Annotated in this window: 51 protein-coding genes (2 of these 51 running past the window's edge); 40 read left to right on the top strand and 11 right to left on the bottom strand. The window is 70.5% G+C overall.

Annotated features, from left to right (window positions below; all coding sequences use genetic code 11):
- The 14 genes from BM013_RS04925 to BM013_RS04860 form a co-directional block, all read left to right on the top strand.
- Positions 1 to 273, top strand: the end of a protein-coding gene (locus BM013_RS04925; RefSeq protein WP_093123605.1) for a hypothetical protein. 396 nt of this gene lie to the left of the window's left edge; the window shows 273 of its 669 coding nt (coding positions 397-669); its start codon lies beyond the left edge, outside the window; the stop codon is at positions 271 to 273.
- Positions 274 to 282: 9 nt separating this feature from the next.
- Positions 283 to 555, top strand: a complete 273-nt coding sequence (locus BM013_RS04920; RefSeq protein ID WP_093123603.1) for a hypothetical protein — start codon at positions 283 to 285, stop codon at positions 553 to 555.
- The gene (locus tag BM013_RS04915; RefSeq protein ID WP_093123602.1) at positions 555 to 1,706 is read left to right on the top strand and encodes a hypothetical protein; all 1,152 of its coding nucleotides are present in this window, start codon (positions 555 to 557) and stop codon (positions 1,704 to 1,706) included. Before BM013_RS04920 ends, BM013_RS04915 begins: the two co-directional genes overlap by 1 nt.
- 2 nt (positions 1,707 to 1,708) lie before the next feature.
- Positions 1,709 to 2,284 carry a phage baseplate assembly protein V gene (locus BM013_RS04910; RefSeq protein WP_093123601.1) on the top strand — a complete coding sequence of 192 codons (576 nt, stop codon included), beginning with the start codon at positions 1,709 to 1,711 and terminating at the stop codon, positions 2,282 to 2,284.
- A 22-nt stretch (positions 2,285 to 2,306) separates the two neighbouring features.
- A complete protein-coding gene (locus BM013_RS04905) occupies positions 2,307 to 2,636 on the top strand; it encodes a hypothetical protein (RefSeq protein WP_093123598.1) in 330 nt (109 codons plus the stop codon).
- A 2-nt stretch (positions 2,637 to 2,638) separates the two neighbouring features.
- The gene (locus BM013_RS04900; RefSeq protein WP_093123596.1) at positions 2,639 to 3,028 is read left to right on the top strand and encodes a GPW/gp25 family protein; all 390 of its coding nucleotides are present in this window, start codon (positions 2,639 to 2,641) and stop codon (positions 3,026 to 3,028) included.
- Positions 3,025 to 5,544: a baseplate J/gp47 family protein gene (locus BM013_RS04895; protein WP_093123594.1), complete on the top strand. Its 2,520-nt coding sequence runs from the start codon at positions 3,025 to 3,027 to the stop codon at positions 5,542 to 5,544. The genes BM013_RS04900 and BM013_RS04895 overlap by 4 nt, the downstream gene beginning before the upstream one ends.
- Positions 5,545 to 5,546: 2 nt before the next feature.
- Positions 5,547 to 8,201 (top strand): baseplate J/gp47 family protein, encoded by a 2,655-nt coding sequence (locus BM013_RS04890; RefSeq protein WP_093123591.1) that lies wholly within the window; start codon positions 5,547 to 5,549, stop codon positions 8,199 to 8,201.
- 190 nt (positions 8,202 to 8,391) lie between these two features.
- Positions 8,392 to 10,734, top strand: coding sequence for a phage tail protein (locus BM013_RS04885; RefSeq protein ID WP_093123588.1), 2,343 nt, complete (start codon positions 8,392 to 8,394; stop codon positions 10,732 to 10,734).
- Between the two features lie 19 nt (positions 10,735 to 10,753).
- Positions 10,754 to 15,601, top strand: a complete 4,848-nt coding sequence (locus BM013_RS04880; protein WP_093123585.1) for an Ig-like domain-containing protein — start codon at positions 10,754 to 10,756, stop codon at positions 15,599 to 15,601.
- Between the two features lie 22 nt (positions 15,602 to 15,623).
- Positions 15,624 to 16,340 (top strand): M35 family metallo-endopeptidase, encoded by a 717-nt coding sequence (locus BM013_RS04875; protein WP_093123582.1) that lies wholly within the window; start codon positions 15,624 to 15,626, stop codon positions 16,338 to 16,340.
- A 10-nt stretch (positions 16,341 to 16,350) separates the two neighbouring features.
- A complete protein-coding gene (locus BM013_RS04870) occupies positions 16,351 to 17,814 on the top strand; it encodes an eCIS core domain-containing protein (protein ID WP_256221395.1) in 1,464 nt (487 codons plus the stop codon).
- 13 nt (positions 17,815 to 17,827) lie between these two features.
- Positions 17,828 to 18,364 carry a hypothetical protein gene (locus BM013_RS04865; protein WP_093123579.1) on the top strand — a complete coding sequence of 179 codons (537 nt, stop codon included), beginning with the start codon at positions 17,828 to 17,830 and terminating at the stop codon, positions 18,362 to 18,364.
- A gap of 109 nt (positions 18,365 to 18,473) precedes the next feature.
- Positions 18,474 to 20,081 (top strand): eCIS core domain-containing protein, encoded by a 1,608-nt coding sequence (locus BM013_RS04860; protein ID WP_177225424.1) that lies wholly within the window; start codon positions 18,474 to 18,476, stop codon positions 20,079 to 20,081.
- Between the two features lie 25 nt (positions 20,082 to 20,106).
- Here BM013_RS04860 and BM013_RS04855 read toward each other — a convergent pair whose 3' ends face one another.
- From BM013_RS04855 to BM013_RS04835, 5 genes are all read right to left on the bottom strand, one after another.
- Positions 20,107 to 21,162 carry a sigma-54 interaction domain-containing protein gene (locus BM013_RS04855; protein WP_256219770.1) on the bottom strand — a complete coding sequence of 352 codons (1,056 nt, stop codon included), beginning with the start codon at positions 21,160 to 21,162 and terminating at the stop codon, positions 20,107 to 20,109.
- 166 nt (positions 21,163 to 21,328) lie between these two features.
- Positions 21,329 to 22,105 (bottom strand): class I SAM-dependent methyltransferase, encoded by a 777-nt coding sequence (locus tag BM013_RS04850; protein WP_093123573.1) that lies wholly within the window; start codon positions 22,103 to 22,105, stop codon positions 21,329 to 21,331.
- Positions 22,105 to 22,623, bottom strand: coding sequence for a DNA-deoxyinosine glycosylase (locus BM013_RS04845; protein ID WP_093125130.1), 519 nt, complete (start codon positions 22,621 to 22,623; stop codon positions 22,105 to 22,107). The genes BM013_RS04850 and BM013_RS04845 overlap by 1 nt, the downstream gene beginning before the upstream one ends.
- 94 nt (positions 22,624 to 22,717) lie before the next feature.
- Positions 22,718 to 23,176 (bottom strand): hypothetical protein, encoded by a 459-nt coding sequence (locus BM013_RS04840; protein WP_093123570.1) that lies wholly within the window; start codon positions 23,174 to 23,176, stop codon positions 22,718 to 22,720.
- 132 nt (positions 23,177 to 23,308) lie between these two features.
- Positions 23,309 to 24,169, bottom strand: a complete 861-nt coding sequence (locus BM013_RS04835; RefSeq protein ID WP_093123567.1) for a TatD family hydrolase — start codon at positions 24,167 to 24,169, stop codon at positions 23,309 to 23,311.
- A gap of 88 nt (positions 24,170 to 24,257) precedes the next feature.
- Here BM013_RS04835 and BM013_RS04830 point away from each other — a divergent pair, with 88 nt between their 5' ends.
- From BM013_RS04830 to BM013_RS04815, 4 genes are read left to right on the top strand one after another with little or no spacing between them, the layout of a single operon-like run.
- Positions 24,258 to 25,292 (top strand): S1C family serine protease, encoded by a 1,035-nt coding sequence (locus BM013_RS04830; protein WP_093123565.1) that lies wholly within the window; start codon positions 24,258 to 24,260, stop codon positions 25,290 to 25,292.
- A 34-nt stretch (positions 25,293 to 25,326) separates the two neighbouring features.
- Positions 25,327 to 26,340, top strand: coding sequence for an AAA family ATPase (locus BM013_RS04825; RefSeq protein WP_093123562.1), 1,014 nt, complete (start codon positions 25,327 to 25,329; stop codon positions 26,338 to 26,340).
- The gene (locus tag BM013_RS04820; protein ID WP_093123559.1) at positions 26,321 to 27,319 is read left to right on the top strand and encodes a DUF58 domain-containing protein; all 999 of its coding nucleotides are present in this window, start codon (positions 26,321 to 26,323) and stop codon (positions 27,317 to 27,319) included. Before BM013_RS04825 ends, BM013_RS04820 begins: the two co-directional genes overlap by 20 nt.
- The gene (locus tag BM013_RS04815; RefSeq protein ID WP_093123556.1) at positions 27,316 to 28,353 is read left to right on the top strand and encodes a VWA domain-containing protein; all 1,038 of its coding nucleotides are present in this window, start codon (positions 27,316 to 27,318) and stop codon (positions 28,351 to 28,353) included. The genes BM013_RS04820 and BM013_RS04815 overlap by 4 nt, the downstream gene beginning before the upstream one ends.
- 6 nt (positions 28,354 to 28,359) lie before the next feature.
- Here the strand turns inward: BM013_RS04815 and BM013_RS04810 are convergent, their stop codons facing one another.
- Positions 28,360 to 28,935, bottom strand: a complete 576-nt coding sequence (locus BM013_RS04810; protein ID WP_093123553.1) for a TetR/AcrR family transcriptional regulator — start codon at positions 28,933 to 28,935, stop codon at positions 28,360 to 28,362.
- A 131-nt stretch (positions 28,936 to 29,066) separates the two neighbouring features.
- On the opposite strand from BM013_RS04810, the gene BM013_RS04805 reads away from it, so the two are divergent.
- Positions 29,067 to 29,870 (top strand): SDR family NAD(P)-dependent oxidoreductase, encoded by an 804-nt coding sequence (locus tag BM013_RS04805; protein WP_093123551.1) that lies wholly within the window; start codon positions 29,067 to 29,069, stop codon positions 29,868 to 29,870.
- On the opposite strand, the gene BM013_RS04800 is transcribed toward BM013_RS04805, so the two are convergent.
- Together BM013_RS04800 and paaY are read right to left on the bottom strand one after the other, a co-directional pair.
- On the bottom strand, positions 29,860 to 30,543 hold the full coding sequence (locus BM013_RS04800; RefSeq protein ID WP_093123548.1) for a TetR/AcrR family transcriptional regulator: 684 nt from the start codon (positions 30,541 to 30,543) through the stop codon (positions 29,860 to 29,862). The genes BM013_RS04805 and BM013_RS04800 overlap by 11 nt on opposite strands.
- Positions 30,544 to 30,616: 73 nt before the next feature.
- A complete protein-coding gene (gene paaY, locus BM013_RS04795; protein ID WP_093123545.1) occupies positions 30,617 to 31,246 on the bottom strand; it encodes a phenylacetic acid degradation protein PaaY in 630 nt (209 codons plus the stop codon).
- A gap of 169 nt (positions 31,247 to 31,415) precedes the next feature.
- On the opposite strand from paaY, the gene BM013_RS04790 reads away from it, so the two are divergent.
- The 21 genes from BM013_RS04790 (at position 31,416) to BM013_RS04690 (ending at position 53,836) form a co-directional block, all read left to right on the top strand.
- Entirely contained in the window at positions 31,416 to 32,219 is an 804-nt protein-coding gene (locus BM013_RS04790; protein ID WP_093123542.1) for an enoyl-CoA hydratase-related protein, read from the top strand.
- A gap of 72 nt (positions 32,220 to 32,291) precedes the next feature.
- Positions 32,292 to 32,681 carry a hydroxyphenylacetyl-CoA thioesterase PaaI gene (paaI, locus tag BM013_RS04785; RefSeq protein WP_093125127.1) on the top strand — a complete coding sequence of 130 codons (390 nt, stop codon included), beginning with the start codon at positions 32,292 to 32,294 and terminating at the stop codon, positions 32,679 to 32,681.
- Between the two features lie 13 nt (positions 32,682 to 32,694).
- A complete protein-coding gene (paaK, locus tag BM013_RS04780) occupies positions 32,695 to 34,005 on the top strand; it encodes a phenylacetate--CoA ligase PaaK (RefSeq protein ID WP_093123540.1) in 1,311 nt (436 codons plus the stop codon).
- Between the two features lie 37 nt (positions 34,006 to 34,042).
- Positions 34,043 to 36,496 carry a penicillin acylase family protein gene (locus BM013_RS04775; protein WP_093123537.1) on the top strand — a complete coding sequence of 818 codons (2,454 nt, stop codon included), beginning with the start codon at positions 34,043 to 34,045 and terminating at the stop codon, positions 36,494 to 36,496.
- Positions 36,497 to 36,536: 40 nt separating this feature from the next.
- The gene (gene paaA / locus BM013_RS04770) at positions 36,537 to 37,547 is read left to right on the top strand and encodes a 1,2-phenylacetyl-CoA epoxidase subunit PaaA (protein ID WP_093123534.1); all 1,011 of its coding nucleotides are present in this window, start codon (positions 36,537 to 36,539) and stop codon (positions 37,545 to 37,547) included.
- Positions 37,544 to 37,840, top strand: coding sequence for a 1,2-phenylacetyl-CoA epoxidase subunit PaaB (gene paaB / locus BM013_RS04765; RefSeq protein WP_093123531.1), 297 nt, complete (start codon positions 37,544 to 37,546; stop codon positions 37,838 to 37,840). Before paaA ends, paaB begins: the two co-directional genes overlap by 4 nt.
- A 10-nt stretch (positions 37,841 to 37,850) precedes the next feature.
- Positions 37,851 to 38,642 (top strand): 1,2-phenylacetyl-CoA epoxidase subunit PaaC, encoded by a 792-nt coding sequence (gene paaC / locus BM013_RS04760; protein WP_093123529.1) that lies wholly within the window; start codon positions 37,851 to 37,853, stop codon positions 38,640 to 38,642.
- 11 nt (positions 38,643 to 38,653) lie between these two features.
- The gene (gene paaD, locus BM013_RS04755) at positions 38,654 to 39,172 is read left to right on the top strand and encodes a 1,2-phenylacetyl-CoA epoxidase subunit PaaD (protein WP_093125124.1); all 519 of its coding nucleotides are present in this window, start codon (positions 38,654 to 38,656) and stop codon (positions 39,170 to 39,172) included.
- A gap of 13 nt (positions 39,173 to 39,185) precedes the next feature.
- Positions 39,186 to 40,271, top strand: a complete 1,086-nt coding sequence (gene paaE, locus BM013_RS04750; protein ID WP_093123526.1) for a 1,2-phenylacetyl-CoA epoxidase subunit PaaE — start codon at positions 39,186 to 39,188, stop codon at positions 40,269 to 40,271.
- Positions 40,272 to 40,318: 47 nt separating this feature from the next.
- The gene (locus tag BM013_RS04745; protein ID WP_093123523.1) at positions 40,319 to 41,464 is read left to right on the top strand and encodes an ABC transporter substrate-binding protein; all 1,146 of its coding nucleotides are present in this window, start codon (positions 40,319 to 40,321) and stop codon (positions 41,462 to 41,464) included.
- Positions 41,465 to 41,590: 126 nt separating this feature from the next.
- Positions 41,591 to 42,619 carry a branched-chain amino acid ABC transporter permease gene (locus tag BM013_RS04740; protein WP_093123520.1) on the top strand — a complete coding sequence of 343 codons (1,029 nt, stop codon included), beginning with the start codon at positions 41,591 to 41,593 and terminating at the stop codon, positions 42,617 to 42,619.
- Entirely contained in the window at positions 42,616 to 44,556 is a 1,941-nt protein-coding gene (locus BM013_RS04735; RefSeq protein WP_093123518.1) for a branched-chain amino acid ABC transporter ATP-binding protein/permease, read from the top strand. Before BM013_RS04740 ends, BM013_RS04735 begins: the two co-directional genes overlap by 4 nt.
- Complete coding sequence (locus BM013_RS04730; RefSeq protein ID WP_093123515.1) at positions 44,553 to 45,284, top strand: ABC transporter ATP-binding protein; 732 nt, start codon at positions 44,553 to 44,555, stop codon at positions 45,282 to 45,284. The genes BM013_RS04735 and BM013_RS04730 overlap by 4 nt, the downstream gene beginning before the upstream one ends.
- Before the next feature lie 151 nt (positions 45,285 to 45,435).
- Positions 45,436 to 47,496, top strand: a complete 2,061-nt coding sequence (gene paaZ / locus BM013_RS04725) for a phenylacetic acid degradation bifunctional protein PaaZ (protein WP_093123512.1) — start codon at positions 45,436 to 45,438, stop codon at positions 47,494 to 47,496.
- 40 nt (positions 47,497 to 47,536) lie between these two features.
- Positions 47,537 to 48,097: a methyltransferase family protein gene (locus BM013_RS04720; RefSeq protein WP_093123510.1), complete on the top strand. Its 561-nt coding sequence runs from the start codon at positions 47,537 to 47,539 to the stop codon at positions 48,095 to 48,097.
- A gap of 80 nt (positions 48,098 to 48,177) precedes the next feature.
- A complete protein-coding gene (locus BM013_RS04715) occupies positions 48,178 to 48,627 on the top strand; it encodes a hypothetical protein (RefSeq protein WP_093123507.1) in 450 nt (149 codons plus the stop codon).
- A 199-nt stretch (positions 48,628 to 48,826) separates the two neighbouring features.
- Positions 48,827 to 49,411, top strand: coding sequence for a phosphatase PAP2 family protein (locus BM013_RS04710; protein WP_093123505.1), 585 nt, complete (start codon positions 48,827 to 48,829; stop codon positions 49,409 to 49,411).
- Positions 49,408 to 50,508 (top strand): glycosyltransferase family 2 protein, encoded by a 1,101-nt coding sequence (locus BM013_RS04705; protein WP_093123502.1) that lies wholly within the window; start codon positions 49,408 to 49,410, stop codon positions 50,506 to 50,508. Before BM013_RS04710 ends, BM013_RS04705 begins: the two co-directional genes overlap by 4 nt.
- A complete protein-coding gene (locus BM013_RS04700) occupies positions 50,505 to 52,121 on the top strand; it encodes an ArnT family glycosyltransferase (protein ID WP_093123499.1) in 1,617 nt (538 codons plus the stop codon). Before BM013_RS04705 ends, BM013_RS04700 begins: the two co-directional genes overlap by 4 nt.
- Positions 52,114 to 52,974 carry a ChbG/HpnK family deacetylase gene (locus BM013_RS04695; RefSeq protein ID WP_093123497.1) on the top strand — a complete coding sequence of 287 codons (861 nt, stop codon included), beginning with the start codon at positions 52,114 to 52,116 and terminating at the stop codon, positions 52,972 to 52,974. The genes BM013_RS04700 and BM013_RS04695 overlap by 8 nt, the downstream gene beginning before the upstream one ends.
- Positions 52,975 to 53,032: 58 nt before the next feature.
- The gene (locus BM013_RS04690) at positions 53,033 to 53,836 is read left to right on the top strand and encodes a CPBP family intramembrane glutamic endopeptidase (protein ID WP_093123494.1); all 804 of its coding nucleotides are present in this window, start codon (positions 53,033 to 53,035) and stop codon (positions 53,834 to 53,836) included.
- 13 nt (positions 53,837 to 53,849) lie between these two features.
- On the opposite strand, the gene BM013_RS41620 is transcribed toward BM013_RS04690, so the two are convergent.
- The 3 genes in view from BM013_RS41620 to BM013_RS04675 are tightly spaced (at most 21 nt apart) and all read right to left on the bottom strand, a layout consistent with a single transcriptional unit that may run on beyond the window.
- The gene (locus tag BM013_RS41620) at positions 53,850 to 54,596 is read right to left on the bottom strand and encodes a hypothetical protein (protein WP_218153637.1); all 747 of its coding nucleotides are present in this window, start codon (positions 54,594 to 54,596) and stop codon (positions 53,850 to 53,852) included.
- A gap of 11 nt (positions 54,597 to 54,607) precedes the next feature.
- A complete protein-coding gene (locus BM013_RS04680) occupies positions 54,608 to 55,219 on the bottom strand; it encodes a flavin reductase family protein (RefSeq protein ID WP_093125119.1) in 612 nt (203 codons plus the stop codon).
- 21 nt (positions 55,220 to 55,240) lie between these two features.
- Positions 55,241 to 56,660 carry the 3' portion of a TerC family protein gene (locus BM013_RS04675; protein WP_093125117.1) on the bottom strand. Its footprint extends 140 nt past the window's final position, so the window shows 1,420 of its 1,560 coding nt (coding positions 141-1,560); its start codon lies beyond the right edge, outside the window; the stop codon is at positions 55,241 to 55,243.

Raw genomic sequence — 56,660 nt, 5'->3', positions numbered from 1 at the left:
AAGTACCCGCGCATCCTCTTCATCTGGGGCCTCACGCGCGTGCTGCCCGTGACCATCGACTCGATGACCATCGGCGAGCTCGAGTACGACGCCGTGCTCAACCCGCTGCGCGCCGAGGTCGACATCTCGCTGAGCGTGATCGCGGTGGACGAGTGCTCCGACGACGTGCTCGCCAAGGGCGCGCTGGCCTTCACCACCATCGCCAAGGAAGCGCAGGCCGTCGCCAACCTGGCCAACACCGTCGACCAGGTGGCCGACCTCATTCCCCTCTAGGAGCTGCCCATGTTCCTCGCCAACTCCCGCTACGCGAACGTGGCCACCGTCGAAACGCTCGCGTCCACCGGCGAGCGTGTCACGGCGCTGCGGCTGCGCAAGCTCACGCCCGTCACCGGCGACCCGCAGACCGTGCAGGCGCACGACCGCCTCGACCTTTTCGCCCAGGCCAACCAGGGCGACGCCACGCAGTTCTGGCACGTGGGCGACGCCAACACCGCGCTCGACGGGCGCACCCTCGTCGAAACCCCGGGCGACACGCTGGCCGTGCCGAAGACCTGATGGCCGACATGCGCTTTCGCATCTGGTTCGGCGACCGCGCCGCGAGCGCGGACGAGCTGGCGCGCGTGGAGCAGATCGAGGTCACGCAGGAGATGGACGCCTTCTGGGAAGCGCACGTGCGCATGGCGCTGTGCCTCGACGAGCGCGGCACCTGGCAGCACTGGCCCGGCGACACGGCCACGCCGTTCTCGCGCGTGCGCGTGGAGCTCGACCTGGGCAACGGGCGCTTCGTGCCGCTGATCGACGGGCCGCTCGCCGGCGTCGACGCCGGGCTCGACGCGCAGCCCGGGCGCAGCACCGCGACCATGGTGGTGCGCGACGACAGCGCCTTTCTCGACCGCGACGAGGAAGCCGAGAAGCCCTTCGAGAACAAGAGCGACAGCGAGGTGGCGGCCACCCTGTTCGAGCGCTTCTCGCAGGTGATCGGCGAGACGCGCATTCCGCCCACGCAGGGCACGCCCGCCACCACCACGCGGCGCGGCACGGTGCTCACCTTCCTGCGCCGGCTGGCGCGCCACAACGACCGCCACGCCTACGTGCTGCCGGCCGAACAGCAGGGCGGCAAGAGCATCGGATGCTTCCTGCCCGACCCCGGCGACGCCGCCGACCTGCCCGCGCTGGTGATGATCGGCATCGAGCGCAACCTGGCCGACGCCGAGATCACCGAAGACCCGCGCGGCCCCGAGCGCACCCGCTCGCGCGTGCTGCGCGTGAACGACCAGGGCGTGACCAGCTTCGAGACCAGCGCGCAGGACCTCGGCCTGATGCGCGACCTGCCCGCGCAACCCGCCGACCTCACGCCGCGCCGCCTGCTGCACCCGGCCGACAACCACCGCGAAGACCCGAGCGCCGCCGTCACGGGCCAGGCACGGCGCCGCGGCTATGTCTACACGCTGCGCAGCCGCGTGGTGCCCGGCTGCTACGGCGCGGTGCTCACGCCGTACCGCAAGGTGCGCGTCGACGCGGGCGCCACGCCCTACAGCGGCGACTACCTCATCACGCGCGTGGTGCACCGCATCACGCCTTCGCTCTACACGCAGGAACTCGAAGCCAAGACCGACTCGACCAGCACCGTCTCCGGCGCGGCCGTGGCCGAAGCGCTCGGCGGCGGGCTCAGCGCGTCCGTTTCAGCCAGCGTGGGGATCTTCTGACCATGATCGATCTAGCCGAACTCACCCTGGAGCGCGTTGTCGACCGCATCGGCTCCACCTACTACGGCAAGTACCGCGGCCTCGTGAGCGACGTCTCCGACCCCGAGAACCGCTGCCGCATCAAGGCCGTCCTGCCCGGCCTGCTCGACGGCGAGGAATGCGGCTGGGCCATGCCCGTGCTGCCCTTCGCGGGCGACGGCCACGGCATGGTGATGCTGCCGGCCGTCGGCTCGGGGGTGTGGATCGAGTTCGAGGCCGGCAGCCTCGACCTGCCGCTGTGGTCCGGCTGCTGGTTCGCCGACGGGCAGCGGCCCGACCCGCAGGGCGAGAAGGTGCGTGTGATCGTCTCGCAGAACGGCCACAGGATCGTGCTCGACGACGAGAGCGACGAAGTGAAGATCGTGCACAGCGGCGGCGCGGAGATCGTGCTGAGCGGCTCGGGCATCGCCATGAGCTTCCAGGCCTGCAAGCTGGAAATCAGCGGCAGCGACATCTCGCTGAACAACGGGCTCATCAAGGTCGGGCTGGCGGGCGTGAGCCTGGTCAACGGCGCGATGGCCTTCGGGGTGCCGCCATGAGCGCGGCGACGGGGAGACACGCATGATCCCGCTGCTCACCACCACCAGCACCGTGATGTGCCCGCACGCGGGCATGGCGCAGCTCTTCACCGCCAACACCGAGGCGGTGATCGACGGCGCGCCCGCGCTGCTGGAGACCGACGTGCACCCGGTCGTCGGCTGCACCTTCTTCTCGGGCCCGAACCCGATGCCCTGCCTGCTCATCCGCTGGAGCGGCGGCGCCGTGCAGACAACATTGCACGGTGTCGGCTTCCTGCTGCAGTCGAGCGTCGGCGTCTGCTACAACGCCCTGCAGGCGCCGCAGGGCGTGGCGATCGTGGTGCAGACGCAGACGCGCGCCATGGGAATCTAGCCATGGCCACCCTTCCCAACGGCCGCCACCTCGCCTTTCCATTCCGCATTGCGCGCGACGGCCGCACCGCCGCGCCGGTGTCGGATGCCGACCAGGTGCGCGACGAGCTGCTGCAGCTGCTGCTCACCGCGCCGGCCGAGCGCCTCTTCCTGCCCGAGTTCGGCGCCGGGCTGCGCAAGCTGGTGTTCGAGCCCGCCTCCGACGTGCTGCGCGGCGTGGTCAAGGCGCGCATCACGCAGGCACTGTCGCGCTGGCTCGGCCACCGGCTCACGGTGGAGCTGATCGAGGTCGACTGGGACGACGGCCTTGCCATGCTGTGCGTCACCATCAAGTACCGGCCGGCGGGCAGCCCCGATTCGCGCATCGTGAAGTTCCAGAGGGCCGGATCATGAGTGCAGTGGTTTTCCAGGAACTCGTCGACGACCGCGCCGACGTGCTCGCGAGCAAGAACCTCAACGGCATGAAGCTGGTGCTGGTGGCGCTGCCGCCCGGCGCCAACCCCGGCCACGCGGACCTCGACCTGCGCTTCTTCAACCAGCTGCACGTGGCCGCGATCCTGGCGGAGATCACCGCCACGCCGGCGCGCGCGGGCCAGATCTTCCGCGTGCGCGGCGGCACGCGCGTGCCGGCGGGCGCCGCCGCGGGGCAGGTCAAGGTCACGGCCGTGACGGGGGTCGATGCCACGCGGCTGTCGCTGCGCGTGGCGCCGGTGGGCGACTACTCGACCTACACGCTCGAGCTGGTGTGGGACGGCAGCCGCATCGACCCCTTCTTCTCGGCCATCGGCTTCAAGTTCAGGCCCGGCTGCTTCACCAACGACTGCGCGCCGCCGCAGGACGGCCCGCCGCTGCGCCCCGGCCCGAAGATCGACTACCTCGCGCGCGACTACGATTCCTTTCGCCACACGCTGATGACCGCCATGGCCGAGCGCGTGCCGGGCTGGAAGAGCACCAGCGAGGCCGACCACGACCAGGTGCTGATCGACCTGTTCGCGGCCGCCGCCGACGAGTTGGCCGACCACCAGGACCGCACGATGGCCGAGGCCTTCCTGGCCACCGCGCGCAAGCGCGTGACGCTCGCGCGGCAGGCCCGGCTCATGGACTACCACGTGCACGAAGGCAACCAGGCCAGCAGCTGGCTCGCACTCGAGGTGGTGGCCGGGCAGGCGCCCTTCCGCCTCGACGGCCAGGACCTGCTGGTGTGGACCGGCGTGGCGCCGGCCGAAGACGACGCGGTGTTCTTCGCCAGCCGCGAGCGCTTCCTGCCGCCCGCGCAGCGCCAGCGCTTCGACCCGCTGGTCAACCGGCTGCGCATGCACACCTGGCGCAACGCGCAACCCGCCTTGCGCGCGGGCAGCAGCGTGGCCGACGTGGTGCCGCTGGTGCCCGGCGCGGGACAGGCCGAAGCCGATGCGCTGCGCGACCTGGTGCGCACGGGCGCGCTGCGGCAGCTGCTCATTGCCGAAGCGCTCAACCCGCTCACCGGCCTGCTGCCCGGGCGCAACCGCGCCAAGCGGCAGCTGCTGCGGCTGCTGGCGGGCAACGGCGCCGCGCAGACCGTGCACGACCCCGTCACCGACACCTGGCTGGTGCGCCTGCAGTGGCGCGACGAAGACCGCCTGCGCTTCGACTACAGCTTCACCACCTTCTGCGCGGGCGTGCCGAAGGAAGACATCTCGCTGTTCTTCGGCAACCTCGTGCCCGTGCATGAAGGCCTGCCGATGGCGGTCGATTTCTTCGAGCCCGGCGCGCTGCTGCCCAGCGACACCGCCAGCCACAAGCACCGCTACTACCAGCGGCTGGAGCGCCACGGCGACCCGAACGACTGGGTGCTCGCCCCGTTGCCCGAGGGCCCGCTGGCCTACCTGCCCACGCCAATGGACGGTGCGGTCGACGGCGAGGTGCCCGCGCGCTCCACGCTGCAGGTGAGCGTGGTCACGGGCATCGAGACGCAGGCGTGGAGCGAGACCGAGAGCCTGGTGCACAGCGACGACTCGGCCTCGTTCGGGCGCCGCTTCATGGTCGAGACCGACGAGCGGCGGCGCAGCACGCTGCGCCTGGGCAACGGCGTCAACGGCCAGCTGCTGCCCTTCGGCGCCGAGCTGCACACGCAGTACCAGACCGGCCAGGCCGGTGGCGGCCATGCAGGCAACGTGGGCGCCGACCAGCTCGTGAACCTCGCCGACCTGGCCGGGGCGCTCCAGGGCGCGTTCACCAACGCCTGGAACCCCTTCGACGTGACCGACGGCCGCGACCCCGAGCTGCCCGAGCGCATCCGCCGCAACGCGCCCGAGGCCTACCGCGCGCGCCAGCTGCGCGCCGTGACGCTGGCCGACTACGTGCGCCGCGCCGAAGAGGTGCCGCGCGTGTCGCGCGCCGTGGCCCGCTACGCCTGGACCGGCAGCTGGCGCACCGTGCGCGTGGTGATCGACCCCGCGGGCAGCACCACGCTCGACGACGCCTTGCGCACCGACGTGGCCGCGCACCTGGAGGCGGTGCGCCTGATCGGCGAAGACCTGGAGCTTCGCCCGCCGCACTACATCCCCATCGAGCTGCGCATCGTGGTGTGCGCGCAGCCCGACCAGTGGGTCGAAGACCTGCGCTTCGTGCTCGAGCAGGAGTTCTGCGACGGCCACACCGCCGACGGCCGGCCCGGCTTCTTCCACCCCGACGCATGGACCTTCGGGCAGGACCTGCACCGCAGCGCCGTCGAAGGCCGCGTGCACCGCGTGGCCGGCGTCGAGCACCTGGTGTCGGTCACCATGAAGCGCTTCGACGCGCCCACGCCCGGCGTGCCCGGCACCGAGGTGCTGGAGATGGGCTTCGACGAAGTGGTGCTCTGCGCCAACGACCCCGACCACCTCGAGCGCGGCCTGGTGCGCATCGAGGTGAAGGGCGGGAGGCAATAGCCATGGCCTGCGATCCGCTCATCACCGACGACTTCCAGTTTCCGCGGCTGCCCTTCAACCGGCCCGGCCTGCCGCGCATCGCGTGGCGCATCGGCCGCTACCCGGCCTTCGTGGAGGCCATGACGCGCCACATCGACGCCGCGCCCGAACTGGCCGAATGGACGCACCGCGACCCCGACGACCCGGCCATCGCGCTGCTGCAGGGCGCGGCCGTGCTCGGCGACATCCTGAGCTTCTACCAGGAGCACTACGCCAACGAGGCCTACCTGCGCACCGCCGCCTGGCGCACCAGCGTGGCCGACCTGGTGCGGCTCACGGGCTACCGGCTCGCGCCCGGCATCGGCGGGCGCGCCACCTTCGCGTTCGAGGCGCGCGGCACGCAGCCGGTGACGCTGCGCGCGGGCTTCCCGGTGAAGGCCGACCTGCGCGACGTGAGCGCGCCGGCCGACTTCCAGACCACCGGCGAGCTCATCGCCTGGCCGCACCTCGGTCGCTTCAACCTGTACCGCCAGCGGCAGTACGGCTGGATCATCGGCGCGGGGCAGGCGCGCGTGGAGCTGGCCACGGTGGGCGGCGCGGGCGACTCGGCCTCGCTCGAGGCGGTGGAACTCAAGAAGGGCGACCGGCTGGTGCTGGTGCCCGAGGAGAGCCTGCTGGGCCTGCAGTTCCAGCTGGCGCTGGGCTGGACGCTGAACCAGAGCTGCGAAGAGATCGTGGTCGTGGAGAAGGTCGAGCGCCAGCTCGGCCGCGTGATCCTCACGCTGGCGGGCAACTTCACGCACGGCTGGTTCACGCATTGCCGCGCCTTCCTGCTGGGGCGCAGCTTTCGCCATTTCGGCGCGAGCGCGCCGCCGCAGTTCGTGGAGAGCACCGGCGGCAGCGCGCCCGTCACCACGGTGAGCACCACGCCCTTCGTGCGCGGCACGAAGGCGACCGTCAGCTACACCAGCCCGTACATGGTGCTCGACCCGCAGACCTTTCCTCTGGAGCAGGAGGTGCACGACCTGGCCGCGGGCGGCACGGCGCTCATCACCGGCACGGTCGGGTTCCCCATCGCGGTGACGCGCACCCTGGCCACGGTGCGCTCGCAGCCCGCGCGCTGGGGCAACCTCAACATGCCCGCGAGCTTCGTGCGGCTGGACCGCGCCATCGCGCCCGACTGGACCTCGGCCTTTCCCGCCTTCCCGGCGCTGGCCGACCTGCGTACGCTGCGGTTGCACGAGACCAAGGGACCGATGCTGCAGCTGCGCCCGCTGCCCGCCTTCGCCGGCACGGCCTTCGCCAACGGCACGCAGGCGCTGAACTTCTACGGCAGCGCGGCGCAGGCCAGGGCGCTGGCGGGGCGCAAGCTGTATCTGTCGCATGCGGACGGCCGCAGCGTGGAACTGACATGCACCAATGGGCCCGCGGACTTCTCGCAGGCAGCGCCAGACCCGGCGCGCATGTGGCCGCTGTCGTTCGACCGCGCGCCCGCACCCTTCACGCGCGCCGACTTCGACGAGACGAAGCCGCCCGTGACCGTGTTCGGCAACCTCGCCGACGCCACGCAGGGCAAGCAGGAATCCGACGCGGTGCTCGGCAACGGCGACGCGCGGCAGCCGCTGCAGACCTTCGCACTGCCCAAGTCGCCGCTGACCTACTGGCTGTCGAACGGCGCCGTGCCGCCGCAGACGCCCTTCCTCGAGGTCTGGGTCGGCGCGCGGCTGTGGACGCGCGTCGACAGCTTCTTCGGCCACGGTCCGCAGGAAGAGATCTACATCGTGCGCGAGGACGGCGAGAACCGCAGCTTCGTGCAGTTCGGCGACGGCGAGATGGGCGCGCGCCTGCCGTCGGGCGTGAAGAACGTGGTGGCGCGCTACCGCAGCGGCACGGGTGCGCGCGGACCGGTGAAGCCCGGCGCCACGCCCTCGTCGAGCGAGCGGCCCGACGGCTTCGACAAGGTGTCGCTGGCCGGCATCGTCTCGGGCGGTGCCGACCCCGAGGACCAGGAGAAGGCCCGCGAGGCCGCACCGGGCAAGGTGCAGAGCCTGGGGCGCCTCGTGAGCCTGCGCGACTTCGAGACAGAGACCCTGTCGGTGCCCGGCGTGACGACGGCGACCGCGGCCTGGGACCTGTACCAGGGCGTGCCCGCGGTGATCCTGCGCGTGCTGCTCGAAGCCGGTCGCGAGGCCGAGTTCGCGGACGTGCGCGCCACGCTCGCCCATGCGCAGCGCTGCCGCGGGCCCGACCGCTTTCCGGTGATCGTGCAGCAGGCCCTGCTGCGCTACGTGTTCGCCGACCTGACCTATGCGCGCGACCCGAGCTACCGCGCGGAAGACGTCGCTGCTGGCCTGCGCGCGGCGATGGGGCTGGCGGGCGATGCCGACAACGAGCGCACCGGCCTGTTCGGCCTGCGCGCGCGCCGCCTCGGCGAGCGCGAGTACGCGAGCCGCATCGAAGGCCGGCTGCAGAACGTGCCCGGCGTGCTGTGGTGCCGCGTGGTTGCGATGGGACGCTTCGCCGCGGGGGTGGCCGATGTGACGACGCTGCTGCTGCCCAACCCGCCGCGCCCCCTGGCCGCGCTGCTGCCGTGCACGCCGCGCGAGCTGCTGCAGCTGCTGCCGGCGCACCTCACGCTGACGCCGGCGGTCGAGCCGTCGGCGGGGGAGTGCGCATGAACATCCACCGCCTCACCGTTCGGGCTTGCGCCTTCCCCCGCTGGGGGAAGGTTGGGATGGGGGCAGGGAGGGCTCCCCGTGGATGCGCCGCTGGCCCCCACCCCTGCCCTCCCCCGGAAGGGGAGGGAGAAAGACAGGGGCCCCACTCCTTCCCCATCTGGGGAGAAGGAGAAAGACAGGGAGCGTCCGCATGAGCACACCCACCGTCCCGCTCTTCGACCGCCTGCCCGAGATCTACCGCACGCGCGACGCGGAGCAGTCGCCCGCCTACCCGCTGCGCGCCTACCTCGGCGCCATCGAGGAGGCCTTCGGCGCGCTGCACGACGACATCGGCCGGCTCTACGACAACCTGTTCATCGACACCTGCGAAGACTGGGTGGTGCCCTACCTCGGCGACCTGCTCGGCACCACGCACCTGAAGGGCGAGCCGCGCACGCTGCGCGCCGACGTGGCCGACACCATTGCGCTGCGCCGCCGCAAGGGCACGCTGGGCGCCATCGAGCGGCTGGCGGCCGACCTCACGGGCTGGGCCTGCCGCGGCGTGGAGTTGCGCGAAAACCTGGGCTGGCGCCAGCACCTGAACCACCAGCGGCCCGACGCGGGCGGGCTGCCACCGTGGGGCGGCGAGAGCATCACGCGCTTCATGGTCCCGCGCGGCGGCACCGCGCCGGTTCGCGACCCGGCCTCGCTGGCGTTGCTGGGCACGCCCTTCGACAGCTTCGCGTACACCGCCGACGTGAAGCCCGCGGTCGACGACGTGCGCCACGTCAACCTGCCGAACCTGGCGATCTTCTTATGGCGGCTCGCGGCCTGGCAATGGCCTGCGCTGCCGCCGCTGGTGAAGGGCGTCACCGACCTCGGCGCGCAGCCCGTGCCGCTCGCGCGCTTCGTCGTCCGGCTCGACCTGCACCCGCTGGACCGGCCGGTGCAGCTCTTCAACATCGCGCGGCCCGCCGACCTCGACCTGGGCGCGTCGGGCGGCGTGGTCGCGCCGCTCACGCGGCCCGACGCCGTGCCCGACCTGATGCGCGACGCGCGCATCACCACCGGCGCGCCGGCCGGCCGCCCCGACGCCTATGTGCGCGTCGACTTCTTCGACGACACGGCCGCGCCGCCCACCGGGCTCGACCTGGCGAACGTGGGCCTGAACATCTTCCTGCCGCAGTCGGCGCAGGCCGCCTTCGCAGCCACCGCCTGGCAGTTCCGCGGCGACAACCTCTGCGCCTGGGAAACCGGCCTGCGCCAGCCGGTGGCCGACGGCGAGATCGTGATCGACCCCGACATCGGCCGCCTGCTGATCGGCGTGGGCACGGCGGCGCAGCGCGACGCGCTGGCCACCGGCGCCGTGCCGCACCTGTACACGAGCTTCACCTATGCAAGCCCCGGCCCGGTCGGCGCGCACCCGGTGGTGCGCGCGCCCTTCGAGCGCACGGGCGCCGAGGTGCGCGAGGCCAGCGCGCTGCCCGGCGGTACCTCGCTGCAGGCGCAGATGGACAACCTCGATGCCGCCACGCAGCCGGTGGTCATCGAGATCCAGGACAGCGGCGTGCACCCGCTGGACATCGGCGCGCTCGCGGGCACGGCGATCGACGGTGGCGTGTCGGTGCGGCTCGCGCATTCGCTCACGCTGCGCGCGGCCGACGGGCACCGGCCCGTGATCGTGCTCGCACGAGCGCTCGGGTTCAGGCCGGTCGACGCGGTGGACGCCACGCTCGACGCGCCCGCGGTGCGCCTCGAAGGCCTGCACCTCGCGCCCGGCGCGGGCTTTGCGGCCGGCAGCGCGCTCATCGGCCGCGCTGCCCTTGCGCGGCTCGAAATCATCGGTTGCACGCTCGACCCCGGCGGCCACGCATTGCGCGACGACAGCCGTGCGCCGATGACGCCCGCGCTGCACCTGGAAGACGGCTACGGCTTCACGCAGGCGGCCGACCGCGACGCCTTCGCTCCGACGCCCGACATCGTGGTGCAGCGCTCGGTGACCGGCGCGATCGCGGTGGACGAACGCTACCGCCTGGACATCGCCGACAGCATCGTGGACGCCGGCCTCGGCGTGGGCGACCCGGCCAACGGCAGCTTTGCCATCGGCGCCGCCACCGACCCCGCGAACGGCTGGGCCGCGCCGCTGCAGTTCCAGGGCCTCACCGCCTTCGGCCCGGTGCGCGTGAGCCGGGTGGGCGGCGCGGGCGGGCTGTTCGCGCAGCGCTTCGAGGTGCTCGACAACCAGCACGGCTGCATCAAGTGGAGCTGGTTCAGCGGCGACGCCGACCGGCTGCCGCCGAACCACTTCTGCCTGCACGGGGGGGACGACGCGGGCGGTGCCCGGCTGGCCTTCACGGCCGAGCGCTTCGGCGACCCGGGCTACGCGCAGCTGGCGCGCGGCAGCGACGTGCGCATCCGCACGCGCGGGCCCGACGACGACGCGATGGGCGCCTTCGGCTTCCTGCTCGAAGCGCACAAGTGGACCAATCTTCAGGTGCGGCTGCGCGAGTTCATGCCGGTCGGCGTGCGGCCGTTGGTCGTGCCGGTGACGTAGACACAACGAGGGGGCTCTCATGCAAGGCGACTTCTCCAACCTCGACTTCGACCCGCATGCGCACGAGCGCGGCGTGGCGCCCGCAGCCAACGGCGTGCTGCGCAACGTCAACGGCGTGCTGCACCAGCAGGGCCGCGTGTCGCTGGACACCGACTTCACCGACGCCCAGTTGCTCGAGCTCGGCTGGCAGGGCCAGGCCGGGCGCGACATCATCGGTGCAGGCGTGTGCGCGGTGCCGGCCTCCGAGCCCGACGGCTTCAAGGTGCAGTCGGCCGCGGTGGTCGACGGGCAGGTGCATGTGCAGCTGCACCCGGGGCGCGCATGGGCCGACGGCATCCTGGCGCGGCTGGCCGGCGCCGCAGCGGACCCCGCCGCGCTGGTCGAGCGCACGGCGCTGTACTTCGGCCCGCCGCTGTCGAGCCCGCTGCCCACGGCCGACAGCATCGACGATAACGTCCGCGACGCGGTGATCCTGGAGGTGTCGGAAGAATCGCTGCACGGCTTTCAGTACCCCGAGCGGCTCATCGAGCCCGCGCTCGGCGGGCCCGACACCACCGAGCGCGCCTACGTCAACTACCGCATCCGCCTGCTGCGCCTGGGGCCGGACGAAGACTGCGACACGGTCCGCGCCAAGCTGCGCGACGACCTCTCGGCCAAGGGCCGGCTCACCGCCTCGCTGGCGCCGGTGATCGCCATCGCGGGCGATTGCCCCGTGGTGGGCGGCGGCGGCTACACGGGCTTCGAGCACAACCTGTACCGCATCGAGATCGCCGACACCACGGCGGGCGCGGCGGGCGCGCCGCGCTTCAAGTGGTCGCAGTGGAACGGCGGGCTCGCGGGGCGCGGGCGCTTCGACGCCACGGTGAACCCGCCGCGCGTGACCATCGACGCGGGGCGCGCGGCGGTCATCCATTCGGGCCTGAACGCCTTCTACCTCGAAGCCCTGCAGTACGACGAGGCCATCGGCGCCTGGCAGGTGAGCTGCGGCGCCATGGCCACGCTCACCACCGACCACGACCTCGAGCTGGCCGTGCCGCCCGTGTTCGGCGCGCTGCCCTCGACCACCGACTCGGTGTTCTTCCGGCTGTGGAACGGCATCGAGGACATCGCGGCCTTCACCGATGCGGCCGATCCGGTGGAGCTGCGCGACGGCATCCGCCTGCAGTTCGACGCGCCGGCCGCGGGCAACTACCGCGCGGGCGACTACTGGACCTTCGCGGTGCGCGCCGGCGAAATCGCCAACCCCGCCGTGCTGGTGGACGACGCGCCGCCCGTGGGCATCGTCTACCACCGCGTGGCGCTCGCCGAGATCGACTGGACCGGGCGGCGCAACACCGACATCTCGGGCGCCATCGAAGACTGCCGCAAGCGCTTTCGCCCGCTCACCAACCAGAAGATCTGCTGCACCTTCCTCGTCGGCGACGGCGTGTCGAGCTTCGGCGACTTCAACGAACTCGAGGAGGCCGCGCGCCACCTGCCGCTGGCCGGCGGCGAGCTGTGCCTGCTGCCCGGCCTGCACCGCGCCAACCTCGCGCTCACGGGCAAGCGCAACGTGGTGATCCACGGCTGCGCGCGCCGCTCCATCGTGCTGCCGCGCACCGACACGCGCGCGCTGCCGATCCTGTCGTTCACCGACTGCGACGGCATCGAGGTGCGCGAGCTCGACCTCGTCACCTACGACGGCATTGCCGTGGCCATCGAGGGCAGCGCCGAAGGCAGCTGCCGCGACCTGCGCGTGCACGGCTGCCGCATCATCGCGCGCACCAACGCCATCCGCGCGACGCAGGCGGCCGAGCTGAAGATCGACGACAACCGGCTGCACCTGCTCGACACGGTGGACGGGCGCGCCACCATCTCGATCAACGCCGACGATGTGCTGATCGAGCGCAACACGCTGGTGCTGCTGCCCTTCGTGGACGACACGCCCAACGACCCCGACACGCCCGACGACGACCCGACACGCGACCCGGCCGACCCGTGCGCGCGGCCGCAGGTGATCTACCGCTTTCCCAGGCTGGTGCTGCTCTACGCCTTCAAGGTGTGGGCCTTCGCGCTGGTGAAGCTGGTGCCCAGGCAGCCGTACCGCGCGTTCGGCGGCATCCACGTGCGCCAGGGCTCGGAGCGCGTGCGCATCCTGGAGAACCGCATCGTGGGCGGCGGGGGCAACGGCGTCACGCTGGGCGGCGACATCGATCCGCCGCCGCCGGTGATCATCCTTCGCACGAACAACAACGCGAACACAGGCACCAACAGCCTGAGCACCTCGCTCTCGACCGCCACCGCGGCGGCCGAACCCGAAGCCCCGGCCGCCGCGGTGAACGTCACGGCCAACGGCCAGTTCATCGCGCTGGTGCAGGACGAGAAGGGCAAGCCCGTGCCCGACGTCGACGTGTACCTGGAGGCCGACACCACCGCCACCGACCGCAGCGACGCGCAGGGCATGGCCAGCGTGAAGACCGCCGCGGGCGCCTACACGCTGGACGTGTCGCCGCAGTACCGCGTGCTGCGCGTGGCCGAGGCGCGCGATGCCGACGGCGTGCTGGTGAACGCGGTGACCGTCGCGCCGCGCGCGGTGAACGCGGCGGCGGCCAGGCGCGGCTTCCTGCACGAGATCGGCATCGAGGGCAACGACATCTCGATGATGGGCCTGTCGGGCATCGGCTTCGCGCTGCGCGAGGGCACCACGCTCGGCGCGAAGACGCCGGCCGTGCCCGCCAACGACCCCAAGGGCGTGCTGCTGGCGTACATCGACACCGCCATCCTCAACCTCGCGCTGACGCCGCTGCTGCGCGCCACCGACCTGGTGCGCGACATGACCATCCTGGCTAACCGGCTGCACGACAACCTGCGCAACCCCTTCACCGACGCGATGCGCAAGGACGCGCAGGTGATCGGGCGCGGCGGCGTGTCGCTGGCCATCGTCGAGTCGGTGGTGATCTCGGGCAACCATGTGTACGGGAACGGCCCCAACGCCATCGACCCGGTGTGCGGCGTGTTCGTGGGCTACGGCAACGACCTGGAGATCGCCGACAACGTGCTGGCGGCCAACGGCACGGTGGACGTCGGTGCCGACGACAACCGCCTGCAGGGCCTTCGCGGCGGTTTCTACATCCGCTTCGCGGGCGCGCTGACCTCGCAGTTCGCCGCTTCCAGCGGGCGCAAGCCGGCGCTGCGCGTGCACGACAACCGCGTGGACCAGCCGGCCGGCCGCGCGCTCACCAGCTACGCCTTCGGGCCGGTGTCGATCGCCAACAACCACCTCAACAGCGAGTACAGCGGGCGCTTCGGGCTGCTCGACACCGTGGTGGGCGGCGTGCTGCTGTTCAACCTGGGCGGCATCCACCGGCTGCTGGCGCGCACGCTGGGCAAGTACTTCGACAACGCCAATGCCTACGCGGCGCGCGCCGAGCTGGTGCTGCCGGGCGGCGAGACGCTGTTCGACGACAACTACGTGCGCCTGGGCAGCGTGAACCGTTCGCTCACCTCGCAGGCGCTGCTGTGCTTCGACGACCTGGGCTACTCGGCCAACACCTCGTCGGTGTTCCGGCGCGAGCCCTTCCTGGCCAACGCGGTGCTGATGGGCGACACGGTGCGCGCCACCGGCTCGCGCTTTCGCGAGGACGCGAACCACACCATCTCGGCGCTCACGCAGGGCTTTCGCACCAACATCACCGCGCTCAACCAGGCCGACCACTGCATCGTGGCGCGGCCCGCGCGCGTCGGCGCCAACCCGCTGCCGACGGTCGACACGCCCAACCAGGTGCTCGACGCGACGTTCTGCGAGCGCACCTTCGGCAACGGCGCGGGGCTGGCGCAGTTCGCCACGCAATCGCTCTCGGCCAACGCGCGCGAGCTGGGCGGCACGCTGCCCGACAACGCCTTCACCACGGCCGAGATGGGCAGCCTCTCGCGCCAGTACGCCGCGCGCTCGATGGCCGTGGCCAACGAGACGCACGTGGCCACCACCAGGGCCTACAGCTACGAGGCGCAGCGCCTGTCGGTGAAGCTGGGCGCGGACCACCCGATGGCGCAGGCGCTGCAGGCGCAGGCCGACGCGGGCGCGCAGACCTCGCAGGTCATCGCCAGCAGCGCCGAGGTGGCGACGGTGCAGGTGCCCACGGCGGTGGACGGCGGCGCCACGCTGGGCGGGCGCTTCGTCAACGCGCGCGGCCAGGGCCAGCAGGGCTACGTGGTGGGCCTGCTGCGCGCCAACGGCACGCAGGTCGACGTGGTGGGCACCACCGACGCGGCGGGCGCCTTCTCGGCCGTGTACGACCCCAAGCAGGCGGCCGTGCTGGAGAAGGAGGGCGACCTGTTCCTGCGCGTGACCGACGCGGCCGGCAAGCAGGAGATTGTGCGCGGCAAGGACCCGGTGCGCCTCGGCCCCGGTGCCAACGTGCAGGTGACGCTGACCGGGCCGGTGCGCATCGTGCCGAAGTCGGTCGCGGTGGACGGCACGGTGATCTTCGGGACGCGGACGGCGCCCGGCACACCGACACCACCACCGCCGCCGCCACCTTCGCCGCCCGCTCCGCCTGCACCGACGCCGCCGGCCCCCACACCCCCCACGCCCCCCGCACCACCCGCCCCCAAGGTGCGCACGCCGCTGGAGAAGCTGGACGTTGACGAAGCCACGCGAAAGCGGCTCAATGCGGCAGGCATCGTCGATGTCGAGGGCGTGGTGGAGATCGCACCCGCCAAGCTGGCCGACGCGTTGGGCGACAAGCAGATGGCCGCCACGCTGATCGAGCGCGCGAAGCGCATCCTGGCGGCCAGTCCCCCGCCCGCACCGTCACCGTCGCCCGTGACACCGGTGCGGCCCGTGGGCCGTTCGGCGGCGAAGAAGAGCCCGAAGAAGAAGCCCTGAGCATGTGCCGAAGGAGAACGCGATGCCGGTCTTCCAATCCGCGTACAGGAACACGAGCGAGCCGCGGCGCGCACGAGGCGTCGCGGGTTCGGGCGCGCGCGCCGCGCAGCCTTCTTCATCTGCCTCGTCGTCTTCTCCATCGTCGTGCGCATGCGGCGGCACCTGCCCGCGCTGCGCCGCCAGGCAGCAAAGCGGCGAGCGCCGCAACGGCGTGGTGCACGGCCCCGCGGGCTCGGCCAACACCTTCACCGACTGCCCCGCCAACTGGAGGCCCGCCGCCAACGCGGCGCGCACCCTGGGCGCCAGCTGGCTCGCCAACGTGGTGACGGGCCTGGGCATGCTGCCCAGCCCGATACCGGCGCCGGTCGCCACGCTGCTCACGCGGCACTTCCACACCACCTACAGCAAGGACATCGCGACGATCCTGGCGCGCTACCGCAAGCTCGACGGCGCGATCCGCCAGGCCATCGACTTCCAGTGCGAAACCTCGTGTGACAAGGACGTGCTGGCTTACGTGTATACCGTGTGGAGCGACCTGCATGTGTGCCCGTACTGGTTCAACTCGGCACCCGACCTGCAGGCCAGCACGGTGATCCACGAGCTGGCGCACGACGTGGTCGGCGCCGACGACAACGCTTACGAATGGGAGACCGCCAAGTACGCCGGCATGTCCGTCGGCGATGCGATGGACAACGCCGATTCCTACGCGCATTTCGCGTGGGACGCGTCCAAACCCTGAGGCTTTCGCCATGGCAGACCTTCAAGCAGCCACGAAGAAATCCAGCGCCGGCACGCCGCGCCGCACGGCGGCGGCCATGCACGCGCCCACCCGCACGCAGCGCCGCGAGTGGCACATTCCGGGCGCGAGCCGGCCGGCGCCGCAGCGCGCGCCCGCGGCGTGTTCGTGCGGCGGCGGATGCCCGCGCTGCAAGGCCAGGCCGGAGAAGTCTGCGAACACCGCGCACGGCCCGGCGGTGAGCCAGCCCGGCGACTTTCACGAGCGCGAGGCCGACGCCGTCGCCGCGCGCATCGTCGCGGGCGGCCGGGCGCCGGGGGCTTCGTCGCGCGGCGTGGGGCTGCAACGCGCGGCGCGATCCGACGGGCCGGCGCGCGCGCCCCACGGGCTCGACAGCGGCGGCCTGCGCTCCACCGCCCGGCCGCTCGACGCGGCCACGCGCAGCTTCATGGAGTCGGGCTTCGGTGCCGACTTCAGCGCGGTGCGCGTGCACACCGGCAGCGACGCGGCGCGCAGTGCGGCGGGCGTCAGCGCGCGAGCCTACACGGTGGGCCACGACATCGTGTTCGGCCCCGGCGAGTACGCGCCCGCCAGCAGCAGCGGCAAGCGCCTGCTCGCGCACGAACTCGCGCACGTGGTGCAGCAATCGCGCGGCGAAGGGCTGTTCTCGCTGCAGCGCGCGCCCACCGTCCAGGTGCTGCCCGCCGACTTCATCGGCCCGCCCTCGCCCACGCAGCGCCGCGCGGCGGTGTCGTGCCCCGTCTCGTGCTGCTTCCAGCACCTGGGCACGCTGCATGCCATGCCGCTGGCGTACACCGACGTGCGCCGCGGCCCGGCGGCGGCCGGCAGCGCGCTGGCCTCGGGCATCGCGGCCGAGCTGCACTTCATGGCCGACGCGCACCAGCCCGCGGCCGGCAACGGCTGCCACTGCGATGCGTTCCACATGATCCAGATCATCAACAGCACGCATCCGTACGACGCGCGCGGCCGCTCCGACTTCGTCGACAACGACCCCAACAGCGCGCAGCCCTTCTACGGCACGCCCTCGGGCCCGTACTTGGCGGGCCAGGGCGAGCACCAGATTCCCACCGGCTTTCCGTTGCCCGACGCGGGCGAGCGCATCACCAGCACCGAGTCGATCTACGACATTCCGTACCGCACCCCGGGCATGCTGGGCGCCACCAGCCTGAGCTGGATGGCCGAGACCTGCGTGTCGTGCGTGAAGAACAACGCGCCCGACCGCGTGCTCGGCTGCGTCACCTACGGCTTCACGCGCAACTACAACGGCACCACGCATGCGTTCGACCCGATGGTGGCGGTGTCGCCCGACTGCCGGTCGTTCCCATCGCAGGCCTTCGCGACAACGCTGCGCACCGACCGCACCACCACCGGCTACGACTTCGAGGCCGGGCCCGACTTTCCCGAGTGCCCGGTGGGCGATTTCCCCACGCCCAGCGGCGACACCCGCGTGGCCTGAGCGAGCACACGCCATGACCGCCGCCACCTTTCCGTTCGAAGCCATCGAGGGCCACGGCTTCGTGCATCCGCCCGCCGCGCACCTGGCGATCGACCTGCTGGCGCTGTTGCGGCCCGCCTCGGGCGCGCACGAGATCCGCGTGCGCGTGGTGCCCGGCGCGCAGCTTGCCGCGACCCTGGCCGGTGGCAGCTTCATCGGGCTCACGCCCTCGGTGCCGGTGTCGGCCGCGTCGCTGCACGGCGGCTGGCTGGTGGGGCGCGTGCCGGGCCGCTTCTTCACCACCGACACGGCCACGCCGGTGCGGCTCGACGCGGGCGGCACGGCCTGGTCGATCGACTTCAACATCTCGCACACCGAAAACCCGAACGGCATCGCGGCCCCTTGCGACCTGTGGGTGCTGCTGGGCCTGCACGCGGGCGAGCCCACGCCGCACACGCTGCGCATGCACTTTCCGCAGCGCTGGGTGGGCCCGGACGGACAGGAGACGGCGCACGGCGATGACGCACCCGGCTCGATGGCGGCGGAGAGCTTCCAGCTTGAATTCCGCTAGCGGGCGCACAGGCCGCACAGGCCGCGCAAGCCGCCACGGCGGCACAGGCCCTTCACCGGCATCGAAGCGGCAGGCCGTGGCGGCACCGCCGCGCCCGCGGGCTGCGGGCATGGCCGCCTCGCACACCGCTGCAGATCCGCCACGCACCGCCGGCGCCTGTGCCTGCGGCGGCTCGTGCCCGCGCTGCGCGGCGGCGCGGCAAGGCACGCCCTTGCCGGCTGCGGTTCGCACGCCGCTCGAACGCGGGCTGGGCCTGCCGCTGGACACGGTGCGCGTGCATGCCGGCGACGCAGCGGCGCGGCGCGCGGGCGCTCGCGCGTTCGCCTCGGACGAGGCCGTGATGCTCGGCGGCACCATGCCTTCCGCCGAGCGCATCGGCGGCCGCTTCCTGCTGGCGCATGAACTGGCGCACGTCGCGCAACTTCGCAACACGGGCCCGCGTGAAAGCAAAGGCACGGCACACGACGCAGGCGCGGAGCGCGAAGCCGATCACGCCGCCGCGCGCTTCGCCTTCGGCCTGCACCCCCAGCCCATCAGGCACCGCCCCGCGGCCGACGCGTTGCTCGCGAGCCCGCTGTCCGACAGCGTCGATGCGATCTGGCTCTCGGCCGCCGACAAGGGCCGCGTGTTCGACGCGCTGCGCGCGCAGTCGCCGGTGGCCGATGCGGACCTCGACCGGCTGCTGGAGCGCATCTTCGCGGCCGGCTCCGACGACCTGTGGCTGGCGCGGGCCATCGTGCGCAACGGCCCCGAGCCGCTGTGGCCCACGGCCGACCTCGACGAGCGCCGGCGGCGCCAGCGCGACCATGGCTGGGCCGAGGAGCGCGGCGGCATCCGCGCGTCGCTGCTCACCACGGCGGGCGGGCGCTCGGTCGACGCCTTCTTCTTTCCGGGCACCAGCGACGAGCGCGCGCTGGTCATCGCGGGCGTGCACGGCTCGGAGCAAGGCGGCATCGAGGTGGCTCGGATGCTGATCCAGACGCTGCACAACGCACTGCTGCGGCCGTACTACACGGTCATCGTCGTGCCCACGCTCTTCCCGGACAACGCGGCCACGCGCACGCGTGAAGGCAGCACCCCCACCAACCGCAACTTTCCGAGCCCCGGCCAGGGCCTCGACGCGGCCACGCCCGCGAGCGGCACGCCGGTGGACGCGGGCTCGCCGGTGGACGCGGGCTCGCCGGCACGGGCGATCCTGCCGGAGAACATCGCGCTGATGCGGCTCGTCGAGCGCTTCCGCCCGAGCCGCATCGCGAGCGTGCACGGCTCGAGCACGCGCAGCGCGGCCGGCATCTTCAGCGACGCGCACACGGTGTCGGCCGCGGCGCGCACGCGGGCCGGCAGCACGGCCGGCGTGGCGCTGCTGGAAACGCTGGCGGCCGCGCGCACCGCGAGCGACCAGACGCTCGCGCTGGCGATGGCGGGCGACATGGCCCGTCGCGGCTTCGGCCGCGGCGTGCAGGGCAACCACCTGGGCGGCACGCCGACCACCGGCTGGAGCGGCGCGACGCCGGGCGGCACCTCGCTGGGCGGCTGGGGACCGCAGGACATCACCGAAGGCCGCGCGACCGACCGGCCGTCGATGAGCGTCATCACGGTCGAGGTGGCGACCAACACGCGCAGCACCGACCTGCGCGGCACCGCGGCCACGGCGCGCGGGGCCGAACTGGCGAGCTACCGCGACGTGATCCAGGACATCTTCCTGGGACCGCCCTGAAGGCAACCGAAGGCAGGCAGCGGCGCTAGCCGGCCTCGGCCACGCCGTGGCGGTCGATGCCGTACTTCTTCAGCAGCTTGCCGAACGCGCGCCGCTCCTTGCCCGCGATGCGCGCGGCCTGCGTGACGTTGCCGCCGGACTGGCGCAGCACGTTGACCACGTAGTCGCGCTCGAACATGCGCACCGCCTCGGCCTTGGCGTCCTGGAAGTTGGCGGGGCCACTGGTGTGCCAGCGCATCGGGTCGTCGCCCAGCGCCGGATGCGCTGGATGCACCGGATGCGACGCGTGCCCCACCGTGTTGCCGTCGGCCATCAGCAGTTCGCGGTGCACCCAGTTCTCGAGCTCGCGCACGTTGCCGGGCCACGGCTGGCGGCGCAGCCACTCGAGCGTGACCTCGTCGAAGCGGCGCCCTGGCAGGCCGTACTTGGCGCAGAAGGCCTCCAGGAAATGGTGTGCGAGCAGCTCCGCGTCGCCGGGACGCTCGCGCAGCGCGGGCAGGCGCACGTGGAGGATCTTCAGCCGGTACATGAGGTCGGCGCGAAAGCAGCCGCCTTCCACCGCCATGTCGAGCGGCTGGTTGGTGGCGGTGACCAGGCGCACGTCGGTGCGCAGCTCGCGCGCGCTGCCCAGCGGCCGGTAGCGCTGGTCCTGCGCGAAACGCAGCAGCACCACCTGCGCCTTGGCGCTCAGCGCATCGACCTCGTCAAGGAACAGCGTGCCGCCGTTGGCCTCGGCCACGAGGCCGCGGCGCGAGGCCTTGGCATCGGTGAAGGCGCCGCGCTCGTGGCCGAAGAGTTCGGCCTCGAGCAGGTGGTCGGGCAGCGCGCCGCAGTTGACGGGCACGAACGGCCCCTTGCTGCGCTGGCCCCATGCATGCACCGCGCGTGCCGCGAGCTCCTTGCCGCAACCGGTCTCGCCTTCGACGAGCACCGGCGCATCGCTGGCCGCCACGCGGCGCAACTGGCCGAGCATGCCGACGAAGCGGGGCGACGCCCCGACGAGAGGCTGGCCCGACACATCGACGCCATGGCCGGTGTGCAGCTCGCTCGGCAAGGGCGATAGAAAGCAGGCTTGGAACACGCAATGACCCGGGTAGTGGATGACGCGGTGGTAATCGACTGGCGGGCCATCGTGTGCCGAGGGTCCCTCCCCGGTCAATATTCCATTAGTGAAGGCACACCTTCCGTACTACCGATTTCCGTAGGAAGTTAAGCGTAAAGGCCTCTTCCGGGGGCATGAAGATGTTTCACAACGAAACCTGCATCGGCTTGAACACGCGCAGCCACTTGGGCGCGGGCAGGTTCCAGCGCGTCTGTATCGTCTGTGCGCGCTCGGCCAGCAGCTCGCGCTTGGGCCGGCTCGCGGTGCGCTGCGCGAGCACCACGGTGTTGCCTTCACGCGTCGGCTTGAAGGCCCACACGGCATTGGCACCGAAGGCACCGGCAATTTTCTCGAGGCTGCGTTCGTAGCTCGACGAGCGGCCGAAGAGGTTGACGGTCATGCAGCCGTCCTCGGTGAGCAGCGCGCGGCAGTCGGCGTAGAACTCTTCGCTGTCGAGCACGGGTGCGGCGGCCTCGTGGTCGTACAGGTCGACCTGCAGCGCGTCGACCGTGCCGTGCCACTCGGGCTTGCGGATCTCCGCGGCCGCATCGGCGATCACCACGCGCAGCTTCGGGTCGTCGGGCGGCAGCTTGAACCAGCCGCGGCAGGCCGACACCACCTGCGGGTTGAGCTCGACCGCGGTGGTGCGCATGCGCAGGATCTTGCGGCTGAACTTGGTGAGCGTGGCCGCGCCCAGGCCGAGCTGCATCGCATGGCGGCTGGCCACGGTCTTGCCGTCGGCGAACAGCAGCCAGGCCATCATGCGTTGCACGTACTCGAGTTCGATCTCGAAGGGCGCGTCGAGCTTCATCGAGCCCTGGACCCATTCGGTGCCCAGGTGGAGGTAACGGATGTCGCCCCAGTCGGAGAAATTGACTTCGGGGAGGACGGGAGGTTTGGCGGGTGTTTTGCTCGATGCCATCAGAGAAGGTGGTGGGCGACTAGAACCTCGCGCCAGGCCGCGAGCTTGCGCTCGAAGCTCCACGACGCGTTGGCGGGGCTGGTGGATGGCAGCGAATGGACCGGCACCCCGAGGGTGCGCGTGTGGCGTGCGTGCTTGAAGCTCTCGCCACCGTTGTGCGCAATGGCGGCGAGCTTCGGCAGGTGCAGGCCCGCGATGTCGTTCACCACGGGCGAGCGGATCGCCGAGTCGAGGCTGCCCTCGCGCTCGCAGGCGCCGTAGACGTCCCACACGCCCAGGCCGCGGTCGAGCAGCCATTGGCAGCGCGCTGCGTAGCTGTCGGCGCCCGAAGGCTGGGGAATGTCGGGCCACACGGCTTGCAGGATCTTCCAGAACTGGTTTTGGGGGTGTGCATAGTACTGCTGCCGTTCGAGCGACTTGACCCCGGGGAAGCTGCCGAGCACGAGCACCGAGGTGTTCGGCGAGACGATGGGTGCGAGGCCGGTGAGCACGGCACCGGGCGCGGCGGAAGAATTCATGGACGGCATCGTGCCACTTTCGCGGCCCATGAAAAAACCCGCCGAAGCGGGTTCTTTCGAGGCACCGATAAAGGCCCAGGAGGCCTGTGCGGGCTTACTTCTTGGCGGCTTCGTTCTCGGCCGTGCCGGGAATCTTCTCGCCGATGGCGGCGCCGGTGCTGCGCATGCCGTCGGCTGCCTTGTGGCCGGTGTTCTCGACCGCTTCACCGGTCTTGCTGGCCGCGTTCTTGGTGGCGTTGGTGGCCTTCTTGGTGGTGCGCTTGGTGGCGTCCCATGCCTTCTCGGTGCCGTTTTCGGTGGCGTTCACGGCCTTCTTGGTCGTGCGCTTGGTGGCGTTCCAGGCCTTCTTGCTGCCGTTTTCGGTGGCGTTGACGGCCTTCTTGGTGGTGCGCTTGGTCGCATCGACAGCGTCGGAGCCGGCTTCCTTCACCTTCTCGGTGGTGGTGGGCTCGGCGGTGGCGGGGGCAGCGGTCTGAGCCACGGCCGACACGCCGATGGAGGCGAGCGCCAGCGCGAGGACGACGGGCATGGTGCGAATGAAAGACGTGGTCATGTAAAGGCTCCTTGTTGGATGAAGTTTTGAAGTGACTGACTTGCCACTGGTCTAAGCAACGAACTTCCGAACCTCAAGGATGACAGCAAATCCACGGCATCTGCACACTTGGTTGCAGGTCGGGACATTGGCCTACGCCGGGTGCGGCGGGCGTTCCGACAAGCGCATCAGACTTTCGAGCCGTGGCAGCGTTTCGAGCGCATTCCGGGTGGTGGCTTCGGCCAGTTCCTCGATGCCGATGCCCCGCAGCCCGGCCACCACCTGCGCGATGCGCGGCAGCTCGCCGGGGTCGTTGCGGCCCTGCGCCTCGCCAGCGTCGCGCTGGGCCTGCGTGCGGTAGAGCCAGTGCGGCTGAATGTCGGGCGCATCGGTCTCCATGACGATCGACGCGAGCGGCAGGGTCGCGGCCAGCCTGCGCAATTGCAAAGCACGCTCGAAGGTCACTGCACCGCCGAAGCCCAGCCTCAGCCCGACGTCGATGCAGGCCTGCGCCTGCTGCTCGCTGCCGTTGAATGCATGCGCGATGCCCAGCCACGGGCGCCCGCCCGCCGTCTGGCGCAAATGCTTGAGCACCTTGTCGACCGAACGCCGCACATGGATCAGCACGGGTAACCCGTGCTTGCGTGCCAGTTGCAACTGAGTGTGAAAAAAACGCTCCTGTTTCGGGCCGTCGAGGCCTTCGACGAAATAGTCGAGCCCGATCTCGCCGACCGCCACCAGCCGCGGGTCGTCGCGCCGTGCGCTCAGTTCGGCGTCGAGCGTGTCGAGGTCTTCGTCCTTCGCATCGCCGGTGCACAGCGGGTGGATGCCCAGCGCGTAGCTGTCGCCTTGCGCATGCGCCAGCTCGCGCACGGTGGCGAAATTGAAGACCGCCACCGCGGGAATGACGCACATCGCCACCCCCCGTTGGGCAGCGCGCGCGCGGATCGCGGGCATCTCCGCACCGAATTCGGGCGCGTCCAGATGGCAGTGGGTATCGACGAAGGTAGCCATCGCACGATGATGCCCGAAGGGATGCACAGCCGCGGAAAGCGTGCTACTGTGAACTCCTTCACGCGATATTTTTGCCGGAGGTGCCCCGATGCGCAGGCCAGCTTTCTACAGCCGTTCGCCCCGCACGCCGCCACCGGCCGCAGACCAGGCGGCCGATCAGGCGGACGGGCTCGCATCGTCCGAAGCGGGCGCAACGGCGGTTGCCGCGGCGTCCCGCCAACCTCCCATTTCTCCCATCCCCTCCGTTTCGAAGACCGGCTGGCAACCCGGGCGCAAGAGCTTCGCGCTGCTCTTCGTCCTGTCGGCCGCGCTGGTCACCGGCGCCGCGCTGTGGGCGCCTCGCCCGGGCGCCAAGGCCCTCACCCAGAAAGACATCGACGCGGCCGTGCTGCGCACGCTCCAGACCAACACCCTCCCCTCGCCCGCGGCCAAGGCGGCCGACATCATCCGGCCTTCGGTGGTGCGGGTGGTGAGCTACGGCGAAGAGAAGCACACGCCCGAGGCCAGGACGCAGAAGCGCGGGCGCAACGTGGCCAAGGGCAAGCCGCCCGAAGCGCCCAACGACGGCGGGCCGAGCGACGAAGTCGAGCGCGGCGTGGGCACGGGCGTGGTGATCGTCGACAAGGGCGTGATCCTGACCAACCTGCACGTGGTCGCGGGCTCCGACAAGATCAAGGTCACCTTCTACGACGGGCTGGAAGCCGTGGCCACCATCACCGGCGTGCAACCCGAGAACGACCTCGCGGTGCTGCAGGCGCAGAAGATTCCCGACGACCTGATTCCCGCCACAATGCGCTCCACCGCCGACCTGCGCCCCGGCGACCAGGTGGCCGCGGTGGGCTTTCCGTTCGGCATCGGGCCTTCGGTGTCGGCCGGCGTGGTGTCGGGCCTGAAGCGCTCGTTCCGCTCGCCCGAGGGCAAGCAGGAACTCGGCAACCTGATCCAGTTCGACGCGGCCGCCAACCCCGGCAACTCGGGCGGCCCGCTCATCAACATGGACGGCGAGGTGCTGGGCATCGTCACCGCCATCCTCAACCCGACGCAGCAGCGCACCTTCATCGGCATCGGCTTCGCGGTGCCCATCGAGAACGCTGCCTCCGCCGCGGGTTCGCCGCCGTTCTGAGCCTTCTTTCTTTCCCTCTACGAAAGCCCTTCGCATGAGCACAGAGACCGCCAACCCCACGCCCGCGGGCACCGCCGAACTGATGGAGCAGATCCTCTACGAGGTGAAGCGCGTGGTCGTCGGCCAGGACCGCTTCCTGGAGCGCGTGATGGTCGCCATGCTCGCGGGCGGGCACCTGCTGGTCGAGGGCGTGCCGGGCCTTGCGAAGACGCTCACCATCAAGACGCTGGCCGACACGGTGCGCGGCCACTTCAAGCGCATCCAGTTCACGCCCGACCTGGTGCCGGCCGACCTGGTGGGCACGCGCATCTACAACCAGAAGACGGGCGAGTTCAGCACCTCGCTGGGCCCGGTGTTCGCCAACCTGCTGCTGGCCGACGAAATCAACCGCGCGCCGGCCAAGGTGCAGAGCGCGCTGCTCGAGGTGATGCAGGAACGCCAGGTCACCATTGCCGGCGAGACGCACAAGGTGCCGCGCCCCTTCCTGGTGATGGCCACGCAGAATCCCATCGAGACCGAAGGCACCTACCCGCTGCCCGAGGCGCAGGTCGACCGCTTCATGATGAAGGTGCTGGTCGACTACCCGAGCGACGAGGAAGAGTTCGTGATCGTGCAGCGCGTGATCGGCCCGCCGGTCGAGGCCACGGCCGTGGCCACCACCGAGCAGCTGGCCGCGTTGCAGGCCGAGGCGCGCCGCGTGTACGTCGATCCGTCGCTGATCCAGTACGCGGTGAAGCTGGTGTCGGCCACGCGCACGCCCGAGAAGCACGGCCTGAAGGACCTGCGCCGTTTCATCACCTTCGGCGCCAGCCCGCGCGCCAGCATCAGCCTGACCGAAGGCGCGCGCGCCCTGGCCCTGCTGCGCGGGCGCAGCTATGCGCTGCCCGAAGACATGACCGCGCTGGTGGCCGACGTGCTGCGCCATCGCGTGACGCTTTCCTATGAAGGCTTGTCCGAGGGCCTGACGCCCGACGGGCTGGTCGAGAAGATCATGCGTGCAGTGCCCGCTCCCCCCAAGCCGCTCGAACATGAAAAGCTGGTGGCGTAAGGCCCCCGCGGCCGCCAACGACGAACGGCTGGCCGCCGAAGCGGCCGTGGCCGGCGGGACCGAGCGCGCGCTGCGCCGGCTCGAGTGGACCGTGATCCGCCGCCTCGACGGGCTGCTGCAGGGCGACTACCGCACGCTGATGCGCGGTGCCGGGCTCGACCTGGCCGACCTGCGCGAATACCAGCACCACGACGACGTGCGCCACATCGACTGGAACGTCACCGCGCGGCTGCAGACGCCGCACGTGCGCGTGTTCACCGAAGACCGCGAGATGGCCGCCTGGTTCGTGCTCGACCTGAGCCGCTCGGTGGACTTCGGCTCGGGCCTGAAGGCCAAGCGCGAGATTTCCGCCGGCTTCGTCGGCGTGCTGGCGCGGCTGCTCACGCGGCACGGCAACCGGGTGGGCGCGCTGGTCTACGGCAACGACCTGGAGGCCGTGATTCCGCCGCGCACCGGGCGCCGCCATGTGCTGCACCTGCTGCATGCAATGGAGAAACGCGCCGACAAGGCCGAAGTGGCGCCCGTGCAAAAAGGCATGACGCGGCTGGACGACCTGCTGAAGTCGGCCGCCGCGCTGATGCCCCGGCGCTCCACCGTGTTCGTGGTGTCCGACTTCCTGAGCGAGCCCGGCTGGGAACGCCCGCTCGGGCAACTGGTGCAACGCCATGAGGTGATTGCCGTGCGCCTGTTCGATCCGCTCGAGCTCGAGCTGCCCGACCTGGGCCTGGTGCCGCTGTGCGATGCCGAGACCGGCGAGCAGCTCTGGGTCGACACGCACGACGCCGGCTTTCGCAAGCGCTTCGCGCGCCTGGCGTCCGAGCGCGAGACCGCACTGCGCGCGGCGCTGGCCAAGGCCGGCGTCGATGCCCTCGAACTCTCGACCAACGACGACCTGGTGGAAGCCATCGTCCGTTTCGCCGACCTGCGCAAGCGCCGCACGCGCAGCGGCTCGGCTGGCATGAAGGCGGTGGCAGCATGACGTTTCTCTGGCCTCAATTCCTCTACCTGCTGGCCGCCTTGCCGCTGCTGATCCTGCTCTACCTGTGGCTGCTGCGGCGCAAGAAGAAGCTGGCGGTGCGCTACGCGAGCCTGTCGATCGTGCGCGAGGCCATGGGCCCGGCGCAGAGCCTGCGCAGGCATCTTCCGCCGCTGCTGTTCCTGCTGGCCATGGCCGCGATGCTGGTGGCCGCGGCGCGGCCGATGGCGGTGGTGGTGCTGCCGTCGAACCAGCAGACCATCATCCTGGCGATGGACGTGTCGGGCAGCATGCGCGCGGCCGACGTGCTGCCCAACCGGCTGGTGGCGGCGCAGGAAGCGGCCAAGAGCTTTATCAAGGACCTGCCGCGCAGCGTGAAGGTGGGCGTGGTGGCCTTCGCGGGCAGCGCGCAGGTGGCGCAGCTGCCCACCACCAACCACGAAGACCTGGTGACCGCCATCGACAGCTTCCAGCTGCAGCGCGCCACCGCCACGGGCAATGCCATCGTGGTGTCGCTGGCCACGCTGTTCCCCGACGCGGGCCTGGACGTGGAGCAGTTCAGCGCACCGAGCCGCCAGCGCGGCGCGGCCATCGACCAGTCGGAGAAGAAGCTCAAGGACTTCACGCCCGTGGCGCCCGGCTCGTTCACCTCGGCCGCGATCATCATGCTGACCGACGGCCAGCGCACCACCGGCGTCGACCCGCTCGACGCAGCCAAGGCCGCGGCCGACCGCGGCGTGCGCATCTACACGGTGGGCGTGGGCACGGTGGACGGCGAGACCATCGGCTTCGAGGGCTGGTCGATGCGCGTGCGGCTCGACGAGGACACGCTCAAGGCCATCGCCAACAAGACCAATGCCGAGTACTTCTACGCGGGCACCGCCGACGACCTGAAGAAGGTCTACAACACGCTGAGTTCCAAGCTCACCGTGGAGAAGAAGGAAACCGAAATCTCCGCGCTGTTCGCGATGGGCGCCGCCGTGCTCACGCTGCTGTCGGCCGGGCTGTCGCTGCTGTGGTTCAACCGGATTCTCTAGGCTTGCCTACGTGTCGGTAGGCTTCGGCAGGGCCTGAAGGCCCGCCAGCACCTCGCGCAGGATTTCCTCGGACAAGGCCTCGTCGTCCACCGCGCGGGCCAGCACCACGCCGCCGTACATCGCGGCGAGCATGCGAATCGCATCGCCCCGGGCGTTCTTCTTCGTGCGCCAGGGGAAGTTGCCGGCAAAGCGCCCGATGACCGACTTCAGGTACGTCGTCAGCGAGGTGCTCACGCCTTGCGCGCTGCCCGCCTGCCCCGCGAAGGCCGCCACCAGGCAGCCGTCGGCGCGCGCGTCGCGGTGCTCGTGGCTCAGGTAGTCGCGCACATAGGCGCGCATGCCCTCGGGCGTTTCGCCGGCCGCGTCGAGCTCGACCAGCGCACCGTCCGCGGAGTGCGCGATGCACTCGGCCATCAGCGCCTCCTTCGACTCGAAGTGGTTGTAGAAGGGCCCGTGCGTGAGGCCGGTGGCTTTCATGATCTCGCTCACGCTGACGCCGAAGCCGCGCTCCTTGAACAGGCGCGAGGCTTCCACAAGGATCTTCTGGTGCCTTTCGGCGGTTTCTGCTGCGGGGTATCGCATGTGACCTCTTCCTGCTGCGGGGTACTTCGAACACTGGCTTGACGCTAAGCATGATAGCCATCATGCTTCGGCCGATCAAACATGATGATCATCATGCTTGATCACCCAACCTACTCCTGAATGGATTCGAAATGAGCGAACAAGCAAGCCTCGGCACCGCCGTCGTCACGGGCGCCTCCGCCGGTCTCGGCAAGATCTACGCAGACCGCCTGGCCCGCCGCGGGTACGACCTGCTGCTGGTGGCCCGGCGCGGCGACCTGCTGGAAGAAGTGGCGAAGACCCTGCGCGCGGCCTACGGCGTGAAGGTGCAGGCGCTGGCGGCCGACCTGGGCGCGGCGGCAGACCTCGAGCGCGTGGCCCAGGCGGTGGCCACCGACCCCGCGATCACGCTGCTGGTGAACAACGCCGGCACCTCGACGCTGGCGCCCGTGGCGCAGACCTCCACCGGGCAGTTGCAGTCGATGCTCGACGTGAACATCCAGGCGCTGGCCCGCCTGAGCCACGCGGTGCTGCCCGCCTTCAAGGCGCGCAACCGCGGCACGCTGGTCAACATCGGCTCGGTACTGGGCTTCCACACGCTGCCGATCAGCAGCATCTACAGCGGCACCAAGGCCTTCGTGCTGGCGTTCACGCGCGGGCTGCAGGACGAGGTGGCGGGCACCGGCGTGAAGGTGCAGCTGGTGCTGCCGGCGGCCACGGCCACCGACATCTGGGAGCTGTCGGGCGTGCCGGTGTCGAACCTGGCCGAAGGCACGGTGATGGCCGCCGAGCACTGCGTGGACGCCGCGCTGGCCGGGCTCGACCAGGGCGAGGCGATCACGATGCCGTCGGTGAACGAAGCGGCATTGCTTGCCGGCTTCACCGATGCGAGCGCCAAGCTGTTCGGCGCGTCGCAGAGCGGCAAGCCGGCGGCGCGCTACGCGGTTACTCGGTGACCGCCTGGGCGGCCGCTGCAGCCGCTGTGGCCGCTGTGGCCATTGCGGCCTTCGCGGCCTCGATGGCCGCATAGTCCGGCGACTTCACCGCGCCGATGCCGCCCAGGAACAGGTCGGCCACGATCGGCGCAATCGCCGTGTGGTCGAGCCGGCCGTTGGGCTTCATCCAGGTGAACATCCAGTTGATCATGCCGAACAGCAGCATGGTCAGCGGCTTGGCGAGCTCGTCGCTGGGCGCGCCGGGGCGTATCGCCGACACCGCGCGCGCAAAGCCCGCGACCACCTCGCGCTCCTTGTCGAGCACGCGCTCGCGGTCGGCCTCTTCGAGAAAGCGCACGTCGTCGGTCAGCACGCGGTGCGCGTCCTGCGCGCCGGCGTATTCCTCGACGATGCGATAGATGAAGCGGCGCAGGCGCTGCTCGTCGGTGTGCGTGGAAGCCTCTTCCTCGGCCACCAGCGCGGCCAGCTTGGACACGTGCGTCTCGGCAATGCTGATCAGCAGGCTGCTCTTGTCCTTGTAGTAGTGATAGAGCGTGGCCTTCGACAGGCCGCAGGCCTCGGCCACCTGGTTCATCGAGGTGGCCGGGTAGCCGCTGCGCGCGAACAGCTGGGCGGCCTGCGCAAGGATCAGTTCACGCTGGTCGTCGTAGGTGGCGGATCTTCCACGCGGCATCGGGTCGGGTTCCTGGGTTGATCGGGTGATCGGTTGAAGGCAACAGGCGATCTTGCACGAAGCACCGGCGCGCTCAGCCGCCCTCGCCCCGTTCGCCCCGTTCGCCTCGCTTGGTGGCGATGAGCGAGCGCACGTCGGTCTGCGGCAGCCGTGGCCGGCCGGCCTCCACCTGCGCGAGCGGCGCCACCTCGTGCAGGCTCGCGAGGCTGCGCACCGTGAGCGCCTGGTAGGTCTGCGTGCCTTCGAGCTTCCACGCGATCTCGTCGTCGCTCAGCTCGCGCCGCACCTTCGCCGGAATGCCCGCCACCAGCGAGCGCGGCGGCACCTTCATGCCGGCCGGCACGAAAGCGCAGGCGGCCACGATCGACTTCTCGCCGATCTCGGCCTCGTCCATCACCACCGCGTTCATGCCCACCAGCGCGTCGCGCCGCACGATGCAGCTGTGCAGGATCGCGCCGTGGCCGATGTGGCCGTTGACCTCCACCACCGTGTCGTTCTCCGGAAAGCCGTGGATGCAACAGTGGTCCTGCACGTTGGCGCCCTCCTCCAGCACGATGCGCCCGAAGTCGCCGCGCAGGCTCGCGCACGGGCCGACGTAGCAGCGGGGGCCGACGATCACGTCGCCGATCAGCACGGCCGTGGGGTGCACGTACGCGCTCGGGTCGACGACCGGGATCACGCCGTCGATGGAATAGCTGGGCATTCGGTCTCCTTGTTGTCTCGGGTTGGCACAAGTTTTCGCGGGTCCTAGGGTTTGCCCTGAATAGCCCCCGCTTGTGCCGTTGCCGAGGTCGATCCTAAAATCAACCGAACGGTCGGTCAATAGTGTTTGCGCTTTGAACGGCTCCCACGAAGGATGAAAGAGACACGCCATGACTGAGCCTTTGGTTCTCATCAGCAACGCCGGCGCGGTGCGCACGCTGAGCCTCAACCGCCCCGCGGCGCTCAACAGCTTCACCACCGAGCTGCATGCCGCGCTGATGGCCGCACTGGAATCGGCGGCAACCGATGCCGGCGTGCGCTGCGTGGTGCTCACCGGCGCCGGCCGCGCCTTCTGCGCCGGCCAGGACCTGGCGGACCCCTCGGTCGCGCCCGACCCGGCGCCCGGCGCCGCGCCCAAGGACCTGGGCCACGTCATCTCCACTTACTACGCCCCGCTGGTCGCGCGCCTGCGCTCGATGCCGGTGCCGGTGGTTGCCGCCGTGAACGGCGTGGCCGCCGGCGCGGGCGCCAACCTCGCGCTGTGCTGCGACCTCGTGGTGGCCGGCCGCTCGGCCAGCTTCATCCAGGCCTTCACCAGGATCGGCCTGGTGCCCGACACCGGCGGCACCTGGCTGCTGCCGCGCCTCGTGGGCTCGGCACGCGCGCTGGGCATCGCGATGCTGGGCGACAAGCTGCCCGCCGAGGAAGCGGCGCGCATCGGCCTGATCTGGCAATGCGTGGACGACGCGGCGCTCACCGAAACCACCGCCGCGCTGGCACTCAAGCTGGCCGGCATGCCCACGCGTGCCCTGGTCGCCACGCGCCAGGCCATGGCCGACGCACAAGACATGGACCTGGCGACCGCGCTCGACGAGGAAGCCCGCGTGCAGCGCGCCATGGGCAATGCCGACGACTACCGCGAAGGCGTCGAGGCCTTCCGCGCCAAGCGCGCACCCATCTTCAAGGACCGCTGAGCCGTGACCACATCCCACACTTCCGACACCACCCGCACGCCCCAGCAGACCGCCGAGTACGTGCGCGACGGCATGTTCGCCAACGACAACGCGAGCAAGGGCCTGGGCATGCGCATCGTCGAGGTCGGCCCCGGCCAGGCCACGCTGGAGATGCGCGTGCGCCCCGACATGCTCAACGGCCACGCCATGTGCCACGGCGGCTTCATGGCCACGCTGGCCGACTCGACCTTCGCCTTCGCCTGCAACTCGTACAACGAGTTGACCGTGGCCTCGGGCTTCGCCATCGACTTCATCGCCCCGGCGCGCGAGGGCGACCTGCTCACCGCGCGCTGCCAGGAAGTGTCGAAGGCCGGGCGCACCGGCGTGTACGACACCGAAATCACCAACCAGCGCGGCGAGCGCATCGCGATCTTCCGCGGCCGCTCGTACACGGCCAAGGGCCGCCCCGCTGTCGCAGCCTGAGGAGACAAGCACCATGACCGTCAAACACCCCGCCCCCGGCGAGCTCGACCCCATCGAGACCGCCAGCCGCGACGAGATCGCCGCGCTGCAGCTCACGCGCCTGCGCGCCACGCTGCAGAACGCCTACGACAACGTGGCGCACTACCGCAAGGCCTTCGACGCCAAGGGCGTGCACCCCGACGACCTGAAGTCGCTGGCCGACCTGTCGAAGTTCCCGTTCACGGTGAAGAGCGACCTGCGCGACAACTACCCCTTCGGCATGTTCGCCGTGCCGCGCGAAAAGGTCGCGCGCATCCACGCGTCCTCCGGCACCACCGGCAAGCCGACCGTGGTCGGCTACACGCTGAAGGACATCGACACCTGGGCCGGCCTGGTGGCGCGCTCCATCCGCGCGGCGGGCGGGCGGCCCGGCGACATGATTCATGTGTCGTACGGCTACGGCCTGTTCACCGGCGGCCTGGGCGCGCACTACGGCGCCGAGCGCGCGGGCTGCACCGTCATCCCGATGTCGGGCGGCCAGACCGAGAAGCAGGTGCAGCTCATCCAGGACTTCAAGCCGAACATCATCATGGTCACGCCCAGCTACATGCAGGTGATCATCGAGCAGTTCGAACGCCAGGGCCTGGACGCGAAAGACAGCTCGCTGCAGATCGGCATCTTCGGCGCCGAGCCGTGGACCGAGGCCATGCGCCGCGACATCGAGGCCAAGGCCGGCCTGGACGCGGTCGACATCTATGGCCTGTCCGAAGTGATGGGCCCGGGCGTGGCCAGCGAATGCGTGGAGAGCAAGGACGGCCCGGTCATCTGGGAAGACCACTTCTACCCCGAGATCATCGACCCCGAGACCGGCGAGCTGAAGGCCGACGGCGAAGAAGGCGAACTGGTCTTCACCTCGCTGAGCAAGGAGGCCATGCCCATCGTGCGCTACCGCACGCGCGACCTCACGCGCCTGCTGGCGCCCACCTCGCGCTCGTTCCGCCGCATGGGCAAGATCGTCGGTCGCAGCGACGACATGATGATCATCCGCGGCGTGAACGTGTTCCCCACGCAGGTCGAAGAGATCGTGCTCGCGCACCAGGCGCTGTCGGGCCTGTACCAGGTGCACGTGAGCCGCGCCGACAAGCTCGACCAGGTCGAGGTGCACTGCGAGCTCAACCCGGCCGACGCCGCGTCGGCCGACCGCGCCGCCATCGGCGACTGGGTGCAGCACCGCGTGAAGACGCTCATCGGCATCTCCACGCGCGTGGTGGTCCATGCGCCCAACGAGATGGAACGCACCCAGACCGGCAAGGCGCGCCGCGTGATCGACACGCGCCCGCGCTGAAGCCCGTCCCTTCGAACTTCTAGAAGATTTGCCCCCGATGACATCGAGCCTCCGAAGCATCGCCCTCGCCTGCGCCACCGTGGCGCTGGCCGGCTGCGCCGCCACCTCCACGCCCACCGCACCGGTCGGCAAGGTCACCATCAAGCGTGACGCCTACGGCGTGCCCCACGTGTATGCCAACGACGTGCGCGGCCTGTTCCATGGCTTCGGCTACGCGGTCGCCGAAGACCGCCTGTTCCAGATGGAGATGGCGCGCCGCGCGGTGCTGGGCACGGTGTCGGAAGTGATGGGGCCGAAGTACGTGACGCTCGACCAGGGCAGCCGCGCGAGCTTCACGCCCGACTCGATCCGCGCGCAGATGGCGCGCCTGTCGCCCGACGACAAGGCCATCTTCGACGGCTATGCCGCCGGTTTCAACGCCCGCGTGAAGGAAGTGCTGGCCGCGCCCGCCACCCTGCTGCCCAAGGAATACAACGACGCCGGCTTCATGCCCAAGGCCGACTGGACCGGCTACGACGTGGCCATGATCTGGGTCGGCACCATGGCCAACCGCTACTCCAACGTGAGCAGCGAGGTCGCCAACCTGCGCCTGCTGGAGCAGCTGCGCAAGGCGCGCGGCGACATCGAAGGCCGCAAGCTGTTCGACCAGATCCGCTGGGTCGAAGACCCGCTCGCGCCGACGACCGTGCCGCGCACGGGCGCCACCGCCGCGGCGCAAATCGCGCCCGCCGGCACCACGGCCGCGCACGCTGCACAGCTCGCCGCGGTGTCGCCCGAGCTGCTGGTCGCACGCAACGAGACCGACGCCGCACGCCGCGGCGTCGCCCAGCCGTGGACGCGCCCCATCGCCAGCAACCTCTGGATCGCCGGCCCGAAGAAGACCACCGACGGCAGCACCGTCTTCATCAACGGCCCGCAGTTCAACTGGTTCAACCCCTCGTATGTGTTCGGCATCGGCCTGCACGGCGCGGGCTTCGACGTGACGGGCAACACGCCGTTCGCGCACCCCGTGGTGCTGTTCGGCACCAACGGCAAGATCGCCTGGGGCGCCACCGCCGGGCCGCTGGACGTGAACGACATGTACCAGGAGAAGCTCAACCCGGCCAACCCGCACGAGTACCTGTTCAACGGCGCCATGCGCCCGATGACCCAACGCACCGAGGTCATCAAGGTCAAGGGCCAGCCCGACCAGAGCGTGGACGTGTACGCCACCGTGCACGGCATCGTCACCAATTTCGACATTCCCAACGGCACCGCCTATTCGATGAAGCGCAGCTGGGACGGCTACGAGCTCGAATCGCTGCTCGGCTGGATCCACTCGATGCAGGCGCAGAACTGGGACCAGTGGCTCAAGCAGGCCTCGCGCGTGGCCATCACCATCAACTGGTACTACGCCGACACCAGCGGCAACATCGGCTATGTGTCGCCCGGCCGCCTGCCGCTGCGCCCCGCCTCGCAGGACATCCGCCTGCCCGCGGTGGGCGACGGCTCGATGGAGTGGCTGGGCATCCGCCCCTTCGGCGAAGACCCCAAGACCTACAACCCGGCGCAGGGCTACGTCGCCAACTGGAACAACCAGTCGGCACCCGGCGCGGTGAGCGACGGCGGCAACTACTCGGTGGTCGACCGCGTGCGTGAATTCACCGCGCGGCTCGAAGCCAAGCCCAAGCTCACGCCCGACGAACTGTGGGGCCTGACCCGCACCACGGCCTATGCCGACACCAACGCGCGCTACATCGTGCCGTTCGCGGTCGAGGCCACGCGCAACCTGCGCCCCGCCGACCCCGCGCGCCGCGCCGCGCAGATGCTGGCCGGCTGGAACGCGCTGAACGAAGACCCGGCCGAGCGCGGCGTCTACGACAGCCCGGCCACCACGCTCATGATGACGTGGCTGCCCATCCTCTACCGCACGGTGCTGGCCGACGACCTGCCGCCCGAGGTGTTCGCCGCCTATGCGGGCAACGGCTATGCCAACGCCACGCAGGTCGCTAGCATCCGCCCCGGCAACGGGCTGAAGCTGGTCTACAACGCACTGCTCGGCCCCAAGGCCGGCGTGCCGCAGACCTACGACTTCTTCAACGGCCAGGACAAGAACGCCGTGCTGCGTGCCACGCTCACCGAAGCCATGGCCGACTTGCAGAAGCGCTACGGCAGCGACACCGCCAAGTGGCGCACCCCCGTGGTGAAGCACGCCTTCCTCACGAGCAACTTCATCGGCGCGCCGCAGGCCAGCGCCGACGAACTGCTCACGCTGCCGAGCTTCATGAACCGCGGCTCGCAGAACGACAAGGTGGTGCTCGGTGCCAACGGCGTCGCGCTGTGCACCGCCGCACCGCCCGGACAGAGCGGCTTCGTCGCACCCGACGGCCGCAAATCGGCGCACTATGCCGACCAGATGACGCTCTTCAAGGACTTCGGCTGCAAGAGCGAAGCGCTGACGCCGGCCGACGTGGACCGCCACGTCGAGTCGACCAAACAGCTGAGCTACTGAACCGACTCGACGACCCTTTCACCTTTCAAGGAGAACCGCGATGTACACACAAGCCATGGACACCATGGGCAAGGACGCAGGCGACGGCAAGCAGAAAGCCGTGCGCTCGGCCGAGGAAATGCAGCTCGAGCAGCGCTTCGACGCCCACATCGACGCGGGCGACTTCATCGAGGCCAAAGACTGGATGCCCGAGCACTACCGCAAGACGCTGGTGCGCCAGATCAGCCAGCACGCGCACTCCGAGATCGTCGGCATGCTGCCCGAAGGCAACTGGATCAGCCGCGCGCCCACGTTGAAGCGCAAGGCCATCCTGCTGGCCAAGGTGCAGGACGAAGGCGGCCACGGCCTCTACCTGTACGCCGCGGCCGAGACGCTGGGCACCTCGCGCGACCAGATGTTCGACGCGCTGCACAGCGGCAAGGCCAAGTACAGCTCGATCTTCAACTACCCCACGCTGACCTGGGCCGACATGGGCACCATCGGCTGGCTGGTGGACGGCGCGGCCATCATGAACCAGGTGCCGATCTGCCGCTGCTCGTACGCACCGTATGCGCGCGCCATGATCCGCATCTGCCGCGAGGAGAGCTTTCACCAGCGCCAGGGCTACGAAGCCCTGCTGACCATGATGACCCACGGCACCGACGCGCAGAAGGCGATGGTGCAGGACGCGGTGAACCGCTGGTGGTGGCCCTCGATCATGATGTTCGGCCCGCCGGACGACCAGTCGCCCAACTCCGCGCAGTCGATGCGCTGGGGCATCAAGCGCTTCAGCAACGACGAGCTGCGCCAGAAGTTCATCGACGCCGCCGTGGAGCAGGCCGCCATCCTCGGCGTGACCCTGCCCGACCCCGACCTCAAGTGGAACGAAGAGCGCCAGGCGCACGACTTCGGCGCCATCGACTGGAGCGAGTTCTGGCGCGTGATCGGCGGCGACGGCCCCTGCAACCGCGAGCGCCTGCAGGCCCGCGTCGACGCCTGGGAAGACGGCGCATGGGTGCGCGAAGCCGCGATGGCCCACGCCAACAAACAACCGATGAAGGAAGCAGCATGAGCACCGAAGCAAAACAAGAATGGCCCCTGTGGGAAGTGTTCGTGCGCAGCAAGGCCGGCCTGGACCACAAGCACTGCGGCAGCCTGCACGCCGCCGATTCGAAGATGGCCATCCAGATGGCGCGCGACGTGTACACGCGCCGCCAGGAAGGCAGCAGCATCTGGGTGGTGCGCTCCGAGCAAATCGTGGCCAGCGACCCGGGCGACAAGGACATGTTCTTCGACCCGGCGGAAGACAAGGTCTACCGCCATCCCACCTTCTACGCGTTGCCCAAGTCGGTCGACCACATGTGAGCGGCACGCCATGCAAGCATCGATCGAACTGAACCGCACGCCGGCCGTGCAATACCTGCTGCGCATCGGCGACACCTGCCTGGTGCTGGCGCAGCGCCTGGGCGAGTGGTGCGGCCACGCGCCCGCGCTGGAAGAAGACATCGCGATGGCCAACATCGCGCTGGACCTGGTGGGCCAGTCGCGCGCGCTGCTCACGCACGCCGGCAAGCTGGAAGCCGAAGGCGCCGGCGAAGGCCTCGTGCACGATGAAGACCAGCTGGCCTACCTGCGCGAAGAGCGCGACTACTTCAACCTCACCATCGCCGAGCTGCCGCGCGGCGACTTCGCCTTCGCCGTGGTGCGCAACACGATGGTGTCGACGCTGCTCAAGCTGCTGTGGCAGCGCCTGGCCGCATCGAACGACGCCGAGGTGGCCGCCATCGCCGGCAAGGCGCTGAAGGAAGCGCGCTACCACCAGCAGCACTCGGCCGACTGGGTCGTGCGCCTGGGCGACGGCACCGAAGAGTCGCGCCGCCGCACCGAGAAGGCGCTCAAGCAGCTGTGGCTGTACATGCCCGAGCTGTTCGAGAGCGACGACGTCGAGGCGCAAGCCAGCGCCAGCGGCCTCGGCCCCGCATGGAGCGAGCTGCGCGAGCCTTGGCTCGCCGAGATGCAGCACGTGCTCGACGCCGCCGGCCTCGCCATGCCCAAGGAAGCGGCCTTCCGCAGCACCGGCAAGCAGGGCGTGCACAGCGAGCACATGGGCTACATCTTGGCCGAGATGCAGCACCTGCAGCGCAGCTTCCCCGGGGGCGTGTGGTGACCTCCGGCGCCATGACGGCCTCGCGCGTCGATGCGGCCTGGGCGGTCCTGCACACGGTGCTCGACCCCGAGGTGCCGGCCGTGTCGGTCTGCGACCTGGGCATCGTGCGCGACGTGATCGAACACGACGACGGCCTGGAGATCGTGCTCACGCCCACCTACTCCGGCTGCCCCGCGACCGAGGCCATCGAGCACGACGTGCTGGCCGCCATCGCGCAGGCCGGCCTGGGCCAGGCCCGCGCCACGCTGCGCCGCGCGCCGGCCTGGTCGAGCGACTGGATCAGCGACGAAGGCCGCGCCAAGCTCAAGGCCTACGGCATCGCGCCGCCGGCGCACCTCACGCCCGAAGCCGCCGCCAACACCGCCATGCCGATCAAGCTGTTCGGCCGCATCGCCGGCGAGCGCATCGCCTGCCCGCGCTGCGCGAGCGAGCGCACCGAGCGCCTGTCGGCCTTCGGCTCCACCGCCTGCAAGGCGCTGTACCGCTGTATCGCCTGCCGGGAACCTTTCGAACATTTCAAGCCTATCTGAGGCACCCCACACGATGAGCACCCTCTTCCACCCCCTGCGCGTGAAGGCCATCGAGCCCGACACGGCCGAGGCCGTCATCGTCTCCTTCGAAGTGCCCACCGACCTGCAGGAAGTCTTCGGCTTCACGCAGGGCCAGTACCTCACGCTTCGCAAGGACATCGACGGCCAGGACCTGCGCCGCTCCTATTCGATCTGCGCCGGCCTGGACGACGGCGAGCTGCGCGTCGGCGTGCGCAAGGTGCGCGGCGGCGTGTTCTCCAACTGGATCAACGCCAGCCTGCAGCCCGGCGACACCCTGCAGGTGATGGCGCCGCAGGGCCGCTTCTTCGTGCCGATCGAGCCGTCCTCGGCGCGGCACCACGTCGGCATTGCCGGCGGCAGCGGCATCACGCCCATCCTGTCGATCATGAAGACGGTGCTGGCGCGCGAGCCCGCGAGCCGCTTCACGCTGATCTACGGCAACCGCCAGCTGCAGTCCACGATGTTCAAGGAAGAAATCGAGGACCTGAAGAACCGCTACATGACGCGCCTGGTGCTGCAGCACGTGTTCTCCGACGAACACACCGACTCGCCCCTGGGCTTCGGCGTGATGAACCGCGAGAAGATCGGCGAATTCCTGAAAAGCGTGGTGCCCGCCGCGCGCATCGACCACGTCTACGTGTGCGGCCCGTTCCAGATGAACGACGAGGCCGAGGCCGCGCTGCTGGACGCCGGCGTGCCCGAGGCGCGCATCCACATCGAACGCTTCGGCGTCGCGCTGCCCTCGGCCGCGCAGGTGGGCGCGGTGGTGCACGAGGCGCAGCCGGGCGACGCCAAGCAGGCGCGCGTGACCATCGTGCGCGACGGCCTGCAGCGCGAGATCACCTACACCGAAGGCCAGCCCAGCATCCTGGACGCGGCCTCCGCGGCCGGGCTCGAAGTGCCGTTCTCGTGCACCTCGGGCGTGTGCGGCACCTGCCGCGCGAAATGCGTGGACGGGGAAGTCCGCATGGAAAGAAACTTCGCGCTCGACAAGAATGAAGTGGCTGCCGGTTTCGTACTGACCTGCCAGGCACACCCCCTGACCGAACGCGTCACGCTCTCGTTCGACGAGCGCTGAGATACTTCAGGCCTCAACTTTTATTTCAACCCGGAGACAAGCCAACCATGAAATTCTTCAAGCCCCTGCTGATCACTGCCCTGTGCGCCACGGCCCTCTCGGCCTGGGCCGACGTCAACGTCGGCGTGACCATCTCGGCCACCGGCCCGGCCGCTTCGCTGGGCATTCCCGAGAAGAACACGATCGCCCTGATGCCCAAGACGATCGGCGGGCAGAAGATCAACTACATCGTGCTGGACGACGCGTCCGACACCACGGCCGCCGTGAACAACACGCGCAAGCTCATCGCCGAGAACAAGGTCGACGTGATCCTGGGCTCGACCACCACGCCGGCCTCGCTGGCCATGATCGACGTGGCCAGCGAAGCGCAGACGCCGATGATCTCGGTGGCCGCCTCGGCCCGCATCATCGAGCCGATGGACGCCAAGAAGAAGTGGGTCTTCAAGACGCCGCAGAACGACATCATGATGTCGCTGGCCATCGCCGAGCACATGGCCGCCAACGGCGTGAAGACCGTTGCCTTCATCGGCTTCTCCGACGCCTACGGTGAAGGCTGGTCGCAGGAATTCGCCAAGGCCGCCGAGCTGAAGAAGATCAAGGTCGTGGCCAACGAGCGCTATGCGCGCACCGACACCTCGGTGACCGGCCAGGCGCTGAAGATCATGTCCTCCAAGCCCGACGCGGTGCTGGTCGCAGGCTCCGGCACGCCGGCCGCGCTGCCGCAGAAGACGCTCAAGGAGCGCGGCTACAACGGCAAGATGTACCAGACGCACGGCGTGGCCAACGCCGACTTCCTGCGCGTGGGCGGCAAGGACGTCGAGGGCACCTTCCTGCCCGCCGGCCCGGTGCTCGTGGCCGACCAGCTGCCGGCCAGCAACCCGGTGAAGAAGTCCGCGCTGGCCTATGTGGCCGCGTACGAAGCCGCCTACGGCAAGGGTTCCGTGTCGACCTTCGGCGGCCACGCCTGGGACGCCGGCCTGCTGATGAGCTCGGCCGTGCCGGCCGCGCTGAAGAAGGCCCAGCCGGGCACGCCCGAGTTCCGTGCCGCGCTGCGCGACGCGCTCGAGCAGACCAAGGAAGTGGCCGGCGCGCACGGCGTGTTCAACATGACCGCGGCCGACCACCTGGGCCTGGACCAGCGTGCCCGCGTGATGGTGAAGATCGAGAACGGCGCCTGGAAATACCAGCCCTGATCTCCAGGGGTCGAACGAAAGGACACCGCGGGCCGGCGCGACCGGTTGCGCGGTGTTCCCGCAAAAAGGGCCGGCGATTCCTGTGCATCGCCGGCCTGCTGAACGCACGCTAGTCGGAAAGTTTTTATGGACATGGAGATTGCCCTGTTGCTGGGGCAGGACGGCATCGTGAACGGCGCGGTCTACGGACTGATGGCGCTCGCGCTGGTGCTGGTGTTTTCGGTCACGCGCGTGATCTTCATCCCGCAGGGCGAGTTCGTCGCCTTCGGTGCGCTCACCATGGCCGCGCTGCAGGCCGGCCGCACGCCGGCCACGCTGTGGCTGCTGCTGGCGCTGGCCGTGGCCGTGCTGGCGGTGGAAGCCTGGCGCTGGAAGCGCGGCACGGTCGTCGACTGGTTCTCGGCCCTCACCTGGTGCGTGGCGTTCCCGGCCGTGGCCGCGGTGCTGGTGCTCGGCTTCAAGCCCACCTCGATGGCGTTGCAGGCCGCCACCACTCTGGTGCTGATCGCGCCGCTCGGGCCCCTGCTCTACCGGCTGGCCTACCGTCCGCTGGCCGACGCCAGCGTGCTCATGCTGCTGATCGTGTCGGTCGCGCTGCACGGCGTGCTGGTCGGCCTGGGCCTGTACTTTTTCGGCGCCGAAGGCTCGCGCACCACGCCGTTCTCGGACGCGCGCTTCGACATCGGCGGCATTCCCGTCAGCGGCCAGTCGGTCGTGGTGGTGGGCGTCACGCTGGTGCTGGTGATCGCCATGTTCTGGTTCTTCGGCCGCTCCATGGTCGGCAAGGCGCTGCGCGCCACCGCCATCAACCGCGTGGGCGCACGGCTGTCGGGCATTCCCACCGAACTGTCGGGCGACCTGAGCTTCGCGCTCGCGGCCGTCATCGGCGCGGTGTCGGGCCTGCTCATCGCACCCATCACCACCGTGTACTACGACACCGGCTTCCTCATCGGCCTCAAGGGCTTCGTGGCGGCCATCGTCGGCGGCCTGGCCAGCTACCCGCTGGCGCTCGCGGGCGCGCTGCTGGTGGGCCTGCTGGAGTCGTTCTCGTCGTTCTGGGCCAGCGCCTACAAGGAGGTGCTGGTCTTCACCCTGATCATTCCCGTGCTGTGGTGGCGTTCGCTGCGCAGCCATCATGTGGAGGACGAAGAATGAATCCGTCTTCGTCTACTTCTGCTGCTTCTTCTGCTGCTTCTCCTGCTTCCACCCAAGCCGCCGCGCAGGGCCGCCCGCTGGTCACGCCGCGCACCCTCACGCTGGCCTGCATCGTCGCGCTCGCGCTGGCCTGGGGCTGGCTGCCCGAGTTCACGGTCTCGGTGCTGAGCAACATCGGCCTGTACGCGCTGGTGGCGGTCGGCCTCGTGCTGCTCACCGGCGTGGGCGGCATGACCTCGTTCGGCCAGGCCGCCTTCGTGGGCATGGGTGCCTACGCCACCGCGTGGATCTGCACCTCGCCCACCGCGGCCGGCTGGCTCGGCGGCTTCGCCGGCTCGGCGCTGGTGCCCTGGGCCGGGCTGCTGCTCGGGCTGGTGGCCACTTTCCTGCTGGCCTGGGCGCTCGGCGCGGTCACGCTCAAGCTGTCGGGCCACTACCTGCCGCTGTGCACCATCGCCTGGGGCCTGAGCCTGTACTTCCTGCTGGGCAACATGGAGTTCCTGGGCGGGCAGACCGGCATCACCGGCGTTCCGCCGCTGGTGGTGGCGGGCTTCTCGCTGGCCACGCCGCGCAAGCTGGGCGTGGTGATCTGGGCGGTGCTGCTGCTCGCGCTGTGGGCCATGCACAACCTGCTCGACTCGCGCGAAGGCCGCGCCATCCGCGCGCTCAAGGGCGGCCGGCTCATGGCCGAGTCGATGGGTGTCGACACCGCCCGCCACCGCATCAAGCTGTTCGTGCTGGCCGCGCTGCTGGCGGCCGTGTCGGGCTGGCTCTACGCGCACATGCAGCGCTTCGTGAACCCCACGCCCTTCAACCTGAACATCGGCATCGAGATGCTGTTCATGGCGGTGGTCGGCGGCGCGGGCCACCTGTGGGGCGCGGTGCTCGGCGCCACGCTGATCACGCTGCTGAAGGAAAAGCTGCAGGACGTGCTGCCCGCGCTGCTGGGCACCAGCGGCAACTTCGAGGTGGTGGTGTTCGGCCTGCTGATGCTGTTCGTGCTGCAGCGCTTCGCCGACGGCCTGTGGCCCACGCTCGCGCGGCTGCTGAGCCGCTGGGTGCGGCCGGTGGCCAAGGCGGTGCCTGAAGCAACCGCCGCGACTGGTGCGCCTGCCCAACTCGCTCAACTCGCCCAGCGCACCCTGCCCGCCTCCGGCACGCTGGTGCTGCAGGCCGACGACGTCAGCAAGCGCTTCGGCGGGCTGGTGGCCAACAACGCCATCTCGATGACGCTCAAGGCCGGCGAGATCCACGCACTGATCGGCCCGAACGGCGCGGGCAAGAGCACCTTCTTCAACATGATCTCGGGCGTCGACGACCCCAGTTCGGGCGAGGTTCGCCTGGTGGGCGAGACGATGTCGGGCAAGCCTTCGCGCGCCTTCGCGGCGCGCGGCCTGGGCCGCACCTTCCAGCACGTGCGCCTGCTGGGCCAGCGCAGCGTGGTGGAGAACGTCGCGCTCGGCGCCCACCTGCGCGCCAGGCGCGGCTGGCTCGCGGCCGCGCTGCGGCTGGACCGCGCCGAAGAGGCGGCGCTGATGGCCGAGGCCCGCCGCCAGATCGAACGCTGCGGCCTCGGCGCGCATGCCGACACGCCCGCCGCCTCGCTCTCGCTGGGCCAGCAGCGCGTGGTGGAAATCGCGCGTGCATTGGCCGGACAGCCGTCGGTGCTGCTGCTGGACGAACCCGCCGCCGGCCTGCGCCACCTGGAAAAGCGCGCCCTCTCCGTGCTGCTGAGCCAGCTGCGCGCCGAAGGCCTGGGCATCCTCGTGGTGGAGCACGACATGGAGTTCGTGATGAACCTGGCCGACCGCATCACGGTGCTCGAATTCGGCACCGTCATCGCCACCGGCACCCCGGCCGAAGTGCAGGCCAACCCGCGCGTGCTCGAGGCCTACCTCGGCGGCGCCGACGACGAACTGCTGGAAGACGCACGATGAGCCATCCCATCCTTCAACTCGAAGACTTCTGCGTCGCCTATCGCACGGTCGAGGCCGTGCACGGCGTGCGCGTGCATGTGAACGAGGGCGAGATCGTCACCGTCATCGGCCCCAACGGCGCCGGCAAGACCACGCTGCTGTGCGCGGCCATGGGCCTGCTGCCGTCCACCGGCAAGCTGGCGCTCGACGGCGAACGCATCGCGCGCCCCAGCGTGGAGACCATGGTGTCGCGTGGCGTGGCGCTGGTCCCCGAGCGGCGCGAGCTGTTCGGCGAGATGTCGGTCGAGGACAACCTGCTGCTCGGCGGCTTCTACCAGTGGCGCAAGGGCCAGCGCGACCAGCGCGCGCGCATGGACGAGGTGTTCGGCATCTTCCCGCGCCTGAAGGAGCGGCGCCCGCAGATGGCCTCGACGCTGTCGGGCGGCGAACGCCAGATGCTGGCCATCGGCCGCGCGCTCATGGCGCGCCCGCGCCTGCTGATGCTGGACGAACCCTCGCTCGGCCTCGCACCGCTGGTGGTGCGCGAGGTGCTGCGCGTGGTCTCGCAACTGCGCAGCCATGGCGTCTCGGTGCTGCTGGTGGAGCAGAACGCGCGCGCCGCGCTGCAGGTGGCCGACCGTGCCTATGTGCTCGAGATGGGCGCCATCGCGCTCGAAGGCCAGGCGCGCGACCTGCTGCACGACCAGCGGATCATCGATACGTACCTGGGTATCGGAAAGAAGGAATGACCCTCGTGCCGCCCTGCCTGGCGCTCTCCCCTTCCGGGCAAGGGTCGGGGCGGGGGCACGACGGCCTCGAACGAAGCGCAGCGCCCGTTGGGCGCTGCCCCCATCCCCACCTTCCCCCGCAAGGGGAAGGAGCCATACAAGGACACCGCACATGACCGCCACCCTCCAAAGCTACATCGCCGGCCGCTGGATCGGCCAGCAGGCCTCCCAGCAGCTGCACAGCGCCGTCAACGGCAAGCCCGTGGCCGCCACGCACGCCGAGGCCATCGACTTCGCCGAGGCACTCGCCTACGCGCGCCGCACCGGCATCCCCGCGCTCATGAAGCTCGACTTCCAGCAGCGCGCCGAACGCCTGAAGGCGCTGGCCAAGTACCTGGCCGCGAACAAGGAGCAGCTGTACGCCGTCTCGGCCCACACCGGCGCCACGCGCGCCGACAGCTGGATCGACATCGAGGGCGGCGCGGGCACACTCAGCGCCTATGCCGGCATCGGCACCAACGAGCTGCCCTCGGGCAACCTGGTGCACGAAGGCCCGGCCTTCCCGCTGGGCAAGAAGGGCGGCTTCGCGGGCACGCACATCCTGGTGCCGCGCGGCGGCGTGGCGGTGCACATCGACGCGTTCAACTTCCCGGTGTGGGGCCTGCTCGAGAAGTTCGCGCCCAGCTTCCTGGCGGGCATGCCGTGCATCGGCAAGCCGGCCACGGCCACCAGCTACCTCACCGAGGCCATGATGCGGCTGGTGGTGCAGTCGGGCATCCTGCCCGAAGGCAGCCTGCAGCTGGTGATCGGCAGCACCGGCGACCTGCTCGACCGGCTCGAGGGGCCCGACGTGGTCACCTTCACCGGCTCGGCCGACACCGCCGCCAAGCTGCGCGTGCACCCGAACCTGGTGCGCCAGTCGATCCCGTTCAACGCCGAGGCCGACTCGCTCAACTGCGCGATCCTCGCGCCCGACGTCACGCCCGACGACGAGGAGTTCGACCTCTTCGTGAAGGAAGTGGCGCGCGAGATGACCACCAAGGCCGGCCAGAAGTGCACGGCCATCCGCCGCGCCATCGTGCCGCGCCAGCACCTGGACGCGGTGGCCGAGCGCCTGCGCGCGCGGCTGGCCAAGACCGTGGTGGGCGACCCCTCGCTCGACAACGTGCGCATGGGCGCCCTCGCCTCGCACGCGCAGCAGGCCGACGTGGCCGAACGCGTGGCCACGCTGCTGCAGGGCGCCGAGCTGGTGTACGGCGAGCGCGACGGCTTCTCGCCCGTGGGCGACGGCGTGGCCCAGGGCGCGTTCTTCGCGCCCACGCTGCTGCTGAGCCGCAAGCCGCTCGAACACGACGCGGCGCACGACGTCGAGGCCTTCGGCCCCGTCAGCACGCTCATGCCCTATGACGGAATCGACGAGGCGCTGGCCCTGGCCGCGCGCGGCCGCGGCAGCCTCGTGGGCACGCTGGTCACGCGCGACCCGGCCATCGCGGCCAAGGCCATTCCGGTGGCCGCCGCCTGGCACGGCCGCCTGCTGGTGCTCGACCGCGAAGCCGCCGCCGAATCGACCGGCCACGGCTCGCCGCTGCCGCAGCTCAAGCACGGCGGCCCGGGCCGCGCGGGCGGCGGCGAAGAGCTCGGCGGCCTGCGCGCCGTGAAGCACTACCTGCAGCGCGCCGCCGTGCAGGGCTCGCCCACCATGCTGGCCGCCGTCACCGGCGAACACGTGCGCGGCGCGGCCGTGCGCGAGAGCGCGGTGCACCCGTTTCGCAGCTACTTCGAAGACCTGCGCATCGGCGACTCGCTGCTCACGCACCGCCGCACGGTGGGCGAGGCCGACATCGTGGCCTTCGGCGGCATCTCGGGCGACTACTTCTACATGCACTTCGACGAAGTGGCGGCCAAGGAGTCGCCGTTCGGCAAGCGCATCGCGCACGGCTACTTCGTGCTGTCGGCCGCGGCCGGCCTGTTCGTGTCGCCGGCGCCGGGCCCGGTGCTGGCCAACTACGGCCTGGACACGCTGCGCTTCGTCAAGCCGGTGGGCATCGGCGACACCATCCGCGCGCGCCTGACCTGCAAGCGCAAGATCGACCGCAACAAGAAGGACGCCGCCGGCCAGGGCCAGGGCGTGGTGGCCTGGGACGTCGAGGTGACCAACCAGGACGGCGAGCTGGTGGCCAGCTACGACATCCTGACGCTGGTCTCCAAGAAACCCGAAGCAACGACGGCCTGATGCCCCCGGGCATGTGCAAGGCCGTGTAAATTCGGCCGCCATGCTCTTCTGGTTCCAGATCGTCCTTCTTGCCGCCGGCACCGCCGCCTTGCTGTACGTGTCGCGCGGGCCGCTGAGCCGGCCCGGGTCGCACGGTTTCTACCGCTTCTTCGCGTGGGAATGCATGCTGGTGCTGATCGTGCTGAACCTGCCGATGTGGCACGACGATCCGTTCTCGCCGAAGCAGGTCGTCTCCACGCTGTTCTTCGCGCTGTCGATCTGGCTGCCGCTGCACGCGGTGCGCCTGCTCAAGGCGCAGGGCAAGCCGACCGAGGCGCGCAGCGACGACCCCGCGCTGTACGGCTTCGAGAAGACCTCCTCGATCGTGCGCAGCGGCGCCTTCCGCTACATCCGCCATCCGATGTACACGGCGCTGATGCTGCTCGCATGGGGCGCCTTCCTCAAGCAGTTCACGTGGTTCACGCTGGCCTTGGTGGTGGCGGCCACGGTGCTGCTGTTCCTGACGGCGGTGCGCGACGAACAGGAGTGCATCGCGCACTTCGGCGACGATTACCGCGACTACATGCGCGGCACGCGGCGTTTCATCCCCTTCGTGCTGTAACACTGGCGTCATCCGCCACCTTGCGGGATGCTGACCCGCACGATCAGGTTCTGTTCACACGAGTCTCCTAGCATCCGGGCATGCTGCTCGCACGCGTCCGCCTTTTCGCCGAAGCACACCACAGGCTGTGGTGCGTGGCGGGCATCCTGCTGATCTTCCTGCAGCCCTTCATCGCGGTGCACTTCCGCTGCGACGGCCTGGAGGACGAGCCGATGCTGCGCGTGCGCAGCGCCAGCGACGCCTCGCAGTTCGAGGCCGACGACCGCGCCGACCACCCCACCGACCGCGAGACCACGGTGTTCGCGCAGGCCCCGGCCAGCATCGACCACCCCGACGCCTTCGACTTCGCACTGAGCGGCCTGATGGCCATGGTGCTCGCGATGCTGCCGCTGGTGCTCGCAGCCGGGCGGCTGGTGGTGCCGGTCGTGCGCGAAGCCCCCGAGCATGTGCCGCCGCACGGCGGCGCGCCGCCCCCCGCGGTGCCCTGGCGGCGCTTGCCGCCACCCGCCGCCCCGCCTTTCCTCGCCTGAGAAACGAACGACGCCCCGCGCGTCGCGCCGCCTCGCTGCATGACGTCGTGTGACGTCAGGACGTGCCACGCCACGTCCGCGGCGCGGCCTTCCTTCCTCGTCGAAAGGTCCTGACCATGTCCAGCTTCTCCAGGTGCGCGCGGCGCACCGGGCGCCGCCCTGCGCCCCTGTTTTCCCGCGGCCTGCCCGTGGTGGCGCCATGAACGCGCTGAACCTCGCGCTGTTCCAGTGGCTCGCGGCCGGCAGCCAGCCCACGCCGTGGGTGCTTTCGGTGGCGTCGGCCTTCGCGCTGTGGGGCGCATGGCTGAGCGCGGCCATTCTCGTGGTGGCGCTGTGGCGCCACCGTGCCGACCGCGCCTACCTGTGCGTCGTCGCGGCGGCGGCGGGCCTGGCCTCGCTGCTGTCGCATGCCATCGCGATGCAGCTCGACGTGCCCCGCCCCTTCGTGCTGGGGCTGGCGCCCGCGTACATCGCGCACGCCGGGCGCGGCTCGCTGCCGAGCACGCACGCCGCCGTGATGTTCATGGTGGCGCTGGCCTTCCTGCTGCGCCCCAGCCTGCGCCGGCTGGGCTTGCCGCTGCTGGCGGTGGCCGCCGCCACCGGGTGGGCGCGCGTGTACGTGGGCGTTCATTTTCCGCTCGACATCGTCGCGGGGCTGCTGCTCGGCGCGGTGATCGCGGGCGCGCTCGCCATCGGGCACTGGGTCTTTCATTTTTTCGCAATGCGAACGGGACGCGGCGCCGGCCTTCGGCGCGCGGAACGTTCGCCGTGGAGGCATTCATGATTTCACCGATCGTCGCCAGGCATTCGCGCGCCGGCCTGGGCGCAGGCATTCCGCTCACCCACCCGGCGCCCGCGGTGCCCCAGGCGCTCGGTGCGGCCGCCGACACATCCACGTCAACGTCCACGCCCGCTTCGGCCCCGCCGCAAGCGCAGCCGCGCAGCATCTCCTGCGTCATTCCGTGCTTCAACGAAGGCGCCAACCTGAGGCACCTGCTGCCCCGGCTCGAGGACATCCTGTGGGCCACCGGGCTGCGCTGGGAGATCATCGTGGTGGACGACGGCAGCACCGACGACACCGCCGAAGTGGCCCGCGCATGGTGCGAGCTCACGGGCTTTCGCTGCATCTCGCTGTCGCGCAACTTCGGCAAGGAAGCCGCGCTCACCGCGGGCCTGGCCGCCGCCGGCGGCGACGCCGTGGTGCTGCTCGACGGCGACCTGCAGCACTCGCCCGACCTCATCCACCGGATGGTCGCCCAGTGGGCCGCCGGCGCCGAGGTGGTCTACGCGGTGCGCGAGGAGCGCCGTGACGAGAGCCGCTTCAAGCAGCTCGGCAGCCGGCTCTTCTACCGCCTGGTGAACGCCTCCGACCGTTTCGTGGTGCCCAAGGACGCGGGCGATTTCCGCCTGATGGACCGCAAGGTGGTGGACGCGCTCATGAGCCTGCCCGAGCGCAGCCGCTTCATGAAGGGCCTGTACGCGTGGGTGGGTTTTCGCGCGGTGGCCATGCCCTACACGCCCGCGCCGCGCGCGCAGGGCAAGAGCAGCTTCAACGCACGCCGCCTGGTGCGCCTGGCCATCGACGGCCTCGCCGCCTTCACCACCTGGCCGCTGCGCATGGTCAGCGTGGTCGGCCTGCTGTTCGCGGTGCCGGCCTTCGGCTACGGCACCTACGTGACCCTCGACTACCTGATGTTCGGCAACCCGGCCTCCGGCTGGACCACCATCGTGGTGAGCCTGATGTTCTTCATCGGCATCCAGATGATCTCCACCGGCATCGTGGGCGAGTACATCGCGCGCATCTACGAGGAGGTCAAGGGCCGTCCGCTGTACGTGGTGAGCCGCGAGCACGGCACCGGCCTGGAGAACGGCAAGCCATGAAGCGCAGCGACTCCGGGGGGTGGACCGCGCCCCAGCCGGTCTGGCTCATCGTGGCGCTGCTTGCATGGCTTCTGGCCACGGCATGGGCGCGCCCGCTGATGGCACCCGACGAAGGCCGCTACGGCGGCGTGGCGCTCGCCATGCTGCGCTCCGGCGACTGGCTGGTGCCGCGGCTCGACGGCCTGCCCTTCTTCCACAAGCCGCCGCTGTTCTACTGGATCGGCGCGGCCGCGATGTCGGTCGCCGGGCCGGTCGAATGGGCGGCGCGGCTGCCCTCGGTGCTGGGCGCGGCCGCGGCGGCGTCGGCGCTGTTCCTGTTCCTGCGCCGCTGGTCGAACGCCCGCGTGGCGCTGCTGTCGACCGTGGTGCTGGTGACCACGCCCTTCTTCTTCATCGGCGCGCAGTTCGCCAACCTCGACATGCTGGTGGCGGGCTGCATCTCGTGCACGGTGCTGCTGGCGGCCGGCGCGGTGCTGGCCAGGGAGCAGGAAGAACCGTGGCGCGCCCTGCTCGCGGGTGCCTACCTGTTTGCCGCGGCCGGGCTGCTGGCCAAGGGGCTGATCGGCCTGCTGCTGCCCGCGATGGTGATCGTGGGCTGGTGCGCCGCCACGCAGCGGCTCGCGGCGCTGCGGCTCGCGCTGTGGCTGCCGGGCTGGGTCGTGCTGCTGGCGGTGGCGGGGCCGTGGTTCGTCGCGATGCAGATGAAGTACCCGGAGTTCTTCGACTACTTCGTCATCACGCAGCACTTCAGGCGCTTCGCTTCGTCGGGCTTCAACAACGAGCACGGCTTCTGGTTCTACCTGCCGGTGCTCGCGGGCCTCACGCTGCCGTGGTTCGCGTGGGTGCTGGTGCCCCGGGGCCAGGACGAGGACAAGCGCTCGCGCCGCACCGGCATCGACCGGCTCATGTGGATCTGGCTCACGGTCATCGTGGTGTTCTTCTCGCTGCCGCGCTCCAAGCTCGTGGGCTACGTGCTGCCGGCGCTGCCGCCGCTGGCGTACCTGATCGCGCAGCGCGTGTTCGCGGGCCGCTCGTCCGACGCACTGCTCGGCAAGGTCCGCAACAAGGTGCGCCTCACCGCGCTGGCATCGGCCGCGGTGTGCGTGGCCTGCGTGGCGGCCATCGCGACCCATTCCACGCCGCCGGGCACGCGGCTGCGGCTGCCGCCGGGGCAGTCGGTGGCGCCGGGCGAACGCGTGCTGATGCTCGACAGCTACTACTACGAGATTCCGTTCTACTGGAACCTGCGCGAGCCGGTGCTGGTGTCGGACGACTGGCAGGCCGCCGCGCGCGACCCGCGCGACAACTGGCGCAAGGAGATCTCCGACGCCGGCCGCTTCGACCCCGAGCGCGCCGCGGCCACGCTGCTGGACCGCACGCGGCTCGCGTCCACGCTCTGCGTGCCGCGCGCCACCTGGATCGTGGGCGCGAACACCGCGCACCTGGCCAACCCGTGGTTGATGAAGGCGCAGCTGGTGGCGGTCAACGACGGCGCCGCGGCATGGCGCTTCGCTGGCAGCGCGACGGGCGACGCGCATTGCCTCGACGTGGCCGCACCGGCCGCACCGGTCCGAACCCCGGCCCCCGCCGCAGAGACGAGCGGCAATGGCTGAAACGCGCCATATCTGCATCTGCGCCGACGACTTCGGCATGGGCGCCGGCATCAACGCGGCGGTGATCGACCTGGCCGGGCAGGGCAAGCTCTCGGCCACCAGCGCCATGGTGCGGCGCGGCGCATGGCTGGCGGGCGCGCGGGCGCTGCGGTGCATTGCGCCCGCGCAGCTCGACGTCGGCCTGCACCTGGACCTCACGCCGCCGGCGCGCCCGGACGGGCCCGAGCCCGGGCTGGCCGGCCTGCTGGCGCGCACGTACACGCGAACGGCCAGCGTGCCGGCGCTGCGGGCCGACATCCGCGACCAGTTCACGCGCTTCGAGGACGCCATGGGCCGCGGCCCCGCCTTCGTCGACGGCCACCGGCACGTGCACCAGTTCCCGGTGGTGCGCGAGCTGGTGCTGGAGGAAATCGCGCAGCGCTACCCCACGGCACCGCCATGGGTGCGCGGCACCGCGCCGGGCTGGCGCCATGGGCCGGGGCGCTGGAAGGCCGCGCTCGTGCATGCGCTGGGCGGACCCGGAATGGAGGCCCTTGCGGCACAGCGGGGCATTCCGATGAGCCGGCGCCTGCTGGGCGTGTACGACTTCTCGGGCGACGCCTGCGGCTACGCGCAGCGCGTGGCCGACTGGCTCGCGGCCTGCCGCAACGGCGACGTGCTCATGTGCCACCCCGCCGCCGGCACGCACGCGGGCGACCCGCACGGGGCCGCGCGGCTGCGCGAATACAGCGTGCTGCATGCGCTGGTGCTGCCGCCACCCGGGCGCGACGGCGGCATTGCCTTGTCGCCGCTCTCGCGGCTGCTGCAGCGCGAGGCGCAGGCCTCCCCGAACGACGCGCGGCCGGTCGCGTAACATCCGCGCCACCGTCCGCCATCGTCCGCCAGCGCCCGTTCCGGGGGCGCCCCGCCCCATGCCTTCCCCCCAAAGCGCGCCCTTCCCCTCGGCCGCGCAAGCCGCCCTGCTCTTCGTCGCGCTGTTCCTGTGCGAGTTCGTCGTGGGTGCCGCGCTGCGCGATGCCAACGGCTGGCTCGGCCTCAACATCATGCAGATCGGCGTGCTGTCGTCGGTGCTGGGCAACGGCTGCGTGTTCGCGGTGGTGATGCACCTGCAGAAGCTCACCTACCGCGAGCTGTTCCACCAGTCGGCCTCTTCGGCGCGCGCCACGCTGATGCTGGTGGTGCCGCCGGTGCTGCTGCTGGTGCCGGCGCTGCTGCTCGCGCTCACCTCGGTGCTGCAGCTGCTCACGCTGCTGGTGCCGCCCTCGGCCTGGGAGGAGTCGTACTTCAGCCGCATGGCCGACGGCAGCGTGGCGGCCGTGCTCGCGGTGTGCGTGATGGCGCCGCTGCTGGAGGAGATGCTGTTCCGCGGCATCGTGCTGCGCGGCTTCCTGCGGCGCTATTCGCGCTGGCAGGCCATCTTCATGTCGGCGCTGCTGTTCGGCGCGGCGCACATGAACATCTACCAGTTCGTGGTCGGCTTCGTGATGGGCTCGGTGCTCGCCTGGCTGTACGAGCGCACGCGCTCGCTCATTCCCTGCATCGCGCTGCACGCGGCCTACAACACCACCACGCTGCTGCTGGCCGACCGGCTCGACGCCATCACGCCGTCGCGCCTGCTGTGGGCGGTGGCCGTGGCGTTGCTGGCGGCCCTGTGCGGCGTGCTGGCGCTGCGGGCGATGCTGGTGCCGCGCGCGGCGCGCGGCACGCCGTCCTGATCTTTTCGCCCGGCTAGTCCCAGCAGACGGTCAGCACGGCGTACCCGGGCAACGGCTCGGGCGCGGCGGGATGCCGGCCGCAGGGCCAGCCCTGGACGACACCGTCGGCCTCCAGCCCTTCGATCCACTGCTCGGCGTCCTGCGCGGATGCGCGGGTGTAGATGTGCACGTTCTCGGCCGGCGGCCAATCGAGAGAATCCTCGGCCAGTTCCTGCCATTCGTCGTGGATGCCGACGAGCAGCACCTGCACGTCGGGCCGCTGCGCGATGGTGCGCAGGCGCTCCCACAGCTGCGCGAGCGGCGGACGGCCATAGCCCCACTGGTTCGGCGCGATCGACTCTTCTTCGGAGTTGCCGTCGAAGTACGCATCGAGCGGCACCACCGGCGGCGCCTTGTCGCTCTGCGCGTGCTGCGCGCGAATGAGCGCCATCAGCTGCCCGTGCTGGCGCAGGAACTCGTCGCTGGCGGCCAGGCGCATGGCGCGCTGCCGCTCTTCGTCGTACAGCCGGCCGTGGCCGCGATGAAAACGCAGCCGGTCCTTCTCTTCGGGCTTGCGGATCGCCTTGAGCGACTTGCGCTGCCGGTCGAAGGCCGCCACGAGCAGGTCGCCCGGCGCGAGCCAGCCCACCGCCTGCGGCACCTCGGCGATGCGCAGCAGGGCGCCCTTCTCGTCTTCGTCGAGCAGTTCGTAGCCCGCCTTCACTGTGATGGACGCGCCGCCGATGCGGGCACTGTCCAGCGGGATCGCCAGGGGACGCATCGCGTCCGGCCCTAGAGTGACTTGGGCGGCAACGCCCGCGCATCGACCGCGTCGCCGTCGACGATGAAGTGCCCGCCCGCCACGTGGTGCAGCGTGCGCAGCTCGTCGTGCCCGCTGAAGTTCCAGCGCCCGTTGGCGAACACGCGCGCGTCGGCCTGCGCGGCGATCACCTCGCCCAGGAACAGGTCGTAGCGCTCCTGGATGTGCGCCTCGGGCAGCAGCCGGCATTCGAGCCAGGCCGCGCAGCCCTCGAGCAGCGGCGCGTCGGTGGCCACGCCCGCGAAGGTCTCCAGGCCGTAGGCCGCGAACTTGTCGCGGCCCGACTTCTCGAGGATCTCGCGGCCCGAGCTGTTGCCCAGCGCCTCCGTCAGGTCGAGCTGCGCGCGCGTGGGCACCTGCAGCGCGAAGGTGCCCGCGCCTTCGAGCAGCGCGCGCGTCCAGGTGCTCTTGTCGAGCACCACCGCCACCTTGGGCGGCGCGAAGTCCAGCGGCATGGCCCAGGCCGCCGCCATGATGTTGCGCTGGCCGCTGTGCGCCGCGCTCACGAGCACGGTCGGGCCGTGGTTCATCAGGCGGTAGGCCTTGTCGAGCGCAACGGGTTGGCGGTGCAGGGCATTGTTCATGGGGGCCACCATCGAGGTCTTTCAGGTTTCAGGGTCGTCCACCGGCAGGCGGCGGACTTCGACCGTGCGGATGCGCTGCGCGTCGACATCGGTCACGACGAAATCGTACCCGTCGTGCACCCAGTTCGCATGCGCGGGCGGCAGGCCGCGAAAGCGCGCCAGCAGGAAGCCCGCCACCGAGGTGTAGCTGTCGTCGTCGCTCACCAGCCCGTGCGTCTGCAGCGCCTGCTCCAGCAGGTGCAGGTCGGCGCTGCCGGACACGGTCCAGGCGTCGGGCGCGGTCTGCAGGATCTCCAGCGTCTCGTCCTCGTCGGGAAACTCGCCGGCAATGGCCTCCAGCACGTCGATGGGCGTGACCACGCCGGTGAGCGTGCCGTGCTCGTCGTTCACCAGCGCGAGCTGCCCGCGCGCGCCGCGCAGCGTGTCGATGAGGCGGATGGCCGTGGTCGACTCGGGCACGTAGATCGGCGCGCGCAGGCCGCCGTTCTCGTCGATGCGGCCGTGGCGCAGCAGCTGGCCCAGCAGGTCCTTGGCGCGCGCCACGCCGACCACCTCGTCGAGCGAGCCGCGGCACACCGGGAAGATGCCGTGCGGCGTGTCGAGCAGCTGCTCGCGCACGGCCTCGGGGTCGTCGTTCAGGTCGACCCACGAGATGTCGGCGCGCGGCGTCATCACCGAGCGCACGTTGCGCTCGGCCAGCGACAGCACGCCGCTCACCATGTTGCGTTCTTCCACGGCAAAGGTGGGCTCGGGCGCGGAGGCCGCGTCTGGCGCGGCGCCGGCCAGTGCCGGCTCGCCGGGCGCGCGGCCGCCGAGCAGGCGAATGATCGACTCTGCCGTGCGGTCGCGCAGCGGCCGGCGGGCCTCGTGCTTCATGGCATTGCGCTTGGCCCACTGGTTCAGCGTCTCGATCATCACGGAGAAGCCGATCGCGCCGTACAGGTAGCCCTTGGGAATGTGGAAGCCCAGGCCTTCCGCCACCAGGCTCAGGCCGATCATCAGCAGGAAGCTCAGGCACAGCACCACCACCGTCGGGTGCGCGTTGACGAAGCGCGTGAGCGGCTTGGACGCCCACAGCATGATGCCGATGGAGATCACCACCGCGGCCATCATCACGGGCAGGTGCTCGACCATGCCCACGGCGGTGATCACCGCGTCGAGCGAGAACACCGCGTCGAGCACCACGATCTGCGTGACCACCAGCGTGAAGCTGGCGTAGGCCGCCGAGCTTGCCGTGGTGTGCGTCACGCCCTCCAGGCGTTCGTGCAGCTCGGAGGTGGCCTTGAACAGCAGGAACAGCCCGCCCACCAGCAGGATCAGGTCGCGCCCCGAGAAGCCCTGCCCGAACACCGTGAAGAGCGGCGTGGTCAGCGTGACCAGCCACGAGACCACCGACAGCAGCGCCAGGCGCATGAACAGCGCCAGGCTCAGGCCGATGAGG

It is taken from the genome of Variovorax sp. OK605, from assembly GCF_900115445.1.
In the GTDB taxonomy this organism is placed as follows: Bacteria; Pseudomonadota; Gammaproteobacteria; order Burkholderiales; family Burkholderiaceae_C; genus Variovorax.
The sequence above is the reverse complement of the archived record's forward strand: the minus strand, read 5'-3'. Positions and strand labels throughout refer to the sequence as shown.

Bases quoted from the DNA above. Each gene is read 5' to 3' on its own strand.
- BM013_RS04920 (WP_093123603.1), top strand. From the start codon at position 283: ATGTTCCTCGCCAACTCCCGCTACGCGAACGTGGCCACCGTCGAAACG.
- BM013_RS04915 (WP_093123602.1), top strand. From the start codon at position 555: ATGGCCGACATGCGCTTTCGCATCTGGTTCGGCGACCGCGCCGCGAGC.
- BM013_RS04910 (WP_093123601.1), top strand. From the start codon at position 1,709: ATGATCGATCTAGCCGAACTCACCCTGGAGCGCGTTGTCGACCGCATC.
- BM013_RS04905 (WP_093123598.1), top strand. From the start codon at position 2,307: ATGATCCCGCTGCTCACCACCACCAGCACCGTGATGTGCCCGCACGCG.
- BM013_RS04900 (WP_093123596.1), top strand. From the start codon at position 2,639: ATGGCCACCCTTCCCAACGGCCGCCACCTCGCCTTTCCATTCCGCATT.
- BM013_RS04895 (WP_093123594.1), top strand. From the start codon at position 3,025: ATGAGTGCAGTGGTTTTCCAGGAACTCGTCGACGACCGCGCCGACGTG.
- BM013_RS04890 (WP_093123591.1), top strand. From the start codon at position 5,547: ATGGCCTGCGATCCGCTCATCACCGACGACTTCCAGTTTCCGCGGCTG.
- BM013_RS04885 (WP_093123588.1), top strand. From the start codon at position 8,392: ATGAGCACACCCACCGTCCCGCTCTTCGACCGCCTGCCCGAGATCTAC.
- BM013_RS04880 (WP_093123585.1), top strand. From the start codon at position 10,754: ATGCAAGGCGACTTCTCCAACCTCGACTTCGACCCGCATGCGCACGAG.
- BM013_RS04875 (WP_093123582.1), top strand. From the start codon at position 15,624: ATGCCGGTCTTCCAATCCGCGTACAGGAACACGAGCGAGCCGCGGCGC.
- BM013_RS04870 (WP_256221395.1), top strand. From the start codon at position 16,351: ATGGCAGACCTTCAAGCAGCCACGAAGAAATCCAGCGCCGGCACGCCG.
- BM013_RS04865 (WP_093123579.1), top strand. From the start codon at position 17,828: ATGACCGCCGCCACCTTTCCGTTCGAAGCCATCGAGGGCCACGGCTTC.
- BM013_RS04860 (WP_177225424.1), top strand. From the start codon at position 18,474: ATGGCCGCCTCGCACACCGCTGCAGATCCGCCACGCACCGCCGGCGCC.
- BM013_RS04850 (WP_093123573.1), bottom strand. From the start codon at position 22,105: ATGGCATCGAGCAAAACACCCGCCAAACCTCCCGTCCTCCCCGAAGTC.
- BM013_RS04845 (WP_093125130.1), bottom strand. From the start codon at position 22,623: ATGAATTCTTCCGCCGCGCCCGGTGCCGTGCTCACCGGCCTCGCACCC.
- BM013_RS04840 (WP_093123570.1), bottom strand. From the start codon at position 23,176: ATGACCACGTCTTTCATTCGCACCATGCCCGTCGTCCTCGCGCTGGCG.
- BM013_RS04835 (WP_093123567.1), bottom strand. From the start codon at position 24,169: ATGGCTACCTTCGTCGATACCCACTGCCATCTGGACGCGCCCGAATTC.
- BM013_RS04830 (WP_093123565.1), top strand. From the start codon at position 24,258: ATGCGCAGGCCAGCTTTCTACAGCCGTTCGCCCCGCACGCCGCCACCG.
- BM013_RS04825 (WP_093123562.1), top strand. From the start codon at position 25,327: ATGAGCACAGAGACCGCCAACCCCACGCCCGCGGGCACCGCCGAACTG.
- BM013_RS04820 (WP_093123559.1), top strand. From the start codon at position 26,321: ATGAAAAGCTGGTGGCGTAAGGCCCCCGCGGCCGCCAACGACGAACGG.
- BM013_RS04815 (WP_093123556.1), top strand. From the start codon at position 27,316: ATGACGTTTCTCTGGCCTCAATTCCTCTACCTGCTGGCCGCCTTGCCG.
- BM013_RS04810 (WP_093123553.1), bottom strand. From the start codon at position 28,935: ATGCGATACCCCGCAGCAGAAACCGCCGAAAGGCACCAGAAGATCCTT.
- BM013_RS04805 (WP_093123551.1), top strand. From the start codon at position 29,067: ATGAGCGAACAAGCAAGCCTCGGCACCGCCGTCGTCACGGGCGCCTCC.
- BM013_RS04800 (WP_093123548.1), bottom strand. From the start codon at position 30,543: ATGCCGCGTGGAAGATCCGCCACCTACGACGACCAGCGTGAACTGATC.
- paaY (WP_093123545.1), bottom strand. From the start codon at position 31,246: ATGCCCAGCTATTCCATCGACGGCGTGATCCCGGTCGTCGACCCGAGC.
- BM013_RS04790 (WP_093123542.1), top strand. From the start codon at position 31,416: ATGACTGAGCCTTTGGTTCTCATCAGCAACGCCGGCGCGGTGCGCACG.
- paaI (WP_093125127.1), top strand. From the start codon at position 32,292: ATGTTCGCCAACGACAACGCGAGCAAGGGCCTGGGCATGCGCATCGTC.
- paaK (WP_093123540.1), top strand. From the start codon at position 32,695: ATGACCGTCAAACACCCCGCCCCCGGCGAGCTCGACCCCATCGAGACC.
- BM013_RS04775 (WP_093123537.1), top strand. From the start codon at position 34,043: ATGACATCGAGCCTCCGAAGCATCGCCCTCGCCTGCGCCACCGTGGCG.
- paaA (WP_093123534.1), top strand. From the start codon at position 36,537: ATGTACACACAAGCCATGGACACCATGGGCAAGGACGCAGGCGACGGC.
- paaB (WP_093123531.1), top strand. From the start codon at position 37,544: ATGAGCACCGAAGCAAAACAAGAATGGCCCCTGTGGGAAGTGTTCGTG.
- paaC (WP_093123529.1), top strand. From the start codon at position 37,851: ATGCAAGCATCGATCGAACTGAACCGCACGCCGGCCGTGCAATACCTG.
- paaD (WP_093125124.1), top strand. From the start codon at position 38,654: ATGACGGCCTCGCGCGTCGATGCGGCCTGGGCGGTCCTGCACACGGTG.
- paaE (WP_093123526.1), top strand. From the start codon at position 39,186: ATGAGCACCCTCTTCCACCCCCTGCGCGTGAAGGCCATCGAGCCCGAC.
- BM013_RS04745 (WP_093123523.1), top strand. From the start codon at position 40,319: ATGAAATTCTTCAAGCCCCTGCTGATCACTGCCCTGTGCGCCACGGCC.
- BM013_RS04740 (WP_093123520.1), top strand. From the start codon at position 41,591: ATGGACATGGAGATTGCCCTGTTGCTGGGGCAGGACGGCATCGTGAAC.
- BM013_RS04735 (WP_093123518.1), top strand. From the start codon at position 42,616: ATGAATCCGTCTTCGTCTACTTCTGCTGCTTCTTCTGCTGCTTCTCCT.
- BM013_RS04730 (WP_093123515.1), top strand. From the start codon at position 44,553: ATGAGCCATCCCATCCTTCAACTCGAAGACTTCTGCGTCGCCTATCGC.
- paaZ (WP_093123512.1), top strand. From the start codon at position 45,436: ATGACCGCCACCCTCCAAAGCTACATCGCCGGCCGCTGGATCGGCCAG.
- BM013_RS04720 (WP_093123510.1), top strand. From the start codon at position 47,537: ATGCTCTTCTGGTTCCAGATCGTCCTTCTTGCCGCCGGCACCGCCGCC.
- BM013_RS04715 (WP_093123507.1), top strand. From the start codon at position 48,178: ATGCTGCTCGCACGCGTCCGCCTTTTCGCCGAAGCACACCACAGGCTG.
- BM013_RS04710 (WP_093123505.1), top strand. From the start codon at position 48,827: ATGAACGCGCTGAACCTCGCGCTGTTCCAGTGGCTCGCGGCCGGCAGC.
- BM013_RS04705 (WP_093123502.1), top strand. From the start codon at position 49,408: ATGATTTCACCGATCGTCGCCAGGCATTCGCGCGCCGGCCTGGGCGCA.
- BM013_RS04700 (WP_093123499.1), top strand. From the start codon at position 50,505: ATGAAGCGCAGCGACTCCGGGGGGTGGACCGCGCCCCAGCCGGTCTGG.
- BM013_RS04695 (WP_093123497.1), top strand. From the start codon at position 52,114: ATGGCTGAAACGCGCCATATCTGCATCTGCGCCGACGACTTCGGCATG.
- BM013_RS04690 (WP_093123494.1), top strand. From the start codon at position 53,033: ATGCCTTCCCCCCAAAGCGCGCCCTTCCCCTCGGCCGCGCAAGCCGCC.
- BM013_RS41620 (WP_218153637.1), bottom strand. From the start codon at position 54,596: ATGCGTCCCCTGGCGATCCCGCTGGACAGTGCCCGCATCGGCGGCGCG.
- BM013_RS04680 (WP_093125119.1), bottom strand. From the start codon at position 55,219: ATGAACAATGCCCTGCACCGCCAACCCGTTGCGCTCGACAAGGCCTAC.